Genomic DNA, 57,671 nt, shown 5'->3' with positions numbered 1-57,671 from the left:
CCTGCACCTGCAGCCAGCAGTACGGTGGGGAGAAATACAATTAATCCGTAGAATAATACAATTTTACTCCTCAGGTTCATGGATCGGGTCATACGGATGATCCATTTCTCTATTTGTTGTTTAATCATAGATTCCCCCCATGAAGTGCAAAGGGAGCCCCCTCCAAGTGAGAGGTGCTCCATTAATTTTTTATCGTTTAAGATCCGCGACTGAAAGAGCATCACGGTTGTCTATTGCAAGGCTGTTACTTCCTCCTTGTACGTATCCAGCCACTCCTGCTTGACTTCACTCCAGTGCCCACGCTTCTCTAGTGCTGCTTGGAAATCGCTCCAATTCTTCTCGAATTGCCCCTCGTCTTTGGCCATTAAAAGCTTGGCTCGATATTCCTTGCGGATATTTTCGATCTCCGGTGAATATTTCTCCCATGCGCCGCCCTGTTTCATCTGGAATAGATCATAAGGCTCTGCCACGCGGATCGTTCCCATTTTGCCGATAGCTTCTGTGAACTTAATTGTCTTAGCAGCTCCGGCTTTTCCTGCATCCTCTGTGTTCCACCATGGGTACCATTCATTGCTGTAAGAGGCAGTCATGTAAAGCTCAGGGGTGACTTTAGCTTTTTGTGCGGTGTCTCCGGAATTGCGGCTCGTCTTGTAGGTTTCGTCTGTGAATTTCCATTTGCCCAACGGTTGATCAATCCAATCCCAGTATAATCCCGCCGGTCCTTCATTAATGACCTGCTGCTGCTCAGGTTTCGGCTGCAAGGTATAATCGAAGAATTTCAGAATAGCTTCCAGATTTTTAGTTTTTTCACTAACATAGACATCATAGCCTGGATTCGGATTGGTAACCTGATTAATTCCGACTTTCTCTACACCATTCACTTTAGGAAAAGGGATCGCTTCGTAAAACCACCCTGGCTCTGTTGGGCCGTCCAATGTCTCCCAGGCTGAGGCAGGAATGTTCCAGAAGCTGCCGACATTGAAGGCAATACGACCTGATTTGTTCTTTTCTGTATACTGTTCTTTTTTGCTGGTGACGACCTCAGGATCGATCAACTTCTCCTGGTACATCTTGTTCATCCATTGATAAGCTGCTTTATAATTGGGATCGTCGTAAGCGAATACAAAATCATCGCCGCGTTTGTCAACGCCATTACCCGCTGTAGTCACCCCGAATGCTGTCAAAATCGCGTTTTCATCACTCCAGCCCAGATTATCACTAGTGTCCATCAGGAATGATAAAGGAATAAGCGATTTGCCGGAAGCGTCCTTCACTTCTGTAGCTTTCCGAAGGAAGGTCTCAACTCCTTCCAACGTTGCTAAGTCCTCTTTGGTCATACCTGTTTTCTCCAGCACATCACTTCTGACAATCCAGGCTTGAGATGCCCAACCTGGCCACGGATCTTCCGGGTTTTGGTCAAACCAGGTAGGGATGGACCAGATATGACCCTCATTATCCTTCATAAGTTCCAGATACTGCTTTGGAATAGACGCAAGTCCCGGATATTTGTCAGGCATGTCGAAATACTGCTCTAGCGGCATAAGCTGTTTCGACCGGTTCATCGCGCTTTTGACCGTTTCGTTTCGGCTGAAGATAGCTGCATCCTCAAAGCCGCCAGTGTTTATCTTCAAATTAAGTGCAGTCATCGCGTCGCCTTGAGTGGTTTCCAGCTTCACATTTACTCCAGGCTCCTGTTCACGCCAATATTTCTGGACCAAACTATCATTATTGATGGTTGCCGTCCATCCGAGCCAGAGATTAAAGGAAGTCGAGCCACTAGCGGGCTGGTTACTTGACGTTTCATTGTCACTTCCAGGCTTGTTCGCAGGATTCCCACCTGATCCGGAGCATCCGGCAATAGACATCAGTAAGGTTACTGCAGCCAAGGCGGCTAGACCCGTTTTTTTGATCATCATTGATTATTTCCCCCTGTTCTATTATTGTAAATCAACCTTTTACTGACCCTACAAGAACTCCTTTCACAAAATATTTCTGCAGGAACGGATACACACACAGGATGGGGATTGCACTCACCATAACGACTGCCATCTTAATCGACATCAGCGTAATGTTCTGCATTTGTGAGCTTCTCGCCAAAGCTTCCTGGTTGGTATTCGAGCCAAGGACAGCGGATAAATCCTGAGCAGCGAGCAATTGCTGCAGGAAGGTCTGCACCGGAATCAGATTCTGCTTCGTGACGAAGAAAGCACCGGCGAACCAATCATTCCAGTGTCCCACTGCGGTAAACAGACCCAGCGCTGCAAGCATAGGTTGAGAGAGTGGAATAATAATCTGAATCAGCGTACGAACAGGACCGGCTCCATCTAGTTCAGCGGATTCTACCAGAGCTTCAGGGATTCCCTGTATAAACTTCAGCATGACAAACATGTTCCAGACCGAGAACAGCCCGGGGAAAATATACACCCAGAACGTGTTGATAAGCCCGAGATTATTAAGCTGAATATAGAAAGGAACCAGTCCTCCACTGAATAACATGGTTAAAAGAATATAGCCTAGTATCGTGCTTCTTAATGGTAGACCGCGGTAGGACAAGCCAAATGCCACCAGAAGTGTGACGATAAGTCCTGCGAATGTGCCAATGATTGTCCTAGCGATTGTAATTAGATAAGACTGGCGGATAATCTCATTTCCTAATACAATCTCATAATTAATTAATGTGAAATTCTTGGGCCATAGATACACGCCACCTTTGGCCGCACTTGCACCGTCATTCAGTGAGATGGCCAGCATGTACAGGAATGGATATAGTACAGACAAGCACAGACCGGCCAGTACTATGACGATGACGTATTGCGCTATTTTTTCACCTCTGCTGAGCTTCATATGCCATCACCATAATCCTTCACCATTTATTTTTCTGGATAACTGATTAGTCGAAACAACCAATATCAAGCTGATCACTGAGGATAACAATCCCACTGCGGTCGCCATCCCAAAATATCCCTGCTGCAATCCGTTGCGGATGATATACGTATCCAGTACATCCGCGACCCCTTGATTAGCAGAATTCATCAGCGGATAAATCTGATCCATCCCTACTGAAATCAGGCTTGGGATACTCAGAATGAGCACAATCGATATTGTCGGTAGAATACCCGGGAAGGTAATATGCCGAATCTGGGCTAGCTTTCCTGCACCCTCTACTTTGGCGGATTCATACAATTGCGGATCAATCGTTGTGATCGCAGCCAAATAGAGAATCGTGTTCCAGCCGGTCTCTTTCCACAAGCCGCTTAATATAACCATGGGCCGGAACCACTCCGTGGAACCTAGAAAAAATACGGGATCACCACCTGCTTTCTCGATGAACTGATTGACCAGCCCACCATCCAAAGTCAGAAAAGACTGCAGGATGTAAGCGACTACAATCCATGAGAAAAAATGTGGCAAATAGCTGACCGATTGCACGAATCGTTTAAATACAGGCCGGGTTACCTCGTTAATCACCAGCGCCAGCAGAATCGGTGCCGGGAATCCGAAGATGAACTTAAGCACGGATATATATAACGTGTTTTTGACAACAGTTAAAAACTGGGGATCTTGCAGGAAAGAAAAGTTGTCTAATCCCACCCATGCGCTATTCCAGATCGAGGTGCCAATCTGAAAGTCGCGGAAAGCGACCTGAATCCCCGCCATCGGAATATAGCTGAACAGAAATAGCAACAGCACTCCCGGAAGAATCATTAAATATTGCCATCGGTACTTGTAGAACTTAGCGTACAATTTACATCCCTCCTTGATATTTCTATCATAAGGTGCAGCGGGAACCCTGCCTATATAACAGTGATTGGTTATCTATTGCTCTGATTGGTTCTTTAAAGCGCTTACGTTGTTAGACAAGCTCCGCGCACACGCAAATAAACGCAGCCTTAAACGGCTGCGTTACATTTTTATGACGAAAGCTAATTATTCAAATTCAAATTAATATTATTGTTAATGTACGGCTTTTTGCCCTACCGGTTGTGAAGCCTTGGAATAGCGGTTCTCTGGCAATGGAATACCGAGATTTCCACGCAGGGTGCTACTTTCGTATTCAGTGCGGAACAGGCCCCGCTCTTGCAGAATCGGCACTACCCGATCGACGAATTCCTCCAGTCCGTTAGGAACAGCAGCGGCGATCATAAATCCGTCTGCTCCTCCTCCCTCAAACCAGGTTTGAATCTGATCAGCCACTTGCTCAGGTGTGCCAATAAAGCTGCTGCGCGGGGTAGCGGATTGTAAGGCGACCTGTCTTAGTGTTAAGCCTCTCTCCTTCGCGTCCTTTTTGATTTTATCCGTGCCGCTCTGAAAACTATTGCGCCCCAACTCGCCAAGCTCAGGGAACGGTTCATCCAGCGGATATTGCGAGAAATCATGATGCTCGAAGAATCTGCCCAAATAGTTCAGTGCATTCTCAATCGTCACGAGACCAGCAACCTCCTGATATTTGCGCTCTGCTTCCTCTGGTGTGTCGCCAATGATTGGTGCAATGCCAGGAAAGATCAGCACCTCATTCGGCTCCCTGTCAAATGAAGCTACCCGTGTCTTAACATCACTATAGAATGCCTGGGCATCTTCTAGCGTTTCGTGGCCAGTGAAGATAGCATCCGCTTCCTTTGAAGCGTAATTTTTACCAACATCTGAGGATCCTGCCTGAAACACGACTGGCTGCCCCTGCTTCGAACGAGCAATATTGAGCGGTCCTTTCACGGAGAAGAACTCGCCTTGATGGTCCAGGGTATGCATTTTTTGCGGATCAAAGAATACACCTGTTTCTTTGTCTCGAACAAACGCATCATCCTCCCAGGAATCCCATAATCCGCGTGTCACCTGCAAATATTCGGTAGCAATACGGTAGCGCTTGCCATGGTCAGGATGCTCTGTTTTGCTGTAATTCGAGGCAGAGCCTTCCAGCGGTGAAGTCACCACATTCCAGCCGGCCCGGCCACCGCTGATTACATCCAATGAGCCGAATTGACGCGCGACGGTAAACGGTTCACTGTAGGAGGTGGACAGGGTACCAACCAGACCAATGTTGGTGCTCACGGCGGCGAGTGCGCTAAGGATGGTCAGCGGCTCAAACCGGTTAAGGAAATGCGGAATGGACTTTTCATTAATGTACAAACCGTCTGCGATGAAGATCAGATCCAGCTTGCCTTCTTCTGCCTTCTGTACCCACGCTTTGTATAATTCAAAGTTTACACTTGCATCCGGCTTAGCATCAGGATGGCGCCACATCGACGTGCTGCCTCCTACTCCATGCAGCAGTGCGCCTAGCTTCAGTTGTTTTGGTTTGGTCATGTTCATTCCTCCTAAAAGTTTTGTGAGCATACGATTCCCAGGTTTTACTTCATACAAAACTAACTATGAAAGTATTCATTGCACGAACGATGCATTGACTGCGCCCTGCTTGATTCGCTCAATCTGGCCAAGATGTCTCTTTACATGTGCGGTGAAGCTATGGACGATATCGGAAATTTTAACGTTTTCCCCCTTGAAGTTAACCCCGCTTTTCTCCCAATCCTCTGCGCTGAGCCGTTCAAACAATAGACTGTTATAATAAAGCAGGCTGCGGAACAACTCCAGACTATCGGAAGCACTACCACTATTGGCGTACTGGCCGCTGACCCAAGCGTCCTGATTGAAGACTGGCAGTTGCGCAGTTGTAGCAGCGAGAATATCACGTATACGAAACGAAACCACAATGCTGTGATCAGCTAGATGGGCTAAAACCTCAGTAATACTCCAACTCGTTGGTTCTGCCTTCCATTTCAGCTGTTCCTCTGATAACCCTGCGGTTGCATGCACCAGTTGGTTGTGCGTACTTAAAAAATTGCTAATTTGAACTTTGCTCATTAAATCCCCTCCAAAATAAGGCCTGCTTGCGAATGATCAGGTGCAAAACGTGATAACGAAAAAGGTTGGATATTGTGGTTGGTAGCTCCACTAGTCGCCAAATCAGCGAGTATTTCACCTACAACACTAGAAAATTTAAAACCATGCCCTGAGAACCCTCCGGCTACCAGCACATTGGAGTGGAGCGGATGGCGGTCAATAATGAAATCTTCATCAGGCGTATGCTCATATTTGCATACAGAACCTTTAAGTAATCGGCCAGCTGCACCCGGCATATAAGACTCCAGTACTCTTCGGAGGTCTTGCTCATCGCTGGCTTCACTGCCAAAGGGAGCAAGTAGTGTGCCTGGTTTCCATTCCAGCCCCGTATCGTGCCGGCCGATCTTCAGACCGGCTCCATCAATGCTGGGAAAGCCATAATAGCCACCTTCCTCAGCTCCTAGCGTGAAGCCAGGGAAGTTACCGGCAGCAAAAGCAGGTGAGCTCTCAAACCAGCCCACAACTTTACGGATCGCCTTGATTGGCAAATGCACAAAAGGCGCTAACGCACCAAACCAGGCTCCGGCACTAAGAATAGCTGACGCTCCGTGATAATCGCCGTTTGTTGTATGAACTGTCACACTGCCTTCGCGGGCGGTGATGTTTACTACCGAAGTGTTCATCAACAGCTCCGCACCCTGTCCAAGGGCAAGCTGGCGGTAGGCGGAGATACAGCGCTCGCTGTACAAATACCCGGCATCTGGTTCATACATTGCCGCGAATGTGTCCGGAATGTTCAATCCCGGCCAGCGCCGCCGGACCTCTCCGGCATCCAGATGCTGAACCTGCACCTTCCGTTTCTTCGCTTCCGCGAGACGACCGCTGAAGGAATATACTGCACTATCTGCTAGATTCAATACGCCCGAGCGGACAAGCAGTTCTATTCCGCTCAACTGCACGGCTTCTTTCCATAAACGATCTGCCCGCAGAGCCAAATCAATGTAAGCGGGATCACCACTGTAAGCGTGCCGGATCAGCCGGGTTTCCCCGTGATGGCTTCCCTGTGTATGTGGAGGATCAAAGGCATCAATTAGCAGCGTCTTCACTCCGCGCCTCGCAAGATAGTAACCGGCGCTCATGCCCATCGAGCCTGCGCCGACGATAATTACATCGTAACTGTTATGTTCAGCTATAATTCTGCACCTCCATCGGGACTGTACTGCACTAGGGAACGAACAGCTACATCCGCAAGGAAACGTGCTGCCACAGGGAGTGCACGTTCATCCAGATTGAAGGCCGGATGATGCCATTCCTGGCTTCCTTCAGTGCCTACAAAAACGAACAGTCCGGGTACCACGCGCTGATAGAAGGCGAAATCCTCTCCAGCCAGAGAAAGCTCTGGCTGAATCTCTCGGTAACCAAGAGCTTCGACCGATTCAACTCCAAGCGCTGCTAGGGAGGGGTCGTTGATAACCGGAGGTGGCCCTTCTATCCAGCGAACGGTAGCTTCTGCTCCAAGAGCCGCTGCTACACCGACCGCCACTTCCTGAAACCGGTTCAGCACTTTGCTGCGCACCGTTTCATCAAAGGTGCGGATCGTCCCTTCAAGCACGGCTTTTTCGGGGATAATGTTCCATGAATTGCCGCTGTGAATCTGCGTCACACTGACCACCGCACTCTGCAGTGGACTGACATTGCGACTTACAATGGACTGGAATGCCGTCACAATATGCGAAGCCGCTACAATCGGGTCTATGCCAGCTTCCGGAACGGCAGCATGAGAACTGCCACCCTGCACTTCAATCACAAACCCGTCAGCTGCTGCCATTAAAGGACCACCCTTAATACCGATGGTTCCGACTGGCAGGTCTGGCTTGTTATGCAGCCCGATCACTGCCCGGACGTCTTCTAGTGCCCCGCTAGCAATGATTCGCTGTGCACCCTGCGCCTTCTCCTCCGCTGGTTGGAATAACAGGCGCACCGTTCCCTGTAATTGCTGCTCTCGCTGTTTCAATTGAAAGGCGGCACCAATCAACGCAGCCGTATGGAAATCATGCCCGCAGGCATGCATTTTGCCGGGATATAATGAAGCAAAGGATACTCCGCTTTCCTCCTGGATTGGCAAGGCATCAATATCTGCGCGCAGTGCGATGACCGAACCAGGCTTTTTGCCGCCAATCTCTGCGATCACGCCGGTAGACAGACCGTATTCTACGATCCTGACTCCTGCCCGCTCCAGCAGGGAAATAATATATTCTGTTGTGCCATATTCTTCATTGGACAGTTCCGGGTGCCGGTGCAGATGACGGCGTATCCCGATTAATTCTTCTTCAAGCGCTTCCGCACTCAACTTTTTAGCTTTACTTGTCATATACAGTCACCCTCCTTTACACGATTCCCTGTATGATACCGAGTCCGCTTTATGCCTCTGCCGCCACTTCAGCGATTGCTTCGCTCAGTAGCTCAAAGGATCGGAGCCGTTTATCAAAAGGCTGTACATTCGTCGTTATGATGAACTCCTCGACACCGGATGCCTCTGAAAGTTCCAACAACTGTTCACGGACAGATGATTTTGTTCCCTTGGTAATCTCTGGTTCCAGCTCTTCAATCGTGTAGGCTTCATTGCTCTGGCGGGCAAATTCTTCCGCCTGTTCCAAGGTCCCTACTGTCAGCTTCTTCCCGCTCGCCAGTTGAATCCGGATCAGCTTATGCGCACCTGCCAGTTCTTTCGCTCCCTCCTCAGTCTCAGCCACCACTAACGCTAAAGCGATAATCGCTTGCGGTTGTCTGCCCTGTGAAGAAGCGAAACCGCTGCGGTAAGCACGAATGGCATCCAGCGCTACCGCCTTATCGCTGTTAATAAACAGGGAGAATACGTACGGTAACCCCAGTTCAGCGGCAATTTCCGCGCTGCTTACACTCGCGCCAAGGACATACAACTCAGGAGGAATACCAGGAAGGGGACCAGCCTTCAACCCTGCCAGCGGATGGTTTTCTTCGAGGCGGTTATGTACATACTTTTCCAGCTCGATGATTTTGTCCGTCAGGTCTGGGGTCTCAGTTTTTCCCTGCTGTAGTGCCTGTGTGCTGCGTGGGAGTCCACCGGGAGCACGTCCCACACCGAGATCCACTCGTCCAGGAGCCAGTGTAGACAGCACATTGAAGTTCTCCGCTACCTTATACGGGCTGTAATGCTGGAGCATGATGCCACCGGATCCAATGCGGATTCGCTCTGTTTTAGCCAGAAGATGTGAGATAAGTACTTCCGGGGAAGAGCCGGCTACCTGCTCGGAGTCATGATGCTCTGAAACCCAGAACCGGTGGAATCCAAGCTCTTCGGACAATTGTGCCAGCTTAGTCGTATGCTGGAATGCTTCCTCCGGCGTTTCTCCCGGATAGATCGGACTTTGATCAAGTACGCTGATTGTAATAGCCATTGTTTTTCCTCCTATATGGAATAGTTAAATTCAGGTGTGATCCGCTTCAGGAACTGCTTCGTTCTTTCTTCGCGCGGATGGTTAAACAGCTCTGCCGGTGTCCCTTCTTCAACAATGACGCCTCCGTCCATAAAAACCACATGATTCGCCACATCGCGAGCAAAGCCCATTTCATGAGTCACCACGATCATTGTGATGCCTTCCTTGGCAATTTTACGGATGACGGCCAGCACCTCACCCACTAACTCTGGGTCCAACGCCGATGTGGGTTCGTCGAACAATATAACCTCCGGCTCGAGCGCCAAGGCACGGGCAATGCCAACCCGCTGCTGTTGGCCTCCGGACAGCTGACTTGGATAGGCGTCCAGCTTGCTGCCAAGACCAACCTTTTCAAGTAGGGCGATACTCCGATTTTTCGCTTCGTCCTTCGAAAGCTTTTTGACAATCAGCAGTCCCTCCATCACGTTCTCCAGTGCGGTTTTATGGCGGAATAAATTGTACTGCTGGAACACCATTGCCGTTTTTTGCCGGAGCAGATGAATCTCCTTTTTACGGGCGTGCTTGCAGTTCACTTTGAAATCGCCGATGGCGATCTCTCCGCTGCTCGGCTTCTCCAGATAATTCACACAGCGTAAAAGTGTCGTTTTGCCTGAGCCGCTGGGACCGAGAATGACGACAACCTCGCCCTTCGTCACCGTTAAATCTATATTGTTGAGCACCTGATTCCGACCGAATGACTTCGAAATTTGCGCAAGCTTGATCATGCTACTCCACCTCGATTGTACAGATTAATTCTTTTTTCAATCAGCGACGTCACGCGTTCGATCAGGAACGTAAGTCCCCAGAAAATCAGTGCTGCCGCCAGATAAGCCTCAAAAAACTTCCAGTTCGTTGAAGCAACAATTTGCGCCTTAGCATTGATATCCACCACCGAAACGGTAAAAGCAAGGGTAGATCCATGCAGCATACCAATTACCGAATTTGACAGATTGGGCAGACTTGCCGCCAGCGCCTGAGGAAAAACTATCCGCCGCAGTGCCTGGGGCGTGGTCATCCCGATAGAATGGGCCGCTTCCAGCTGACCGCGATCCACAGCAAGCAGACCGGAACGGACGACCTCGGACATATAGGCTCCTGCTGTAATCGAGAACGAAATATAGGCAAAACCGATCATCGGAATCGATACCGACCTGAAGCTCCAGCCGAACTGCACCGCCAGACCATCGATTAACACGGGAAGCCCAAAATAGATAAGCAAAAGATGCGTCAACATCGGTGTCCCGCGGATGAACGTAACATAACCGACAGCCAGCGGATACAGCAGCGGAATTCTGTATATCCGGATCAACGCTACAGCCACACCAATCACAAATCCAATAAGTACTGAGACAACAGTAATAGATAAGGTCACAGGAATTGCACTTAAAATTTGCACCAGAGCAGTCCAGATAAAAGATGGGTCCAGCTTCATAATCCGCTACCTCCTTTACCCGGTCCAAGTTCAGCAATGATGCGGCGGTAGGACCAGCTTTTGTTGATTTTGAACGTTTTTTTCTCCGGTGTATTCCGTTTCTCATGCCGTAACAGCCGGCGTTCTGCTATAAGCAGCAGTTTCTCGATTGTAAAGCTGATGATCAGATAGATTAGCGCAAGCGCGATATACGTTTCAATAAAATGCTGAGTTAAGCTGCCTAGCGTCTGAGCTTTACCTGACATTTCCATCACCCCAAGAGTAAAGGCCAATGACGTATCTTTTAGTAGAGCAATCACCAGATTGGAGAATACCGGAACTGCGATTCCGAGCGCCTGCGGCAGCACAATTCGCGTAAAGGCTTGAAACCCCGTCATCCCTGTAGCATAAGCAGCCTCTACCTGCGCCTTATCCACCGCCATTACAGAAGCCCGGATCATTTCGGACATGTATGCCCCCGTATGCAGCCCGTAAGTAAGAATCACAAAAACAAGCACGGGAGTCCGGGTCATATCGACATGAACCAGCTTCATAATTTCGGGCAAACCATAATAAAACAAGAAGAGCTGGATAAGGATCGGAGTTCCCCGAAAAAAAGAAATATAGATTTCGGAGATGGTTTTTAACACAGGTACTTTATAAAGTCTTGGCAGAGCTACGAGAAAGCCGACAAGAATTCCTGTCAGTAGAGAACAGGCGACAATCAGAAGCGTAGTGCTTAAAGTCCCTAGTAACTTAGGCAAAAACGAAAATACAAAGCTGATATCAAACTGTGCGCCCATATATTCCCTCCCTTCCCGTGCTCACCGGCTCAATCATTTCACCGAATCCGCTGTAACATCCGCACCCAACCATTCCGTACTAAGCTTGCCTAGTGTGCCGTCTGTCTTCAGCTCTTTAATCGCACTGTCAATCGCATCTGACAGCTTTTGTGAATCGGCATCATCCTTACGGAAAACATAGAGAATGTCCGCGGAGGACAGCTCGTCGCCCGTTGCTTTTAGCTGATTCTGCGGATCAATGATCGGCAGGACAAAATCTGCAGCCAGCGTTGCGTCCACACGACCAGTACTAATCTGTGCGACGGTATCATTCGCTGCACCATTCTGATACACGATATCAATCGCATTGTCATTCTCTTTATTGTAGTTCTCGAGTATTTGTGCTTGTGCACTCGTTGCACCTACAAGCACCTTTTTCCCTTTGAGATCATCAAGCGATTGGATTGAATTATTATCCTTTGCCACTACAATGCGGTTTCTCCAGTGGGCATAGGCTTCTTTGTTAAAAGAATATTTCAGCTCCCGTTCCGGATTTTTCTCCATGACATGGGCGACCAAATCGATTTTTTTGGTTTCCAGGCTCAGCAGCAGATTGCTGAAATCCATGGTTTGAAATTCGAATTCATATTCTGGCAGCTGCTTATCGATTTCTTTGAGTAGTTCCACATCAAATCCGGTGAGTTTGCCGTTCTCATCTATGAAGCAGACTTTCGGAAAAGCAGTACCCGTGCCCACAATGATCTTAGTTACCTTTGCCGAATCCTTTGCCGGTACCGCAGCTTCTGCTGCATTTCCATTCTGATTGCTGCTAGCGCTGTTACTGTTGTTTCCGCAGCCGGCAATCGCCAGTGTCAATACCGATGCAAATATTAGTGAAATGGACTTTTTCATTGTTTTATCCCCTTTAAATGAACTGTGGTTTGTCTGTAAGTGTTTTTTTCATCAGATACATAATGCCGTCACCGTTCTGCTGATCCAGTTCTAAAAACCGTTCGTACCCCCGGCGTTCATACATTTGAACCAACCACGGATGTTTCTTCGCCGTTGCCAGCGTGACTGCAGCCGAACCTAACTGACCAGCAATAATGTTCTTTTCCACCCAATCCAAAAGTTTTCCACCATAACCTCTGTTACTGTAATCTGGATGAGCAGCAAACCATTTGATAAAAGGCAGTGGGCTAATCTTCTTAATCTCTTCTTCCTTTGAAAGGGTTATGGTCGCAACTATCGTTCCGTCAACTTCAAGCACATAACACTCATTTGTAGCTATATTGTCTTCAATAAGCGCCAAGTCGGCTGTGGCCGCCGGCCAATGCAGCCCGAGTTCACGAATCAGCTGATAGGCACGATATGTAACATCTAGCAATTGCTCCGCATCCTTCAGTTCTGCCAGCCTGTATACCTCACTCATCACATGCCCTCCAGCCTTTCGAAAATTAACTTTATAATCCCTATCGAAATAGTCGTGATTATATGCAATTAACTTTATCACTGCATGTGTCCTTGCGCTAATAGAGTTTTTTAATACATCTATACAATTAGTCGATCTCCCACTTTACCAATCCCCAGTTCTAGCAGGGTTTTGATGAATTCTGCGTTCTCTCCATTTAGCGAAATCAGGCTGGTTCGCAAAGAGATGCCTTCCGTCTCCGCAATATCCACCCGGATCAGTGACCCAACCGCCACTTCCTCCTGCACACTGAGGGCGGGAAGAAAACAGATGCCTGCTTTTTTCAATACCAGCTTTTTGGCTGTCTCCAGGTTATCTACCTGATATTCAATCTTCGGCGGCTGTTCCATACTCTCAAAAACACGATGCAGCCGCATCCAGTCCAAAGATCCGCATTCAAAAAAAACCAACGTCTCCTGGCGGATATCCTCCAGTGAAGCCCGCTGTGCTTTAGCAAAGCGATGTCCCTCATGTACATACAATGAGATGGGGTCCTCGCAGAAAGGAAAGGTTTGAATTGCCGGATTTACGACCTTACGGATAAAAGCCAAATCAACCTCTTTTGATTTCAACTTTTCAGTCAATACTTCCGTAGAAGCTGTCATCAGCTTGATTGTGATATGAGGATATCTGCGCTTTAAATGAAGCATCAGATGGGGCATTAAATAATTGGAAACCGAGACCGTACTGCCGATTCTCAGTTCATTTGGAATATGCCCCTTAGCCTGAACCTGATATTTTCCGTTCTGATAAATCTGGAGAATCTGCTGGGCATAGGGTAGAAACTGTTTACCTTTATCCGTCAGGTTAATCTGCTTCCCCAACCGATCAAACACTTTGCAATCCAGTTCTCTTTCTAGCGATTGAATCCGGGCCGTTACTGTCGGCTGTGAGATATATAGGACTTCGGCCGCTTTATTGAAGCTTCCATAATGATTGATGTAGACAAAGGCCTCAATATTTTCAATGTTCATCCCTAATCCCCCTACGCTTTATTAATTTTACTATTCCGATGAAATAACAATGAATTATAGCGGTGCTTTCCTATAGATTTTGTTTATATCTTAGTCATCGCCCTATTTTTTGTCAACAATTAATTCCGTGTAAATCAATCGGATTTCGAATCAAACGTTATGTTTATTTCATATAGAACTTTTCTATTCCTATATCAGAATTATGAAACCCCTCTTATTCCACTGGGAATTATCATCTATAATAATTTCATTCGAATGAACATTACATTTGTCTGAAAGGGGATAGCGAAAACATGTCACAAAAGATCATTATCCGTGAAGCTGAGAATAAAGATCGTAATGCTATCGCCGAAGTGCTGTTAGATGCATACCACCAATATTCGGAGATCATGCCTGAGCCGTTGTGGCTGGAGTATCGGAAATCGCTTCTTGATTCCGTTCATGGTGATACCCCGCTCGTACGGATCATCGCTGAAACCGACAAGAAAATCGTTGGTAGTGCACTCTTGTTCAGCTCCTCGGAAACGGCTTACGGGAAACCGGAGCTCGGGATTCACTCCCCTATCCTACGTCTGCTAGCCGTATCTCCATCCGCTCGTGGTCTTGGCATTGCAACCCTTCTGATTCACGATGCTGCACGGAGATCACTACAGTTGGGTGCCACCACCTTGAACCTGCACACCTCGGAAATGATGTCTTCAGCCATCAAACTCTACCAGCGCTTAGGTTTTAATCGTGCGTATGAGACCGATCTTATGAACGGTGACACTCTAGTACAAGGCTTCCGGCTAGACCTGCTGTCCTCCGTCCGTTCTACAGCGGGACAAATATAGAATTCGAGAATTCTTAAATATTTGTCTTTTAAATATAAAAAGAAGCCTCGGAAAGCTTCCCCAATGATCTTGTGTGATCGTTACGGCGAACTCCCGAGGCTTATTTATTTTTCTTTTTTATAAGTAATTTCTTTAAAACTCACAGTGATTTCGCCCGTATTATCAGCAACGCCCATTCGAAGATCTGTAGTAACGGTAGCACTGGAAGGGATGGACGAAAAGCTTGCCCCCTTCTGCTTCTTTTTTACATCATAGAGATAATAAGAAATATCCTTAACATTAAGCCCTACATTATCCTTGTGTATAAGTTCTACAGTAAAGGATTGTATCACGGCTACATTAGCGTCCATCCACCCCACAACTTCAATAGCTGTATCTTCATGGTTGCCTTCAGTCTTAATGGAACCGATGGAAAGACCATCCTGATTATAAAAATTAATTTTTTGTACAGCTATTTTCAGATAATCGATATCGATGTCAAGAATTCGGTTTTCGTTGATTTCTGCTGTATCCATCCAGGCAATCGTGCCCGCCGGGTTCCACTTTATTTTCTCAGAAGGTACATATTGCTCTTGTGGTAACGGTACAGTACGAAGAGAAACTCCTTTATTATCGTAAAAGGTTAATTCGCCGCTCTCATCATCATGTACAAATCTTTTAAAAGTTGGTGAGAGGAACAGGGATGGCGCCCCGGTCGTCGAATGTGGGATTACGCGATATTTCAGTAGATGGACATCGTCCTTTCCTGTTTTCAGATCAAAGATCCATATATTGCCGAGATAACTCTGCATAAACAATTTTTGCTCATCAGCTTTCCATTGAAATTTATAAATGTAATCATAATCATCAGAAAGCGGCCAAAAGTTTTCCCGAAGTCGTTCAATCTTTCCTGTAAGAACATTATATGAGGATAAATGATATTGCCCAGCTTTTTTCGTCACATCCGATTCCAGAAATAATAGATGATCCTCATCCAGCGGGATTAGCATATTATAGTTGCTCATAAAAGCATTATTCCATCGATTATTGGAATCGTTGAGCTCGTCGCTCCATTTCACCTTTACCTCTTCCGTAGCAGGATCATGGGCTAACAAAGCGTTGACAGCATTATGGTCGCCATAGAAAAGATGAATGGTATGATAAGAGATCCCTTGCAGTTCAACTACTTCTCCACCGTTTAATAGATAGTTATTTTCGGATAGGCCCATCGGTTTGGCCACCAGATTTCCAATAGAGTTCCGTTCTGTATTAAACTCCAAACCATTAAATTTTGCTTCCGAGAACAGAATCTTTTTTAACTCGGCAGTTGATTCCTTAGTAAGTGTGTAGCCTATATCCGTTTCGTTCACATTCATTAACATGCCTTGCTCGCTTGTCTCGTTAATCCATAAATGAAAGGCATATTTATTATTATCTGAAATTAGAACGATATCGTAGTTAGGCGTTGCGGTATTTAAATTCCCTGGTATTTGTTCAGCGGTACGGATGGCTCGGACGAAAATATCTATGGTTTCATGATCTGTGTATTCATCCTTTATGTTAGCATTCACAGAACCATGTGCTAGAGAGTTTGCTAATGTGATTCGCTTGATGGTCTCATCTATCTTATTTAGATTATCTGATTCTACTTGTTGATCATTTGATTGAAATAAGGTAAGCAAAGCAGCCTTATCCGTTTCAGATAACTTGTAATGCCCATTTACTCCTGATTTGGTGAAAAGACCATTATTATTGCCCATAATCCAGAATGAGAATTTTTCGTTTTCTTTACTCTTCAATTCAACAGTAACCTCATAATCAGGTGCTGCAATATCAAGCTTCGCGTTGTCATACTCAGCAGTATGTATAGCTTTATTGAAACGTTCTATTAGCTTTTGGTCCGTTATGGTTATTAATCCGCCGCTATCATTATGGATTGTAATGGAGTCCACAGAACTCAGATCGATTAGCGTTTGATTCGCTTTATCTTTATTCCCTGTATTGACACATCCAACAAAGATTATTGAAATAAATGCTAAAAGGGCTAGTAGATTTAACTTTTTCATACAGGCTCCCCCTTCTTATTCTCTCTTCTTTGACGCCGGTTAGAGGATAAAGTTGCAAAAAATGAGATTTTACACCTATTTAAAAAGACCTAAATAAGCCAAATCTAGCCTGTAGCCATTGGATCAGATTCTTGATCTGAGCAAAGTTACAGTGTCTGTAGCGATAAAAAAAGCCACCGCACAGGCCTGTTCTCCTGTAAGGCAGCTTCTTCTTTATCTCAATATATCTCTTACAGCACCTGTCAGCACACCAATAACTTCTTGCTCGGTGGCCAGCGGAGAATCTCCTTCTACTGTGTGGGCTAGCATGCCGGCCGTGGCCGCAAAGGCTACAGTACGCTGAGGATCAAAACCTTCCAGCTCTCCGTGAATTATACCACTGGCATATGCATCTCCAGCCCCGACTCTATCAAGCACAGGAAAGCTTAAGGTCTCGGAATATGCGAAGCGACCGGTTTTGAAGATATAACCGCGCAACGAATGGCGGTTATCTTCATGGATGGACCGATGCGTTCCTGCTATCGTACATAGACTGTAGCGTGAAGCTACTGCGGGAATTAGCTCCTGAAGTTGTTCTTCCCTTGAAGTTCCCTCGGGCTTCATACCAAGGATTAGCATTGCGTCTTTTTCATTCATCAGCACGATGTCGGCCAAATGCAGCATGTCTTCGTAATGGGAACGCGCCAGCTCATAGCCTCTCTCTCCCCAGAGCGATGGGCGGTAATTGCAGTCAAAAACGACTAGGCCACCGTGTTGCTTAACCGTTTCCGCATAAGTTTTCATCGCTTTTCGCACATCATCGTTCATTGCCAGTGTTATCCCGCAGAAATGAACAGCATCCGCGAGGTCTGCCAGCTCTGCGAATGGATAAGTACCCGGGGGAGCAGTATTGAAGCTGCTCTCCGGGCGACCGGAATAAGTCACTCGGGAGGGGCGAGCCCCGAATCCGTTTTCAAGAAAGTACATCCCTATACTTGAGCCCCCGCGCTGGATATGCTCGGGCTGGATGCCCAGTCGCCGAAGATAGGCTGTTGCTGCGTCACCAATAGGATTCGCAGGCAGTCTGGACACCAAAGTCCCCCGATGTCCGTATCGGGACAATGCGGACAGTACATTGACTCCGGTGCCGGAGAACGAATACTTCAGCAGGTTACCCTGAGATAACAGTTCAAAGCCTGGTACCTGTAGCCGCATCATTATTTCACCAAAAGCGGCGATATGTTTAGGCATATTGATCCGCCAGCTTTTTCATCGTCCGATATAGCTGTTGTATATCCGCCACTCTCGTTGCTCCGCTCTGCGGATCGATAATCGATGTATAGACATGGGGTATCACCTGCGGCACTCCTGCTTCCAATATAATGGACAAGATCTCTTCAAAGTTGTCCAGATCGATACCGCCGGTCGGCTCCAGCGCAAAACCCTCTTCCGCACAGGCTTTGGCCACAGCGATTAGCTCCGCTTTACGGCTCAGCCCCTGCATCGGAAAATACTTTAAAGCATTTCCGCCCATATCCCGAACCAATGCAATCGCCGCATTTACGGGAATTACAGCTGGGACAGATTGTGCCGCACTGGCCGGACCGGTGGAGATATTTACAAAACCAGGTTGTCCCGTTGGTGCGATCATGCTGTTAATCCAACTATCTTTCGCTCCAAGGTTGGCACGGGTCGCACCAACTGCTGGGAACACCTGATTAATATGGCTGCCAGCATAGGATTTGACAATCTCTGCAACAACAGCAGCTTGCCGATTATCACCCGCACCTAGTCCTATCGATACCGCACCGTCAATTTCCCGTCCATATGCCTCCATCGCCTGCACGGCTTCCTCTACCGTTGCATAGTCTTTGGACAATACACCGACCAGTACATAACCTTCGGCAGCAGTAAACACCTCTTTGGCATTTTCTATATCCTTAGCCAATACGTTTAAGGCCACCCGACCTTTATAGAACCGCTTGTTAATTTCAGACATTGCTTGCCCCTCCTGTCAATTCCCTTATCCTTGCAGTAATCATTTCTATGTCATCACCCATTAGCGGACGCGGATCAATATCAAAATAACCTTGCCTTACCCCATAGTCTCTAGTATAAATAGCCACTTCACCTTGTTGAAGCTGCTGGGACAGCTCAAGTGCTGTTATTGCGCACTGATTCGGGTCCACATGGATGCGTCCACGGTAAATTGCCCGGCCTGCTTCATCCTGCACGATAGTTACCCGAATTCCGGGAAGCCCGTCGAGCGGCATCAGCAATTGAAGCGTAGCTTTTTCCTTTTCGCTTGTATCCTGCTTGTGAGCATATTCATCCAACGCCTGCATCAGGCCGAAGGATGTTTCCTTACCCACCTTCATGCTGCGTCCAATGCCGTGAAACTGCACTTTCAGCCATTCAATATAAAGACGTTTTCCCGCCACAAGTCCGGATGTTGGACCTTCTATGGCTTTGGAGCCACTGTAAATGACCAGATCGGATATTTGCACATATTTCTGCAGATTCTCTTCCGCTGCAGCATCTACTATAAGCGGTACGTTATGAGTTTGGGCCACAGCCCAAGCTTCTTCTACAGAGATCATATTCTTCTGAACGGCATGATGAGATTTGACGTACAAGATAGCCGCAGTCTGATCCGAGATGGCAGCGGCCAAATGCTCCGCCCGTCCTTCATTGGCATAACCTGCTTCCACCACTTTACCCCCGCCGAGATAAACCATGGTTTCCACTGGTGCACCGTATTGTACGTTATGACCTTTTAGCATTACAATTTCATTTCTAAAAATGCTATCCTGATGGAGCCGCAGACTTGTACGGATATTACCGCGGGTTACCAGCGCCGCTACCGATAAAGCGATTCCACTGGAAGCCGAGTTCACGATCACCGCTGCTTCAGAACCTGTATGACGTGCAACATAATCTCCCGCTTTATCCACCAAATCGGCGATTTCCACATAACTCTGTCCGCCTTGGCGCATAGCTTCCATCACCGTATCGGTCGGTGCCGATACCCCGAGGATGCTCATCCGGCCGCTTGCATTAATAACTCTTTTCAGGCCGTATTTCGCATTCCATGTATTTGTCACCTATGATCACCCCTATTGCTTGAATGGTTTGCTGCGCTACCCGGCGTTCCCCCTCAGAATCTACCAGCTCAATCTTCTCATCCGTCACACGAAAAAGGGTCAGATTCGCCTTGTTATTGATCCGAATCTCCCCAAGTTCCGGGCGTCCCAGCCACTGGGCTGCTCTGCTCGTCACCCGCGCAATTGTTTCTTCAAGGGAATATCCCAGTGCAAGGAATTTGTTCAACAGATTCGCCATGGAGTAGACGGGACCATTCATACGGTTGCCTCTGTATATGTCTGTGCTGATCGTATCCGGATCAATACCGTTTTGTTTGGCCGCCTCGGCCACAGCGAACGAGAAGCTAGCCGTACCGTGTCCCACATCCAAGTGAACTCCTCGCTCAATAGCATCTCTCAATACCTGGAGCGGACGATTCTCCTTATCGAATAAATTGTTGCTTTTACCATTTAGATAATGGGTTATCACGTCGTTGCGTTGAAGTAGCGGTAGAACCTCACGGATATCCGGCGGAGCGGAGCCAATATGTACCATCAGCGGCAGCCCGGTCTTCTCCGAGAGCTCCAGCGCATGATGAAGGGGTTGAATGCCATTGTCACCCACTACGCTTTTGCTGATTCTGGCCTTCAAGCCTACGATGAATTCTGGATAAGCAACTACCGCCTGAAGCACCTTTTCATGATCAATCCACTCTAGTTGGGACAACTCGTCAATTCGCATTAGGCCAATCTTTGAAATGTTAAGAAAAGCTAGCAGTTGCGTTGCTGACTTTTTCCCCGCCTCCGCCAGCTCACCCATTCGCTCCGCTCCGCAGCTACCTGCGTCCACGAGCGTAGTCACGCCGCATCTGATTCCAATCTTATCAATCTCGTCTCCATACGGATTCAGTTCTGCAAACGCATGTACATGCAAGTCGATCCAGCCGCTAGAGGCATATGCCCCATTGGCTTCCACGACCTTGAAACCATGGTCTTCGGCGGTGCCACCGGGAACTATCTGGACTATGTTGCCATCAGCTATGACAATGTCCATTTCCGTTCCATTCAGGACTTTCGCCCGGCGGAGGAGCAAACGTTCTGCTGTCATCGTCACACCTTCTTTCCAAATTCAGAACATTACCGTCCTAGGTCTTTCCCGCACACGCTATAACACAAACAGTCCCAATGGATGTAAGATCTTTTTTCACAGGGACTGTTTGGATGAACTATTTAATCTTTATTACTACCGTGTTCAGACCCGAAAACCCTTCAAAAAATTCACAGCCTGGCGGATATCTTCCTCCGGATTAGTGCCAACCTCCCGTTCTATGGTCAGGAATCCTGTATAACCGATGTCGTTCAGCGCTTGCAGATAGTTGTTCCAATCAACAGAACCCGCTCCGAGCGGAACTTCACGGAATGCCGAGCCGGTCTCGGCCATTTCAGCGATCTTCTCATGGTCTAATGCTGGTGCTTCATAACCATATTGACCGTAAACATCGCGCGGATCGATATCGGCAAGCTTGAGACCATCTTTAGCATGGGTGTGTACAATGTAATCTTTTAGAGTATGAACACCTTGCACCGGATCATCAGCAGTCACCATGACCATATTAGCCGGATCAAAATTAACGGAAACCCCTCTGGAACCCAGACCGTCGAGGAACGTCTTCAGACGTGCAGCGGGTTCTGGCCCAGTCTCAATCGCAAAATAAGAATTCATCTCATGTGCATATCTGCTAAGTTCCTCACAGGCAATGTGCATGGTTTCATAAATTTTACTGGCTGGGTTAGAGGGAACAATACCGATATGTGTAGTTACGATATCTGTACCTAGCTCCTTAGCCAGCTCCATAATGCGCTTGGACTTTTCAATTTTGGCTCGGTTCTGGGCAGGATCCTGAAAGCCATGTCCGCCTAAATCTCCAACGAGGGCAGAGATTTCTAAACCCAGCGAAGCAATGTAATCCTTCCATTCACGGCGTGCTGACTGAGAGAGAGTAGCGGGATCAAATTCGCCTTGCACCGCATAAATCTGAACTCCATCTGCCCCAGCTTCTTTTGCCTTACGCAATCCCTCTTTCACTCCAACCTGAAAGCTGTCTACGATAACACCGATTTTATTAGTGATAATTGGCTTAACCATGGCAATAATCCTCCAGTATAATGAATTAGATTTGGTTCCAAACCCGCTTAATGTATTCCAGCCCCAGTCTTGTTCCCTTACGGCACTCTTCCATTCCCTCAAATTCTACAGAGATATATCCGTCGTAACCGCTTTCCTTAACGATTCGAATTACACTCGGCATATCGATGTCTCCTTGACCAACGATGGCACCTCTCAACCAGTTCCCACCGGAGGATTGGAACCAACCTTCGCCAGGCTGCCGGTCTTGCGGACGAATATAGAAATCTTTGAAATGCACCATCGAAGCAAGCTTGATGTTGTTAGGTACAGCTATTAGCGGGTTCTCATCTGCGCACAGGAAATTCCCAATGTCGAGTGTTGTACGGAAGTTGTCTCTGCCTACCGCATGAACCAGCGCCTGTACACGATCGCTGTGCTGAATAAAGTATCCATGATTCTCCACACTGGTCGTAATGCCCAAACCTGCGGCATAATCGGCAACTTCTCGGCAGGCTTCAGCCAAACGTGGAAGCTCTTCCAAAAAATGCGTGATGGATAGATCGTTTGACGAGGCTACATCATGCCGCATCCGCTGAATGCCTAATGCCGCGCACACGTCTACTTCCCGCTTTACCCGCTCGACTTCCCGCTGCATTTCCGCTGACTCCAGCCCGGCAAAGTTCGCCCCGATAGCATAATTGGACAACTCTAGTCCACGACCCGCTGCTGTTCGTACAATCTGATCTATTAGCTCAGGATTTTCAACCAGATTGATGCCCAAGGGTACAATCTCCGCATGTTCTGCGCCCAGATCGGCGATCGTCTCAATGACACCTTCAAGCGTGAGCTCACCCGTCGAAAAAGCTGAATGCAGACTGTATGTGCTGATTCCTAACTTCATAGTTTCACCTCTTCACCTTTGGCTGCGGATTCATAGATCGCTCCGAGTATCTTCATGATTGTAACGCCGTCTTGCACAGGACTAATCGGTGTAGAGCCGGTGCTGATGTTGCTCGCAAAATGATTAATTTCATTCTGGAATGCACTGTTGAACTCAAACCCCTTATTATCGGTCTGCGGATAGGTATTGACGATCGTATCCGCCTGTTCTTTAACAATGACTATCTCAGGATCAACTTCAAAACCACCCTTGTCACCGTACAGGCGTACCGAACGCTCGTCTTCTTTGGCATGCAGTGTAAAGCTGACATCGACCATCAGCGAAGCTCCATTCTCAAAGCGTATCAGTGCATTCGCTAAATCTTCCACTGTATTGTTCGCTGCGTCGTAATCCGCGGCTTTATAGAAAGAGAGATTCTTAATATTAGAACGATTGCCGAGCTTCCGGTAGGTATTGGCACTTACCGATACTGGATTCGGACGGCCCATCAAATACCAGCAAAGATCGATCACATGGACGCCAATATCGATCAGCGGTCCGCCGCCGGAGCGTTCAATATCACTGAACCAGCCGCCGGGATTGCCTAGTCTACGGAACGTCGTTGCCTTTGCATAGTAGATTTCGCCGAATTCTCCTTGTTCCACCAATGTCTGAAGGAGCTGGGCATTGGAGTCATAACGTCGTACAAAGCCTACTTGCAAAATCTTGCCGCTCTTTTCCACTGCTTGCTGTACCTGAAGCGCTTCTTCAACCGTACGGCAAAGCGGCTTTTCCACAAGCACATGCTTGCCTGCCTCAAGCGCCGCGATGCTGATCTCGGCATGGGAGTTGTTCCATGTGCAGATGCTGACTGCATCTATTTCGGAATTGGCCAGTAATTCACGGTAATCCGTGTATACCTTCTCGACGTTATATTCTGTAGCTACTTCGCGTGCACGTTCTTCATTCAGATCACATACCGCATATATGGTTGTCTGCGGATTATTCCGATAAGCACTTAAGTGCATGCCGGAGATAGAGCCCGTACCTATTACACCAATTTTGATCTTATCCATTAACACTCGCTCCTTTATTTTGCATAGGTTATGATTCGTATTATAATGATTTCAACCCTAAACACCATGCAGAGCCTTGCGGTTTCATTTGTACAATTGTGCTATAGGAGGTGCAGTCTATAAATGTTGGACTATGATAAACATCTACAGGAACCCATGGACATGCCGGATCCCGAGTTCCCTATTAAAGTACATACCCAGCGTTTCAACCAAGAAGGAGTTATGTTGTTCCCACATCATTGGCATGAGCATCTTGAGTTTATATTTATTGAAAGTGGTGAGGCTGTTTTTGAGTGCGGACGAACACCAATTAACGTCCGGGCTGGCGATTTAGTTGCTGTGAACAGCAACGAGCTGCATTATGGGGTAAGCGCTTCTTCTGATTTATTGTATTATGCGATTATTGCAGATACTTCTTTGCTGCATAGTGCGGTAAGCGACGCTGCCGAAACTAAGTTCATCGCCCCGATTCAGCGGAACCAGCTGCTGTTACGTAACCATATCCGAGGGGATCAGCACATTACAGACTGTGCGTTGGCGATTATCCGGGAACTGGAACGTCGCGAATTTGGTTACGAGCTGGCTGTCAAATCCGAGCTGTACCGCCTGCTAACACTGTTGTTGCGCAGACATATCGTCACCGTACTCTCACAAGCGGAGCAAGAAAGACGTATTCAGACCGTTGAACGCTTCGCACCTGTTTTGCGTTATATCGATACCCATTACCAAGATCCGATTCAAGTTGACGAACTTGCGGCGCTAACGGGGTTAAGCCGCTTCCATTTCAGCCGTCTCTTTAAGGAACTCACTGGGCATACGATATCGGAATATGTAAATGCTGTCCGTTTAGACCGTGCAGATTATTTACTCCGCCATACCCAGCTAACGATTTCTGAAATCGCTACCACTACTGGCTTCAGCGATATCTACTATTTCAGCCGCACCTTCAAAAAGCATAAAAAGGTAACCCCTAGCAGTGTGAGAGGATTCTAGTTAGAGTGAACAAAGGACTGCCTCTTGGCAGTCCTTTGTTAGTGTATGTATCGTTCCTCTAGTTAAACTGTCATTGCCATACAAGCTGACCCTTTCTTATTTTTGCTGCATAGATGATTTGGCCTGTATGATAATGGACTTCTCTCACCATCGCTATCATGAGATTAAGAGCAGTAGTCTCGTTATTTACTTGGCTATATGTAAGTGGTGGTAAATTAAGAAAGGGTTGTGACATCAATAACTCCGGGTTAGATTGGAGCCGTTCAAGATATTGGATAATAATATCAAAAGAATCCCTGGTCATGGTTATGGCTTGTTCTTTTGTCATTTCTAGACCTCTTTCAAACTCCCTCTCTCTATCTCTTGTATCCGGAATATCTAAAAGGATGGTTTCAATTCGTGAGTGTACTGCCCCGCTAATATGAGCAACCAAATTTGCAATACTGTTACTTTCCACGGTTGGGGACCAGGTAATATCCTCTTGGGTGCATTGCTCGATTGCTTGGAGCGTCCATTTCTTTTCTGATCTAAATTTGATTAACATACTTTCAATTAACTCAATGGCGATATCCATTGCTAACCTCCTATTAATAAAACATATGTATAATTTTACCAAACACATCTCCTCTGTCAAATCAAATCTAGTCCCAATGCTATTTTTATGCCACAATGTTTTGTTACATTCTTATCCTGGCTCCTGAGAAAAAATAACTCTTTCATTTCACACCAAGAAGATCAGGTAAGGGTATTTCCCTCTACTGACCTTCTTATATTTTATTAATGGTGTATAAGAAACTATCTTCCATCTTATGGGTATAATTAACATAAAGCTCTATAGGAGGGAAAATCATTGAGAAAAATAAGGAAGCTGATTCTTTTAGGATTTTGCATCATGATTTTACCGGGAACCGTGATTTATGCTGCAGCTGGCTCATCTGAAGTATCATTATATTTGAATAATGTGCTTCAAAAACAGCCCGCAATATTGTCCGAAGGTTCGATTTCCTTGACGACTGAACAGTTGTCTAAAGATTTATTTGCACTATTCGCCTTGGATGAATCAGGTAAAACCGTTCGAATCTACAAGCCTAATATAAACATGGTTATGCTCGATAATAACGGAGAGATTTTTGGAAAAGTAAAAAGCCCGTCACGTTTTGCATTTTCTACTCTATTACAGGTGGACCATTTAAAAACTGAAATTTCAGATATTAAGGTTGTGATCACCGATCCTGCGGACAAAACAGAAACTATTGATGCTCAACAAATTAAGAACAGCGAAGAAAACTTTTGGTTCAAAACCAACGAGTATACATATTCCTTTAATACAAAGGGCACCTACACTATTCAAGTTTTTTTTAAAGATGTGGCTTCGAAAAAGTGGTTTCCTGTCTCCGAAATCGATATTTTTGGCATTTGACTTCCAGTTATAAGGGACTCAGCTCATTCTATTCTTATCGCGATATTACCAAATTGTTCTCCCTGCTGCATTCGGTGAAATGCCTGAACTGTGTCTTGTAAAGGATACACTCGATCAATGATAGGTCGAATCGAATGGTGTTCCATAAACTGAAGCATATCCGCAAACTCTTCACTACTTCCCATTGAGCTACCTATGATACTAATTTGCGGGAAAAATATGGCTCGCGTCGGGATTTCCATTCGATCTCCTGAGCTTGCACCAAACGTAACAATACGTCCATTGGGTTTAATAATATCAAAGTAATGTGGGAACGTCGCAGGCCCAATGCTGTCGAGGATGAGATGAACGGTGTCTCCATTCATGCTTTCCTTCCAACTGCTATGACTGTCAAACGCATGATCAGCTCCATGAGCGAGTGCAGCTTGTCTTTTCGTTTCACTGCGTGAAGTGACACTGATACGTGCACCCACCGCTGAAGCCATCATCATGGCATATGTCGCAACCCCACCACCAATGCCAGGTATAAGAACATGTTCACCTTTCTTTAAGCGGCCTCTAGTAAACAGCGCCCGATAGGCTGTTAAGGCTGATAAGGGCAGCACGCCGGCTTCTTCCCATGACAGGTAAGCTGGCTTGCTGACGGCATTTTGCGCTGGAATGATGATTGACTCAGCGAATGTACCCTCTGAAGGTCCCCCTACAATGGCTGGAACGTTAGGAACATTGTCGGCATATTCCCATCCGATGCACGGATTAATGATGACATCTTCACCAACATTATGATCAAGTACACCTTCACCTATTGCTTCAATTCTCCCCGCGCCATCAGAGCCGATAATCAAAGGAGTATCCTGTTTTGTTCTGTCATCCATGATAAACAAGTCCCTGTGGTTCAGCCCTGCAGCCTTTAACCTAACCTTCACTTCTCCAATCCCCGGTCTTTTATCCATAATCTCTTTATAGTTCAAGCCCTTCAGGCCACCTTCTCCAGCATGTACAATGGCTTTCATCATCCAAGCCCCTTCCTCAAGTTGTTATTAATGAATCTATAATAAATTTTACATAGTGGGTGTAATCCAGTAAAATGATCAAAACTGAAGGTGACTATCATAAATCATCATACCAAGAAGGTGCAAAGGAAATGGAAAGTGGAGATTTGAGAATATTTCAAGCGGTTGCTCGCGAGGGTAGCATAACGAAGGCTGCTCAAGTCTTAAATTATGTCCAGTCAAATGTGACAAACCGGATTCAGTATCTAGAAGCTCAGCTGGAAATCCCCCTATTTCGCCGATCCAATCGAGGGATGACGTTAACGCCGGCAGGTGAGAACTTACTGGCATATGCAGACAAAATATTATTACTAATGGACGAGGCTGTAATAACCACACAATACTCTGAGCACCCTGCTGGTCCGCTCCGATTAGGTTCCATCGAAACAACAGCGGCTACTCATCTAACGCCTCTGCTAACCGAATATCACTTACGATATCCCGATGTTAATCTATCGCTTATAACGGGAGAAACGCATAAACTCTTACAAATGGTGCTTGATTACCAACTAGATGGAGCCTTTGTTTATGGACCCATTGACCAGCCTGATATAGAACATGTAGTTGCTTTCGAAGAGGAGCTGGTGCTTATCTCACAACCAGGTAAGAGCGATATGCGCGAATTGCTTACAAAGCCAATGTTGTTTTTCGACGTCGGATGTACACATCGTGCCAAAGCTGAGAGTTTCCTAAATGAAAGCGGGATGAGCTCTTATAAGATTATGGAATACGGAACGTTAGATGTAATTCTAAGTGGGGTTTCCGCTGGACTCGGCGTGTCTATGCTACCCCAATCTTCGATCTCTAAGGCCGAAGAGGCGGGAGTAATTACTTCCCACCGTCTGCCTGAAGGATATCGAGATTTGCAGGTATGGTTTGTGTATCGCCGGAACGCGGTTTTTTCTAGTGCGTTGTCAAAATTAATCCAAATGATCGAAGAAATGTAGCAACATACATATTGGGGTTTGATTATATTCGAGCGCAAAGCTTGTTTATTAATCAAACCCTTTTCAGCTTTTTTCGATTAGACTTGGTATGTCTTGTTCCCATCTACTCACCACGAATCACTCGAAAACCTTGATCAGGACCCATACCATTCGCTTCGAACTTTCCCCGAAATGAAATCTCGTTGTTGTTAATGCCGCCGATCCACCCGCCACCCTTTACAACCCGGAAAGAACCGCTCTTACTATCTATATCTCCGTACCAGTTCCAACACCATTCCCTAACATTCCCTGACATATCGTAAAGACCTAGCTCATTAGGTTTTTTGCCACCAATAGATTTTGTTTTGTTGTGGTTGTTTTCTATGATCGGCCAGTTCCAATCTCCTGATAAGTATTTGTCTCCAGCGTTTTGCCAATACCATGCTACTTCATCTGCTTTATTGCTTCCACTGTAGGTGTAACTTTTGCTAAACTGTCCTCCACTTGCAGCATATTCCCACTCTGCTTCAGTAGGCAATCGGTAACCATTAGCTCCAACATTGAGCGTTACTGTCCATTTTAAAGTATCGTTATCACTCTTATTATTCGGATCTTTTTTATTTTTATCTATATTGTAATAGGGTTTGAACCCCTCTTTTATACTTCTTTTATTACAGTAATCTATTACGTCATACCAGTTAACCATTTCTACTGGCAAGTTGTCGCCTTTGAATGCTGAAGGGTTACTTCCCATTATTTCAACCCACTCTTTTTGAGTAACTTCATATTGGCCGATATAGAAATTTGATATAGTTGTACTTTTGTAGTTGGAATTTGTGTTAATAAAATTTCCACCTTTAACCAATACATAAGTATCCTTCTGTTCAGGCTTTTCTTGCGAACAAGCGCTGATAGCAACTACTAATAAAAGAGAAATTAATAGTTTTCTCATGGATATATCTCCTTTACAACCACTGGTATGTAGTTAAGTATCATTTGCTGAATGATCTAGAATGATCTAAGGCTGCCGGCTGTGGACCGACAACCTTAGCAATGATAGTGATTACTTATAGAAAACCTGTTATTACCAGACTGTTACGTTTGAGCTACCGCTACTTTGATATCCTTCTGTCGCTAATACCTGGTAAGACCAACTGCTGCCCAGATTCATTCCGTAGCTTTTCCAAGCATTAACATGGTTGGCAAAAGTGATCGCGACATTGCTTCCCGTTGCTCGCTTGGATTGTCTTACACTCCAAAACTGTGTGAAGGTTGCCGTACCATCAATAGAAGGGGCGTTCGTTCTCGTAGTCGTATATATATCATATGTGCCTCCATCACTGGTCACGGTACCTTTATAAGTTCCAGTAGGTCTATAAGTGCCCCAGCTATCAACGACGTAATATTCTATGAGGGAGTTTCTTGTCCACCCATAAAGAGTTAAATACCCATTGCCGGATGGTGCCCAGACGCCTGCATTGTAGTTTATTGTTCTAGATGGAGATCCAGTATTCCAACCTTTACCAACAACGAAGTTACCAGTATTTGACCATGTAACGCTGTAATTTCCACCAGATCCATTGGTAGCATTTACTGTCCCGCCACCATCGGTCCAATTTTGCCAATAGTCTGTCGCTGCACTTGTGGTTGCTGCAAACAAGCTGAAACTCATTGAAGCTGCCATAATTACAGTTACGATTTTCTTGTTAAATTTAAACATAATCTACCTCCTGAAATTTTTTGTCACTACATACCTACATACTGCTTGTCTGTATTTCTAGTAGTCGAAGCAATTCTTTGTTGGGGCAGATTCGAAACACCACTTCCTTCCATATATATTAATGTAAGCGATTACATATGGAATCTTATCATAGATCGTTTACTATTTAATCTCTTCAAATTAAAGATCTTACCCAAAAAAGTATTGTTCTTTTGGGATACCTTATTCACTGGATTTTTGTATCTGCCACAATTACAATCCAGTATTTTTTAGTAACACGTTCATATACCATGGCTTAATCAGTGTTACAACTACTGCTGGCTGCATAGCTTTTGTATGGTCCATCCGGGCTCCCAAAAGGATTTCAACATCCCAGCCTAAATCCGACAACTGCTCCATATTCTTTTTTAACAACCCGACGATGTCAACGGTAACGCTCCCGAAATTTTCACCGTAAACGATCGTATCATCTCCTCCTGCAAAAGCTAGTTTTGGGAGATTAAGCAAATGTTGAATTCTACGATCATCAAAGGCTGTGAGGCTCTGGTATAAGGTGACAAATTGTGCTGTAACACGGGTATCTAGGGTAACCTTTATATTGTCCCAATCCATTTCATTTGGATTATCCGGTCCAGCAGGACTTTCCACAGATTCTTTTTGGTTACTCAAAGCTTGTGTATGTGTTTTATGGGTCACAACCCTCATTTCTTGATAGGGGCCATCATAGGGTGGAAAACCTCCCATTACCAAACTCTCCAAGCGATCTGTTCTTATAGCCATTTGCAATCCAATCAACGCAAGCCAGGAATAGCCATAGTAACTAAAGCCTGTAACATTCATTTCATCAGCAATGTGTAGAAGATCCTTCACAATATAATCTGCTGTTAGATTTTCCACTGGATATTGAAATAGATGACCTTCATAATCGAAATAAAGCACTTGAAAAGTGTCCGCTAGTCCTTCAACAAAATGTTTACCTAATTCGGGATCTACTCCCCATAGCTTTAAGTTTTCTGCTTCCTGATTGTACACAGATTTTTTAGCGATGGGTAACATGATGGTCGGACGATTTGGAAGCCCTGCCATACCTACTTCTATTTCAGATTGGTTTGCTAATTGTATTATCTTTTTCAATGAACTCACTCCTTTATGTTCTATAGAAGTATCATATAACATTCATGCAATCTTTCGGTTTATCCCTCTTCCTCCCTTGATATATCTACCTAAATTCGATTTAATATTGTTATAGCACTTGAAGGTTCAACTTTAATGTTTTGGGGCGGTGAGGATTATGGAAGAGATATATACACCTACACAGATAGCTAAGCAATTAAATGTGAGTACCACTACTTTAAGGAGATACGAAGATCAAGGCTTAATTCCAGATGTACCAAGGACCGCCAGCAACCGCAGATGTTACACTTCCATCCATGTGCAAGCTTTTATTACCATTCGGGCATTATTGAAGGGATATGAAATTCCGGTTGTGTACGATGTGATGAGGAAGATTAAAGGCCAGCAGATGGAGTCTGCTCTTTGGGCAATCAATCAAGAGCAACATAAGACCCAAGTGGAAAAAGAAAGGTTAGAGGAAGTTTTACGCATGTTTCGGGATGTTGATTTATCAAAATACAAAGAGTTAACTGTAACAAATTCAATGACGATTGGTGAAGTTGCACAAATGGCAGGCGTTAATCCATCAGCTATTCGGCATTGGGAACAAGAAGGGCTAATCTCTTCGAATAGGAACAAAGATAATGGCTACAGAGTCTTCACTTTAACGGAATTAAGAAAAATTATTCTTATCAGCAGTTTAAGGAAAACTGTTTATTATATCGAGAATATGAAACAGCTTTTGAATGAAATAGAAACACATAACTACAAAAAAGTGGAGGTATCCTTTCAGCTTGCCTTACAAAAATTGAATTCTCAATTAATGAAGCAGTTTTTCGCGATAGCTGAACTTACAAACTATGTGAAATTGTATAAAAGTAATGCCTAGTAACATAATGATCATAGAAAAAGGACTATCATGCGGTAGCCCTTTCGTGCCTATTTGAACTTGATGTCAACAATCTTGCCGCTTTCCACAAAACCAATATTTCGATAAACCTTATTCGAGTCAGGATTCTTTAAATCAGCATAAAGCATGGGCACTAAATCCTCCGATAAAAGCATAGAACATAACTCTGCTACTAGTGCACTTGCATAACCTTTTTTCCGGCAAGACGGAGGTGTGTATACCGCATTTAATCTGGAATATCTTGCCGACCTATGCGCAATGTACGCCATAGATACAGGTTTATCGTCTACAAACCATAAATACAAGTCCCCTGTCTCAATCATCCTCTTGGCATCTAGAATTTTAGTTTGTGGGTTCACCGTAATCCCATAAGCCTCTTCTGAGAATCCCGCCAAAAATTCTGCTACAATGGCCGCATTTTTTCTCGTTGCTTGTTGCATTATGCCCTTTACGTTCAATGGTTTCTTTGGATTTGTACAGAAATAAGATTCTATAGTCATCGTGGACTCATATTGAAGATGATTTGCCTGAGAATACAGCTCTGCAAAACGTTCTGTTGTTTTTGGTTCTCCAGATACTCCTGGTAATGTAGTCCCTTTAAGGAATTCTATAAGTTCTGCGTAGAGAACGGCCTTCTTATCCTCGGCAATATCCTTGGAACTCCAAAGCCATGCGTTATGTCCCGTTGACTGGGCATAGATCATTGTTTCAGCAGAATCTTTTAAGCAAGTAGAACTCTTCGACTCGCAAATAAGGTGAATCAGGTTGTATTGAACCTCATCAGCAATAAACATATCCTGGTTAAGTATTCGATCGGAGACATTGATTTTTTGAAACATTGTTATTCCTCCTTATTTATTTATTTATAAGAACGCAAAAAACTCCGTCCCATTAGGGACGGAGTAGATTCCGCGTTACCACCCTGATTAGTGTATTCGTGAATACACCCTCTCTGCCATCGTCCAACAACGATGCTTCTTTGTAACGGCAGAATCCCGAGCCCGCCTACTATGATTTCGGGAGCCAGCTCTGAGGCGATTGTTCGATTCGGGTGTCCACTGCCTCGCACCAACCGGCAGTTCTCTGATCGACATTTCCAGATTTACTTGTCCTCTTCGTCGCATTTGATTGCAATGTAATTAGATACAATATAAAGTAATAGGGATTTTATGTCAATAATATATTATTGTTCATTGCGAAAAAACACTAAACACCAAATTGTCTTAAATGATGGTCTAGATGTTTATAAATCCCTTTACCCCATTGCTCTGGAGTGAATTTCCCGAAAAAAGGATGTGGATGGGATGAACATTTCTCCGGACCGTTACTTTGAAAATTCATAATCTTTTGTTTCAGTATTTCTTTTTCTTCTCCAAAATCTCTGTCATCTAAAATAAGTATGGTCGGAATTGTTGACATATTGTGTGGTACCGGCTTGTCATTGTAAAAAATAGATTTTACAAACCTTCCTATTAATATTCCTAGCCAATGTCTTGGGGGAAAGGAACTTCCGATTGCGATGTCTTGAAACGCTGAACAGTGAGCCAACATTTGAGCAACATTCATCTTTCCCCATTGTGGTTTAGAATTTGGACTTAAATTCTCGATACGGCTCAGTATCTCAGCGGTATGTAATTTGTTATATATACTTTCCATAAACACACTCCCCATTGCGTTTTTCGGGTTTCGATTTTTTCATTATTAGGTCTGTTGATCCATACATTACGATAGGCTATTGTATTCATGATTGCATCATTATAATTTTACAGCATACTGCCGATCTAATATTCACCATTTTATATCATTATATCCTTTATTTACCTTGATGTCCGTTAACGTAATAAAGCTATCCATCATGCAGGTAGCTCATCGTCTTAAAATGTCTTTAAATATCGTGTCCCGTAATTTCAGCAACCTACGGATTTCTGCAATACAGAAATACTTTCCTTTAGGAACGCCCTATTCTTTTCAATCCCTCTATTTTTACACCAGACAACAGCACTAAAAGCATCATAAAAATCATAAAAGGGTAGTACTGTTTCCAAATCCATTAGAGGACGAATTGTTGAATATCCCTCTTTATACGAAATTCTACTTTGAGGATTCACTTCCCAAACATATCGGTTAATTTTTGTGAAATCAATTTCCGAGGATCCACCCCGTGCACTCTCAAAGTGATTAATACATTTTTCGAAAAGTCCTCTCTCAAGGACTTCCTTGCAAGGTTCTATAAATTTTTCAAAGCTATTTCTTATATAAAGTCTCCAATTGTTCTGATTAAAAAATTGAAAACCGTCTAATCCTTCCACACCATATCCCGGCATTTTAACTTCATGCAGCCTTGCGTGAAGTACCCCAATTTGAAATGCTAATTCATCGTCAACAGCACCTGTACATGGTATACCTTTAATCTCCGATAAAAGTAATGCACCAGAAATTAAGTCATCCCCACTCCAGAAGTCTAACACCTTTGGAACTGGTAATACCTCCCTCAACAGTTCAAGCATACGATATTCGCGATATAGCTTATCCCTGTTATAAGGGATCTTCGCATACACCGTTTCTACATTAGTAAGATTCAGCTTGTATACTTGTGAACTAAAGGACTCAGGAACATTATCTATACTTAATACATTAAGGTTAAATCTTTCTATGATCGTTTCTACTAAGTTCAACTCGCACCTCACATGTTATGAATGAAATAGTAATAAGTTCAGCTATCTTTTTCTTCATTTTATTGAACTATCCTGCCCGTTCGTGCACTAAGATTACACTTAGCCCTTATTCTTCTTTCTTGCTCTCATGTAAATGAATGAAATCACTACTAGTCCTATTGCAATTATGATATACAAATCAATATCCTGCTCAAACATTAACCACATCTTGTATTCTATGTGTACTTGCTGTTTGGGTCGAAGTCCTTCACCGAATAGTTCTGTTGCTTGGTTAAGGTTATTCATTTCAATTGTTGAACTGCATGGACTACTGCTTGTTACGCCATCCACTTCGCTAATGTATATTAAGTATTTATTACCTTCCTTAAAATCAAAACCCCAAGTGTAGTCTGTTCCCACAATAATTTGAGAGTCAACTTCAGTATTCCAACTTCGTTCAACATCCACTAATATATATCTGATTTTCTCTTTTGGCCCCGCAAATCCTTCTTGTTTCAAATCAACCTTAATTTGTTTTACTTCACCATAAATAGCTCCACCGTAGACCTCTATGGCTTCTTTAGGACTTCCTATCTCGACACAGGATAAAGCTTTAGCATCTTGTCCATTTGCAATAAAGAACGCGAATGTGAATAAACATATTAACGTGATTAAACGAAGATTCAATTTACCACCTGCTCTTATGATTTTATTACATAACATCTTTATTGACTTAAGTTATAGGTGAAATGTTGCACTAATTTTCCAGTTCCTTCAATGCAATAGGGAGTACACCTCGACGGTATGCTCCCTATTTAGGTTGACTATAGTATTCTGTTAGCCGTGGATGCAGCGCAAGCGCCGCACCTCAGGTGATAGAAGTTAAAGTTCTTTCAGGAGCTGAAAGCTTTGAAGAAATATTCCCCAGGGATTTGATTCAACTTTAATCCCTAATTCATTTACAATTAGATGTTGAACTGAGCTTTTTTATTAAAAAAAACGCACCTGTTAGCTCAATAGCAAAGATGTGCAACTCCTTATTTCTCCCAAAGCTCGATCAGTCGACCTTCTGGGTCTTCAATCCAAATAAACTTTCCAAATTCACTAATCTCTATTTTCTTTGCAAGAGGTACACCAATTTGCTCAAAATGCTTAATCGTTTCGTTTAGATCATGCACTTGGAAATTTAACATCACTTGTTGTTCTGTTGGAAAATAACTGTCATCCTCGGTAAAGAAAGAAAAGATAGTCTCATTTCCCACTTGAGGTTTTATCACAGTCCCATTCCAATTCTCTATGTCAAGCTTCAACACCTCACTGTACCACTTTTTTGTAGCTTCAAAATTTTTAGTTCTCCAGAATATTCCTCCGAAGCCTTTAATCATCGGATCTACACTCCTGTCTGCATTGAATTTTCTAATAATATACCCTTTAGGATTAAGGAGAATCCACCGTTAACCTCCCGTCATTACATCGAATGGTAGTGCCAACGGGGGATTCAATATCACATTCACCAATAAACAAAAGCCAAGCTTATAACAAATGGCATTAGAAGCAGGAGTGAAGTCTATCGGACCCTATAGTCGCTATTAACCATAATCCGGCTCATTTGAGAACCTATCGGACTCTATAGTCGCTATTGGCTCGAAAAGCTCTCATATCGCGCATGTTTGGAACGAATAACGCCTCTGGGGTCCGAAACACTTCTTAAAAGCCAAAATTCAGCCAAATAGCTGCATCTGAGTCCGATCGCTCATCGTGAAGAGAGAGTGTGGGAATGCAAAACTTACAACAAGCAGCAAGCAACAAAGTCGCACATCCGGTATCACAGACGCCAAACAAACAGCATAGTCGCACATTCGGTATCACAGACGCCAAACAAGCAGCATAGTCGCACATCAAGTAATACAAACGCCCTACAGCAAATTCGAGTACTCAAATGCTCAAGGAGATACATCATGCTTCTACCATGTGGAGATCATTCCTCTTAGCCCCACGTGGTGTCCATTGCTCATTACTGCTCCTTCTTATGTAAATAATCTTCATTTTAGATTCTAGATTAGAATTATTTGCTATAATGTTCTCATGAAAAATAAAACTATTCTAAACAAATTAGCTATCATTCTACTTTTTATAAGCATTCTCTTTGGCCTACGCTGCATTTGGTTGAGTATATTTAAGGTTTCCAACACTGTACCTGTGATTAATAATGGTGTACTGGATTTACGCGGCCAGAATCTGGAGCAGGCTAACTTATTCAGGCTGGATGGTGAATGGAGCTTCTATCCCTCGCAATTCGTTTCATCGAAGACTTCTACTATACCAAAGCTATCCCACTCGCTTCAAGTTCCTGGAAATTGGAATCATGTTATGGGAAGCGATCAGAATTCTTCTTATGGTTATGGTACTTACCATCTGCGAATTTTGGTAGAACCCCTTCAGCAGCCTGTAGCATTGTGGATCAAACAAATCTATACTGCATCCAGCGTAGAAATTAACGGTAGCCTATTGCTCAATAATGGGACAATATCTCTTGATGCCGATACTTATGTGCCCAAAACCACCTCATATAAAGTATCCTATTTCACAAAAAACACAACAGTAATTGATGTGCTTATTCGTGTAGCAAACTTTGATCTACCTTATAAGGGGGGGATTGCAGGACCTGTTTATTTTGGTTCTCAGGAAAAAGTTGACCGTACATACTTTTATACCGTATGTTTTCAATTGTTAACAGCAATTATCCTGTTATTGCATGGGCTCTATGCCTGCATTCTTTATTTATTTAATCCTAAAGAACGTGCTTTGTTTCTTGTAGGGTTAATGACATTATCCGTAGCTGTTATCATTTTAGCCCGTAATGACAACTTACTTCTTGCAATAGTGCCGATTAATTATACCTGGTCATTAAAGATCCGATTGCTTGCTTTTTTGTGGCAAAATCTTTTTATTCTGCTTGTTTTTAGAAAATTCACCTCAGTTGCCAAAATCAATAAGGGGTTACGTGCATACGTAGTGAGTCTTGGTCTTTATTCTGTTTTTATACTTACCGTCCCAGCTTATTGGGTCAGCACATCCATTCATTTGGGAATCATTCAAGTGTTCCAGTATATTCCCTTCATTTGGTTGCTCTATAGCTTAGGGCGCTTATTATTCAAAAAGCAAGATGATAAAGATGTTGTTTTTCTGCTGTTATCAGGTGCGGCGATCGTTTCTAATTTGTTATGGAATTTGTGGGATAGTAACGGACACTATTCAATTGTCTATTATCCTTTGGATATTATCGCAGCCATCGTGGGCTTCTCAGCATATTGGTTTAAAAAGTATTTTCAAAATGCTAAAGAGAACATGGAACTGAATGAGCAGCTGAAAAAAGCAGACAAACTTAAGGACCAGTTTCTCGCTAACACCTCACATGAGCTGCGCACACCGCTTCACGGAATCATGAATATCGCGCAAAATATTGTGACAAAGGAAAAGGACAGACTTTACGAAAGTAGCCGTCAAGATATGGAGCTGCTGATTACAATCAGCCGCCGTATGTCTCATATGCTTGGTGATCTACTGGATGTGGTCCGTCTTCAGGAGCATCGTGTTATTTTACAACAGGAATCTATTTCGGTTCAATCGGTAGTTCCCGGTGTGATTGGTATGCTGCAATATATGATTGAAGGTAAGCCTGTACAGCTATCTATGGATATCCCGGAAGCTATGCCGCCAGTTCTTGCGGACGAGAAAAGACTGGTGCAGGTTTTATTAAATCTGGTGCACAACGCGCTCAAATACACTGATGCAGGACTTGTAGCTGTTAAGGCTGAGGAACAGGACGGACAGGTTCTTATCTATGTGACAGATACCGGAGTGGGCATGACTGAAGAGACTATGGCACGGATCTTTCTCCCCTATGAGCAAGGCCCTCACGGAATAAATGACGGGCGTGGAATTGGGCTGGGATTAAGCATATGCCGGCAGCTGGTAGAACTGCATGGGAGCAGCCTAAGCATTCAATCAGAGCTTGGTAAAGGTTCAACTTTTAGTTTCACACTCTCTCTTGCCGATTCTTACAGCGAACAGATAATAAGGCAAACGGAACCTACAGTTTCTTATCTGGCAGATGAGATTCATAGACAGATGACTGAGTGGGGAATTTCCGAACATCAGCCAAGTAATCACTCTGAAAAAATCCCACCGCTTTTTACAGAGATTAAGGTAAATATTCTGGTGGTAGATGATGATCCTGTCAATCTGAATGTACTAAAGGGTATTCTTGAAACCGAACCTTATATCATAACTACCGTGAACTCAGCCCATGAAGCATTGGAATTATTGGATAAAAAGAACTGGGACTTACTTATTGGCGATGTTATGATGCCACAGATGTCGGGATACGAATTAACACAGAAGGTTCGTACTCGCTACTCCTTATATGAACTTCCGATTCTATTGCTTACTGCCCGTAGCCAGCCTGAGGATATTTATACTGGATTTTTGTCCGGTGCCAATGATTATGTCACAAAACCTGTGGACGCAGTGGAGCTTAAATATCGTATTCGGGCTTTAACTGCAATGAAGCTATCCTTCAATGAACGGGTACGTATAGAAGCAGCATATCTACAAGCACAGATACAACCACATTTTTTATTCAATACGTTGAACTCTATTGCCGCACTCAGTGATCTGGATACTAAAAAAATGCAGGAGCTCATTGGGGCGTTTACTTCTTTCTTAAGAATCAGTTTTGACTTTTTAAATGTCGGAGAGCTCGTGAACCTCTCCCATGAACTGGAATTGGTAGAATCTTATCTGTATATTGAACAGACTCGATTTGCAGAAAGGATATCTGTTGTCTGGAAGATAGATCCGAATATTGATATCCTAATCCCTCCTCTATCCATCCAACCGTTGGTAGAAAATGCTGTTAAGCACGGTATACTTAAGCGCCAACAGGGTGGCACTGTTCAAATACGTATTATCCGTCTGCACAAGGCTGTAAAGATTGAAGTGGAGGATGATGGGCAAGGCATGGATTCCGGAACACTCTCTTTACTGCTGAAGCCATTGATGGAAGGCAAAAGTGGCATCGGGCTGGCCAACACCCATCGGAGGTTAAGTCAATTATATGGTCAAGGTCTCTCGATCCAGAGTAAGCCTGGAGAAGGCACCTTGGTATCCTTTGTTGTACCAGAGGACAGTGATAACTTTTCAAGCAAAAAAGCCGCTCCATAAGGAGTGGCTTTTTTGTATCGTTATCTATATCCTTTTAGAGTACGCTTAAAAAATAGTCGGCACCATTCCCCCATCCATGCGAATTGGAGAACCTTTAAATGCAGAGGCATAAGGACTGCATACAAATGCTGCTAGTCTGCCTATTTCAAAAGGTTTAATAAATCGTTGTAATTCAGATTGAGGAAGATTTGTAGTCATGAATTTTCTTTCTTTTTCTGAAAAAGTCATATCTTCATTGGAGTACATCCCATCAATAATTTGATGCACATTTTCAGAAAGTGTTGGTCCTGGCATGATTGTATTGACTGTAACTTCAGTTCCTATCGTTAACTTAGATAAGCTTTTTGACAATGATAATAACATTGATTTGGTCATTGCATATTGAGGCATTTGGCCTGAAGGCATAATGGCTTCTTCACTAGCAATAAAGAGAATTCGGCCATAATCTTTTTGTAACATTTTAGGTAAATAGAATTTTGTTAATCCATTCGCAGCAAGGACATTAGTACGGATGTATTTTTCAAATATTTCGTCGTCAACGTCCTCATATTTCATAATTTCATAGATACCCATATTATTAACTAAAACATCTATATTAGGGTATTTTTCGAATAAGGCTTCTCTTTGCGCAATATCCACAATATCCGCTGTAGCATTTTGTGGAGAGGTAGCCGGGAAATTCGACTTTATTTCATTTACAGTCTGTTCTACCTGATCATAATTCCGTCCATTAATTAGTACATTAACTCCTTCTTTAGCGAGTTCAATGGCGATTGCTTTACCAATACCTTTTGCTGATCCTGTAATTAAAGCTGTTTTATTATTTAATCCCATATCCATATTATATTTCTCCTTTTATCCCGGCGTGCTGAGTAGTTGTCATTTTAAGAACAGTCCTGTGTGCCGGCTAGGATTATATTATCGTACCGGGGTTGTTCAGTAACTAGCGGATTGCGCCAAAGTTCTTGTTTAACACGCCAATGATAAAACTCTGAAAATACTGTCTTTATGAAGAGGGTATCGTGTTTAAACCTAAATGTTCATTACGCCAATTTGAAGGAGTATCACCTTCCCAAAGACGAAAGGCACGGTAGAACGAGTTCTGGTCTTCATATCCAATCAAGAAAGCCACTTCTTTAATATCAAGCGAAGGATCTGCCAGATACTCTCGTGCTTGCTCGTGTCTAGCTTGTGTCAGCAATTGCTTGAAGCTTGTGTTTTCTTCAGTAAGCCTGCGTTGCAAGGTACGGTCACTCATACTTAACGCCTTCGCAACAGCTTGAATATCAGGGCGGCCTCCGCTGAAGCTGCGTTTCATGATCCATTTGACCCTCTCGGTTATAGAACATGTGCCCTTCTGTTCAGCAAGCGTCCGGTCTAAAACGGGAGTCAGAATCTCCAGCAACTCTTCGTTGTACGAGATAAAAGGATGATCCAAATCATTTCGACGCAACGTCAAACGATTATATTGAGCACCTATCTGAATTCGGCAGCCAAAATAAGCTTCAAGAATCTTTACATTTCCTATAGGCTGTGAAAACTCGACAAGCTGTGCTGTCAAAGGTAGGCCTGTGCCTCGCCGTCCGAGTTCTAGAAGAAATGCCAAAGTGAGGCCGAGCAGCAGCGGTGGACCAGAATGCCCGGGATGCTGCCATTCCAATTCGATTGTACATAGCTCGCCTTCCTCGGTAATACGCAAGCTTTCAGGAGGGCACATTTGTTTGTATCGTACCATTCGGTTAAGAGCATCGCGATAGTCCTTAGCATGGTATGTTGCTAAAACCGTCGGCGGATATTGTGTGGTTTCAAAGACGGTTGCAAGCTTAATGATTCCTTCGGCAGTATCTCCAATGAGATCGGAATATGCCTGCCAGACTGCGAAATAATGGGCGGTTGTGACTTCTGACTCTGTGATCTGGCTAAGTGAAAGATTTGCTTTGCTGGCTACATCTTGTGCAGTTATCCCTAATTGACTTAATCCAGCCCAAAATCCTGGTGGGATTTTAATTTGATCAGAGGTATGAGACTTCATACATACGGACCTCCTTTATTAAGAACTCCAGCACGCTTGGGCAAGCAGCTCGAACGAATGCAATCGTTTCTCATAATCTGGAATCATGGTAACGATAATGAATTCATTAACTCCATATAAAAGAGATAACCGTTCCAACTTACCTTTAACACTTTCCGGAGTACCTACCAGCAGCTTGCGTTCCAAGGGCTCAGACTTCGCTTCGGCAGAACCTTCTTGTTGGAATAATGCCGTACCAGATGAGGCCAATCGCTCTGCCTCTTCCTCAGTCTCGGCGCAAATGACGCCAACAGCAACCATGGCCTGCGGTTCAGGAGAAAGTGAAGAAGGAGTAAATGTTTCACGGTAAGCTTGCAAAATCTCCTCCCCTGCTACATCGCTCATGAACTGGCCGAACACATAACCTGCTCCAAACTCGGCAGCATATGCCGCGCTTTTCTTGTTTGTACCCAGCAGCCAGAGCTCTGGAGATACGGGTGGGACCGGACGTGCGGTTATTGAACGTCCTTCATAAGAATAGTTGCCCTGCAATAATTCGGTGACTCCTTTAAGCAGTTCTGGCATTTTCCAAACATTTTCGAGAAAATTGCCACTCAGTGCTAAACTTACCTCAGCAGTTCCGCCGGGAGCTCTGCCTAATCCAAGGTCGATGCGTCCCGGGTACAAGCTGGCCAGCAAATGAAATGCTTCCACCACCTTTAGCGGCTTATAATGTGGCAGCAATAAAGCGCCTGAGCCAAGGCGAATGTGTGTTGTTTTAGCTCCAATATGCGATAAAAGCACCTCCGTAGAGGTACATGCTAATCCCGACATATCATGATGTTCAGCAACCCAATAACGAGAATACCCCAGTCTTTCTGCTGTCTGAGCCAGCTTCACTGCTTGTCTCAATGCGGTACTAGCATCCACCGTATTAAAAACAGGTACGAGATCTAAAACACTAAGCTTAATGGATGTTGTTGTCATGGTTAAGTCCTACTCGAGGGTTTCGGTAAAATTCGATCATATCGATAAAAATAAGCTTGTAATCAACTGAAACCGCGGCCAGATCATACATTCGGCCATGGCCGTCTTCTTTGGAGGCAAAAACAACATCGTGCCGCAGCTTATCCATAATCATTTTGCCGATGAACTGATGCTCGTATTCCGCGTACTTCTTTTTGAAAGCTTCATTAAACTCCCACAGCTCTTGGTAAGACCGCTCTAGCATTGCGTTTACCAAAGTCAGCTCATTGCTCTCTTTTTGTACAGCTACGTAATAATTTCCGCGATCATCCTTGATCAAATCCTTATATAACTCAACATTCAAAGTTAACGTCTCCTCTCTGATTACCTAGGACTCTATTTTATAGGCTTGCAGTCAGCACCGTTGGCTCTGTCGTGATTTCTACATTTCCTGCAACGGCTCTAGAGATCATGCAGGAGCCTTCTGCTTTATGGGCAATACGGATGGTTTTATCAATATCGTCCTGTGACGCATCTTTGGTAAGGGTGATTAGGGGTGAATGTTTGATGGCTTCATATGTAAAAATGTTATTCGTTACATCGACCGTCGCCTCTGAGGTTAACGTCAGCTCTGAAGTTGTAAGCCCTGCCCGCTCCAGCATTGCTGCAAGTGTAATGAGATAACAGGTTGCTGCTGCTCCCAAAAGCATCTCATCCGGATTCGTTCCTACTCCGGGTCCTCCCATTTCCTTCGGAATGGAAATTTGAGTCTTAAGCTGTCCAGCTTCAATAGTTCCGTCACTGTTACGGCCACCGTTCCATACGGCGTTCAATATAAATGGGTGCTTCATTTTTATATATCCTCCCTATCTTGATATTGCATGATATATTTTTCATCGAATACTTTACATGCTAACATAGAAGAATGTGGTGAACAAACAGGCTCAGGCCTACTATTCATGAAACTTATCTATAAATTAAAATCCAGGAGGTTCTACCATCATGATAAACGACACGGATATCAAACATCTTAAGCGTTGTATTGAACTTGCCCAAATTGCACTCGAAGCTGGTGACGAACCCTTTGGCTCCGTCCTTGTATCAGCAAGTGGAGAAGTGCTGGCGGAAGACCGCAACCATGTAGGTAGCGGTGACCATACTCAGCATCCCGAATTCGCTTTAGCCCGCTGGGCAGCTCAGAATATGACACTGGAAGAACGTAAGCAGGCAACAGTGTATACCTCCGGAGAACATTGCCCTATGTGTGCAGCGGCACACGGTTGGGTTCATTTAGGACGAATTGTATATGCCAGTTCCTCGAAGCAATTATCGGCGTGGTTAAAGGATATGGGAATTGCAGCATCACCCGTCCGTAATTTAAGTATTCAAGAGGTTATTCACGATGCGTTCGTAGATGGCCCTGTGCCGGATCTTGCAGAACAAGTACGGGAGCTTCATCTACAATTTCACGAGAAAAGACTTCTTCAGTAATACGAAGAATCAAAAATAATTTATTTTTCCGTAAAAAAAGAACCTTCGGATAAAGGTTCTTCGGCTGTCGAGAAAGTCTCGACAGCTTTATTTATGTCCAGAAAAGGGTGATTTCACATCCCTTTACCTTTTATTATTCTTAATTACTTCGCTAAAGCGGTCAGGGAAATTTGTATGTACACCATCTACACCCCAAATTACGGCTTTATCCATATTCACTTGATAATTAACAGTATATGGAAATACCTTTAGCCCTGAATTTTTTGCCTGCGCGACATATGCCGCATTTATTTTTTGAAAGTTAGGACTTATGCCTACCGCATAAGTTTTTAATCTATTCACATAGGATTCTGATATTTTATAAACAGGGAAATCATACCATACAATTTGATAAAGAGGGACTGCTGGATTTATGGAATGGAATCTACGTAAACTCGCTTCACTAAATGAATGTATAGCAACATGAGCCGACAGATCATAATTTAAGATTTCTTCATTTAACAATGCCTCGATGTTCGAATTCGACGTGGGATCTTTAATCTCAATCATATAGTCCACTTCTTTTCCGAACCTTTCAAATACCTCTTTTAGTGTCGGAATACGTAAATCTACATATTTATCTCTAGCGAACATGGGATATTGTTCATTAAACCATGAACCCGCATCTAATTTCGAGATCTGCTCTAAAGTAAAATCCTTTACATACCCTTTAGCATTCGTGGTGCGATTTACAGTCCCATCGTGAATAACAACAGGAACATGATCTTTTGTTAACTGAATGTCTAACTCGATATAATCGGTCTTCATATCAATGGCTAGCTCGAATGCAGGTATTGTATTCTCAGGAGCATATCCTGAAGCACCACGGTGAGCGATTGTATATACTTTATCCGCAGGCATGATAATTTCCTTTACTTTAATGCGAATCCAGGGGGAATAAGCATACAAAGAGGTGAACAATAAGATTAACAAAAGCACATGTATACCTATAAAGTAGATTCTAGAATTTTGAATTTTTTGCATTAAGCTGACCTCATCTTTTTAAAAATATAATGTAGAATACTTGGTGACTTTCGCTCTAACATTCATTCTTGTGTAAAATTATGATTTATATTCCCTTATGTTAATCCCACCTCAAAGTATTTGTAAGGTCAAAGTTTGGAGATTTCTATTGTACCAGATTATCTAGAGAAAATATTGCGAGGCAGCATAAATGGGAAAGGGTCTGCAAGGTCAAGAAGCAACATCTAAACTTTGTGGGGTATAAACTATAGTTGCTATATATACAGAGTCCTAAAGTTCTTATACCATTAACTTTGTAAGCGATTAACTTTATAGGAGGAAATGACTTGACAAAGCCAGTGCAACCCAATGAACCTCTCGTAACTCATATTTATACTGCGGATCCTTCTGCTCATGTATTTGAAGGCAAGATTTATATTTATCCCTCTCATGACCTGGATCACGATATGATCTCTAATGACAACGGTGACCAATATAATATGGAGGATTACCATGTTCTGTCTATTGATGGAGATGGCTCCCCTTGTATCGACCACGGTGAAGTACTTCATGTGAAGGATGTTCCATGGGCTAAACAGCAAATGTGGGCTCCGGATGCAGCATACAAAAACAATACCTACTATTTGTTTTTCCCAGCCCGAGACCATGACGATATTTTCCGAATCGGGGTTGCCACCTCAGCTTCACCTTCCGGACCCTTTACACCTGAACCGAACTACATTCCCGGCAGTTATAGCATTGATCCCGCTGTTTTCGTTGATGATGATGGCAAATCATATATATACTTTGGGGGTCTTTGGGGCGGTCAACTTGAAAAATGGCAAACCGGCTCATTTGTTGCGAATGCCGAGGGACCGGCTGAAACTGCACCAGCTCTTGGACCTATCGTAGCGGAGCTGAGCGAGGACATGCTGAGCTTTGAAGGTGAGCCTAGAGAAATATCCATCATCGATACGAACGGAAATGCGATTCTTGCTGGAGATGAAGAGAGAAGATATTTTGAAGGTCCATGGGTTCATAAATATAACGGTTATTATTATCTTTCTTATTCCACGGGAACTACCCATAATATTGTATACGCTATCAGTAAAGATCCGCTTGGGCCTTATGTATATCAAGGAAAAATACTTACACCCGTCCTGGGCTGGACAACACACCATTCTATTGTTCAGTTTAAAGAGAAGTGGTATTTATTTTATCATGATAGTTCTTTGTCTGGTGGTGCTGACAACAAGCGTTCTGTAAAATATACGGAGCTGAAATACAACGATGATGGCACCATTCAAACCATCCATCCTTAGTTTTTATTGAAATGGAGTGCATGCTGTAGTGCACCAGAAGGGGAAATATCATGCCAATAACACAACAAGGTGCTTTTTATACCGGGAAATATCGCAATTTATTTAAGGAGCTTGGCTTTTCTGAAGATCAAATCAACGCTAAACTCGAAGAAACTTGGAGTGATTTGTTTTACGGAGATCCGAACGTACGAATCTACTATCCGCTGGACGAGGATAAAAGCTATATTCTGGATACAGGTAATCTGGATGTTAGGTCTGAAGGAATGTCCTACGGGATGATGATGGCGGTTCAAATGAATAAAAAAGATGAGTTTGATCGTTTATGGAACTTCTCTAAGACGTTTATGCAACACAAAGAAGGCCGTTATACCGATTACTTTGCTTGGCACTGCAAGCCTGACGGCACAAGAATTTCTCAGGGACCCGCACCGGACGGGGAAGAGTTTTTCGCCATGTCCCTGTTTTTTGCCTCGAAACGTTGGGGGAACGGTCCGGACCCTTATAATTATTCTGAGCAGGCTCGAACAATATTGCGTGCTTGTGTACATAAAACTGAAACAGGTGCTGGTGACTCAATGTGGGACGCGGAAACGAAACTGATTAAATTCGTACCGGAATCCACCTTCAGTGATCCATCTTACCATCTCCCCCATTTCTATGATTTGTTCGCTTTGTGGGCTGATGAAGGTGACCACATGTTTTGGCGAGAAGCGGCGGAAGCCAGCCGCACATATCTACACACTACATGCCATCCTGTAACTGGTCTCGCTCCCGAATATGCCAATTTTAACGGCACTCCGGCAGAACCCCAGCCTCATGGTGATTTCAGCCATTTTTTCAGTGATGCTTACCGGGTTGCGGCTAATATCGGTCTGGACTGGGCATGGTTCCAAAAGGACAGCTGGCAGGTCGATCAATGTAACCGGATTCAAGCTTTTTTTAGGAATATCGAAGTTTCCAATTACCGGCGGTATACTATTGAGGGACAGGCATTCGACGAACCGGCGCTGCATCCGGTAGGCCTTTTGGCAACCAACGCCATGGCTTCGCTTGCTTCGGATGGCCCGGAGGCAGAGCATTTTGTCCGTTTGTTTTGGGATACACCTTTGCGAACTGGACAAAGTCGTTATTATGATAACTGTCTGTACTTCTTTAGTTTATTGGCCCTAAGTGGAAACTATCGCATTTATTGAAGTATATCGAACAAAACAATAGGACTCCATTCCTCAAAAAGATCGAGGAATGGAGTCCTATTAATCGTAATAAAGCTTTGCTATTATTTAATAACTACATATTCCAAGTTAACAAGTTTTGCGTAAGCAATAATTTGGTCAGTTGTAAGAGTTAATGAAACAACGGTGTGGTGACCGCCACCATTTTCGATCCAAGCTTTAACCCCGTCTTGGAAGTTTGGTTTAACATTCCAAAGCACACGAGCTACTGGAAGGTTTGGAGCTGGAACAGTTGGTTCAAAAGCAGTCACTTCGTTGATCAAAAGTTTGTAATGCGTACCGAAGTCAGCCATGGAAACCACTACACCGTCTCCTGCTTTACCGTCAAATACTAAACGGGCTGGATCGTCTTTACCACCAATGCCTAGTGGAGACACGATGATTTTTGGTTTGTTGCTTGCCAAAGTAGGATCTACTTCAAGCATATGGGATTGAAGAATAGATTCTTGTCCAACCGTCAATTCATAAGTGTAGTCTTCCATAAAGCCAGTGGATTGGTTATGGCTCATCACTTTAAGCAAGCGGTCGAGAGCTGCAGTCTTCCAGTCTCCCTCTCCAGCAAAACCGTATCCTTGTGCCATCAAACGTTGAACAGCAAGTCCTGGAAGTTGTTTCATTCCATGTAAATCTTCGAAGTTTGAGGTGAAGGCATTGTAGCCACCTTGATCAAGGAAACGTTTGATAGCAATTTCATAGCTTGCTTGAACTCTTACGCTAGCTTCCCATGCTTCTTTGCTGTTAGTGCCATAATCGAATTCATACAGCTCTGCATATTCAGCAAACAAACCATCGATTTCTTCTTCTTTAACTTCATTAATGACTTGAACCAGGTCACCAATACCAAAGTAGTCAACCGTCCAGCCAAATTGAATTTGGGCTTCAACTTTATCTCCTTCAGTTACACCAACGTTACGCATGTTGTCACCAAAACGAGCAACTTTGATATTGAAGCTTTCGTTATAAGCAACGGCTACGTCCATCCATTCTGCAATTTGCTTTTGAACTTCAGGGCGTTCCCAATAGCCTACAACCACTTTGTTTTGTTTGTTCAAACGGGCGTTAATAAAACCATATTCACGGTCACCATGAGCTGCTTGGTTTAGATTCATGAAGTCCATATCAATTGTTGCCCATGGAATACTTTCATTATATTGCGTAGCTAGATGAAGCAAAGGTTTTTGCAGCATTTTTGTTCCGCGAATCCACATTTTTGCAGGTGAGAAAGTATGCATCCAAGTGATGACACCGGCAACTTCGTCACGGTAGTTAACTTCTTTCATAATGTTGGTGATTTTATCTGCGGTGACAGCTAAATCCTGCAATACTAGTGGGTAAGGCAAAACTCCGCTTTTATTCAAAGCATCTGTCATCGTTTGTGCGTGCGCTTTAACTTCAGCCAATGCTTCTTCCCCATAAAGATGTTGCGAACCTACGACAAACCAAAATTCTTTTGCTACTGCTGTTGACATATTCATCCTCTTTTCATCATTTTGTAGTTTGATTATTTTTGACCGTAATAAGCGTCTTTCCCATGTTTGCGCAAGTAATGTTTATCTAGAATACGTTGTGGCAATTCTTCCGCAAAATGGTTCAACTCTCTAGCAAATAAATTCATTTTTGATACTTCATCCAGCACTACGCTGTTCATTACAGCGGATTTTGCATTTTTCCCCCAAGTAAAGGGTCCGTGGCCTTTAAGCAAAACACCGGGAACAGCCATAATATCTATCCCGCGTTGTTCAAAGGTTTCGATGATTACATTACCTGTTTCCGCTTCGTAACCCCGATCGATTTCCTCTTGCGTCAAGAAACGCGCACAAGGAATGGAGCCATAGAATGTATCAGCGTGCGTAGTTCCCATTACAGGAACGTCAAGTCCTGCTTGTGCCCAAATAGTTGCCCAAGTGGAATGTGTATGCACGATTCCACCAATTTCGGAGTAATGTTTATAAAGTACTGCGTGAGTAGGTGTATCGGAGGAAGGTCTCATCTCCCCTTCAACCACATTGCCATCCAGATCAACGACTACCATATCGCTGGCTTTCATTGTTTCATAATCTACACCACTAGGTTTGATTACGAATAATCCACTTTCGCGATCAATTGCACTCACATTTCCCCATGTATACTTGATAAGTCCATGTTTCGGCAATTCCAGATTGGCTTGAAAAACCTCTTCTTTAAGTTGTTCTAACATCTTGGTCCCTCCATTTTCAGACTAAATTATCCACAGCGGATTGCTCAATCGCCAGACCTTTTTTATAACGTTCGATAAAGGTTTCAAAGCCTTTAATGTCGGTTGCATCGGGATGAATTTCTTCTCCCTTTACATCTTTGAACACTTTTTGATCGAGGAAGTCTTCCAAGCTTTCTTCCTGATTTTTGTTCATCATGTAGGAGGCAAGAATAGCCATTCCCCATGCGCCGCCTTCTCCAGCAGTTGACATTACGGAAACAGGAACATTCAGTGAAGCTGCCATCATTCTTTGGCCAACAACCGGAGTCTTAAATATACCGCCGTGTCCTAAAATACTATCTATGGCTACATTCTCTTCTTTCGTCAAAATGTCCATTCCAATTTTCAAAGCACCAAAGGCGCTGAACAAATGTGTACGCATAAAGTTAGCCAGATTAAATTTGCTCTCAGGGGAACGTACAAATAATGGACGGCCTTCTTCTAAGCCCGTAATGTTCTCACCCGAGAAATAACCGTAACTGAGCAATCCACCCGCATCTGCGTCTGCTTCCAAAGCCTTATTCAGCAGTACGCTGTACAATTTATCAGCTTCTACCTTTTGCCCCATTGCTTCATAGAACTCACGGAATAATCCGAGCCAGGCGTTAAGGTCACTTGAACAGTTATTAGCATGAACCATACCTACCGGACTTCCGTCTGGCGTAGTCACCATATCAATTTCCGGATAAACCTTGGAAAGCTCTTTTTCCAATACGATCATGGCAAAAACAGAGGTTCCTACGGAGACATTCCCGGTACGTTTTCTTACACTATTGGTAGCAACCATACCGGTTCCCGCATCCCCTTCTGGAGGGCTAAGCGGAATCCCAGCTTGTAATTGCAATGATGGATCCAGAATTTTGGCTCCTGCTTCGGTTAATAGACCCGCTTGCTCACCGGCAACATACACCTTAGGAAGAAGATCGCTGGTCTTCAGCGAATAACCTTTGCCAGCAATAAGCTCATCAAACTGTTGTATCATAGATTCATTATAATTCCCTATGGATTCATCAATCGGGAACATCCCTGAAGCATCCCCAACACCAAGTGCTTTGTTGCCGGTCAATAACCAATGAATGTATCCTGCCAACGTCGTAACAAACCGAATCTCCGGCACATGTTCTTCTTTGTTTAAGATCGCCTGATAAAGATGAGCAATACTCCAACGTTCCGGGATATTGAATTTAAATACATCGGTCAATTCTTTGGCTGCCTTACCAGTTGTTGCATTACGCCAAGTCCGGAACGGAACGAGCAATTGATCCTGTTCGTCAAAAGCCATATATCCATGCATCATTGCAGAAAACCCGATTGAACCAACAGTTTGGAGGGTGATTCCGTAATTTTGTTGAACTTCTTGCTTCATCTCACGATAAGCATCTTGTAGACCTTTGATAATATCTTCTAGGCTGTACGTCCAAAAGCCGTCTTTCAATTGATTTTCCCATTCATAACTTCCAGAAGCGATCGTTTGAAAACTATGATCAATAAGTACTGCTTTAATACGCGTGGATCCAAATTCAATCCCTAGCGAAGTTTTTCCCGTATTGATTGCTTCTTCGATGCTTAATCGATTCGATATCACGTTGGTCACCTCTCTGACAGCGCTTTTTTAATATAAAAGAATTCGCTTTCTTAATTGACAGCTTTAGTATAAATTTTTGTACGTACATTTGTCAATAAAATAGTTATATATACATACAAATATGGAGATAATAATAATTTAACTCCGGACTTAGTTTGTTTATGATGATCTAAAGGTACGAAATATTTACATTTTTTCATAAAAAAAGAGCCTCTTTATATTTAATTCGTAGTCATGCTATAATTTGTACATACAACTTAACAAAATGTACGAATTATAATGCGAACAAGAATGGAAAGAGGAATTACATGAAACCAAAGTATCAAGTGATTATAGAGGATATAAAAAGCAAGATCCTTTCAGGAGATTACAATGTAGGCGAACAAATTCCTACGGAGTCTGCCTTGCAGTCCTTGTACGAGGTTAGCAGACAGACAGTTAGAAAAGCCATTTTAGAGCTATCCAACGAAGGATTCCTCCGCAGCGAAAAAGGTTCTGGCACGTATGTCAGCAACCAATATCGCACAAAGACCGGCGGGAGTTCCCATAAGAAGACGATCGGTGTAATTACGACGTATATCTCTGATTACATCTTCCCTTCTATTATCCGGGGGATTGAAAGCCGAATGAATGAGGATAACTATTCACTATTATTGGCTAGTACCAATAACGATGTTGCGCAAGAAAAAAAAGCTCTCGAAATGATGTTGTCCTACGGCGTAGATGGTTTAATTATTGAACCTACGAAAAGTAATCTGTATAATCCCAATATTGCGTATTATCTGTCGTTTAAGGAGCAAGATATTCCACTCATTATGATTAATGCTTTTTATGAGGAAATAGAGCTACCGTTCCTTTGTCTTGACGATGTGCAGTCCAGTTATCTGGCAACAAAAGAATTGATCGCCAAAGGCCACTCTCAAATTGGACTTATCGCAAAAATGGATGATTTACAAGGCAAATATCGAATGAAGGGTTATATCAAAGCCCTCGAAGAAGCTAAATTGCGGTTTTATCCAGAGCAAATATTTTCGTTCAACACCGAGACCAAACAAACCTTAGCAACGAATTTGAAGGATTTCCTAAATAAAAATAGAGCTACCCTCTCTGCGATTGTCTGCTACAACGACGAGGTTGGTCTGGAAGTGGTCAATGCTTGCAGACAGCTGGACATTTCTATACCAGAGGAATTATCAATTATTGGCCAGGACAACTCCTATATTGCCCAAAATGCGAACATCAAACTGACCACTTTAACGCATCCCCAAGAAACTATGGGGCGTGATGCAGCGGATTGGGTCATTAAAAAATTACAAGGAAAAAAGGATCTTCCCAACAATACTTATTATCAACCTGTGTTAATTGAAGGAGAAACAGTAGTCGAGAGATAGAATAAATTCTGAGGGATTTGCATTTTATCTTCATATGTAAATGTAATAACCCACCAGTCGTGACTGGTGGGTTATTTGCAACTGTTATCTTAGTATTCTTTAAAGGTTCGATTCTTGTTTTGAAGTCAACAGTACAGAAGAAGCAAACTGTTTCACAAGCTTGCCGGGATTGATCCCGTATTTCTCCCGAAACACCTCCGAGAAGTGACTTGAGTTGGAATAACCCACAGCACAGGATGTCTCATTCACGTTCAAATTACCTTGCTGCAATAAGTGTAGAGCCTTCTCCAGCCTTATATCCCGTAAATAGCCGAATACAGTTGTTCCGAACATTTCTTTAAAGCCAGATTTTAATTTGTTATCATTCATTCCAATCAATCGGGAGAGCTCCAACAGGCTTGGCGGATCTATCATCCGTTGCATCATGATGTCCCGCGCTTCACTAATTTTTGTCATGTCGCTTTTCGATAGCTTTGTTGTCCCAGAAGTACCTTCTGTTAGAATCGATTGAAAGCCTAACGACAAAAGCTCTAATGTACTACATTCGATCTCCAGATTTTTGGTGCTGCGGTTTTGAAGAGCTGCCAGCATTCGCTCAAGAACGATAGCAGTAGACGGCTGCATCGTTTCCTGGAATACACGAAAAGATGCTTGGCCAAGAATGCGGTCAAAATCAGCGGATCTCCCACCCCCGCCTTCTTCCATAAAGTGATGAAAAGTCGAAACAGGAATACCTATGCCTAACATAAGATAAGATTCATTCCCCTGAAACTCAAATTGAGAGCCAACTTCATTCATGAGTTGTAGCGTACAGCTTCCTGGAACAAACTCATACTGGACACCATCAACAGAGACTTCTCTTTTCCCTTGCAAACAATAATTAAGCTCAACCATTGCTGTTTTGGTTACGAGAGGCATGCTGTAATCCTGGCGAAAGGTAAAATCGGATACCACCACATTGATATCAAAGCGTGGGACGAATCGACGAACGAACCCTTCTCCCCTTTGCGAATGTAGTGCCATGTGCTCTGTACGATCTCTATTCTGCCGCGGCAGCTCAAGTCCATCGAAAAAAAGATTGAAATTGTGATGATAATCTATTCCAGTCATTGCTACCGCTCTCCGATCAAGTTTTTATAATAGTGAGAACCATTCTCATTATTATAAAGGATCCTCTCTTTTTTGACCATCTAACGGTTAGCTTAATCCCGAAACCCCTCGGCAGCCCGAGGGGTGATACCCCCAAGGCTTGAATAAGGTGTTATCTGGATACGCCATCTAGGAAACACTAACATTTCTTTTACTTAATTTCTTAAATACCGAGTATTCCTTATTGGACTTAATAAAACTTAATATCTTTTCGGCACATTCTATTGAATTCATCTCTTCCGTATTTACTTCGAGGTCATATTCATCAAAGCAATATACTTTGCTAAACTGTGAAGCTGCTAGTCCAATCTTTCTATCTCCTCTTGTTTGCTCTCTTCTTATGAGTTCTTCTTTCGAGCATATTACACCTATAAATATCGTAGAGTGATCGAAAAATTGCTCAAGAAACACATTAAACCTCTTATCATTGTCGATTACGGTATCTACTATTACATTAAAACCCATTTCTATTAACAATTTAATTGTCGAGTGGTAGACTGAGAATATAGAATCATCCACTATTTGGGAAACGACTTGATGATCTATTTCTCTTGTAGGTTCATCTGGAAATTTATTATTAATAAAATCATTGTAATTATTAAAAAAATCATCAATTGATAAATGATAAAAAGGAATCTCTTTCTGTTTTATCAGTTCAGTCGATATGGAGGTCTTTCCGGAACTTGAAGTTCCATTTAGAAAAACTAATATCCCTTGCTTCAATTTAATCATCCCTTCAAATAATAATCATTGCAACTCAGAGAATATTCGAGAAAAGATTAAATTATCCTTTACTGTTTGATATGTTCCTTGATTTGTTCGGCTATTTGCTCCAACAATGCTTCTTTTCCTAAAGCAAAGAAAGCCTCATTATAATTTTGTCTGCTTGTCATACGATATATATTATTCGATTTTACAGCTTTCAGATTGCTCCAGACCTTGCTTTGGTCAAGAACATTCTGGTCATTATCGGATAATAAAATGATATGGTCTGGATTAAAGGTGGACAGTGCTTCTAGACTTGTCACTTTCCCTCCCCATGGATCTGGCTCCGGTGTACCTGGCGCGATGGGTAATCCTAGATCATTAAAAATCATATCCGCAATACCTGTGCGGGAATAGATGCGTATTTCTTTCTCTGTAGCTTCGATTACCGCAAACGTCTCTTCCTTGGTTATCTCAGTGATTTGATCATGTAGTAGTAGAGCACGTTGATTATAGACCTTCAACCACGCTTCCATTTCCGCTTTCTTATCAAGCACCTCCGCAACAAATGCAAATCGCTCTCTAAAAGCGTTAAAGCCATAAGGCACCCTCACTGTTGGAGCAATCATATTTAGTTGATCATAGATTTTTTCTTGGGTAGGTCCTGCCAGTATCAAATCAGGGCTTGCTGCAATGATCGCTTCTAAGTTGACTTCCGTCTGAAACCATCCAGCGGGAGTTACATCAGGCAGTTCTTTTTTGAGAATAGGAGTGATTTCTAATGAATTAGCCATATCTGTATTCCCAGTAATAACAGGTTTATATCCAAGCACCAGAAGTTCTTCCGTTGAGCCGGATACATCGGCAATTCTAACCGGATTCACCGGTATTACCACCTCTCCTTTAGCATCCTTGAGGGTACGTGTTTCGGTCGAATTCGTAGCGACGGGTTCTGAATTTACCGCAGGTGGTGAATTTTCTACTTTAACCTCCTGACCTGAATTTCCACACCCGTACAGCATCACCATCATGATTAAGGCGATTCCAACAAAAGAGATCCGTTTTAAACTGAACATTTTTTCCAACCCTCTCCAATCTATTGATAATCATTCTCACTTCTAGCAAGTCCGATCATACACTCTGCTGATAGGACAGAACTACCGGCAGAGGGATTGAATAACGGTTTGGCGGATATTTATTTAATTTTTATCGTTTTTTAATTACTTCTGAAGGGTTAATTCCATACTGCTTCCGAAAAGCTTCGGCAAAATGGCTAAAGTTGTTGTAACCTACCATCGTCGCTGTTTGGCTGACACTAATCTCCCCGGTACTTATGATTTCCCATGCTTTTTCTAAACGTTTGTTCCGTAAATATGCAAATACAGTTGTTCCGTACTCTTCCTTAAATCCAACTTTTAATTTGTATTCGTTAATGCCTGCCAGCTTGGACAATTCGATAAGCGAAGGTGGGTTTGCCATGTGGTCAAGGATGATATCCCTGGCTTTCCGAATGTTTTCTCGGTCACTACGTGATAAATGCAAACTGCGTTTAGTATGTTTCTGCTCAAAAAGAAAAGCGTCAAAATATACAGATAGGAGTTCTAATGCCTTCCCCTCTACGTACAACCGGCGCATGGAGGTATGATATGGACAGTCTCTCAATTGAACCAATAATCGGGTGGTTTCTGGAAGAATAGGCATACGGAACATTCGAAAAGCACGTGAATCTAACAGCCCGGATAAGCTGCGAGCATGTGAAGAGCCTTGATCCGCCATCCATGAATCGAATAGTGTAACCGGTACACCTATGGACAATAAACGGATAGGTTCAGCACTGCGATAGTGAAATTCCGCTTGGAAATCCTGCATGAACTGCAATGAACAACTGTCAGGCAATAACTCATGGCTGGTATCTGTTACATGAACTTCCCCGCTCCCCTGCAGACAAAAACTTAATTCAATCATCGCTGCTTCGGATTGAACCTGAACTAGGCGATCATCAGCAAAACGGTAATCACTATCAACAATTTCGATCCCGGAGGGTGTGATCACTCTATCGACGTATCCTTGGGTACTGGATTGTGCAAAATGTTTCCTCTCTGTAGTGTCCCTCATAGACGGAGCCTCAAACAAAGCATCGAAATACCCGTTATAGATGTTATGAATAGATGAACTTGTCATTCTGTTATACACTCAGCAGATAAGCTGCACTCCGTAATCCCAATATTATGTTTTATCATGAGCAGATCACCTTTTCTCTTCTATTAAATGATAACGATTATCATTTAGATCATTATATGCGAGATATTGGATAACCTGCAATGTACAGTTTGTAAGGATCACTTCTCTCCGCCTCCTCAGTAAAGCGGTAGCACTTCTTGTGTCAGCCCTGAAAAGAGGTCGCTGGTTTGATCAAAAAAGGCATCAGGCAAATAATAATAAGTATCACCCATAGACACCACCTTTAATTCCGGAATGATATACATGGCGATATAAGTCCCGTCTTTGAGGTTGAACTGTAATTGATATGATTTTCCTTGGGATTGCGCCGCTGCAAGAGCTTCATATTCCTTATTGTTTAGCTCTGTTTTTTT

At 43.6% G+C, this 57,671-nt stretch carries 57 protein-coding genes and 1 other annotated feature (2 of these 58 running past the window's edge); of the genes, 10 read left to right on the top strand and 47 right to left on the bottom strand.

The window, feature by feature from the left end; genetic code table 11:
- From MKZ09_RS17645 to MKZ09_RS17575, 15 genes are all read right to left on the bottom strand, one after another.
- A protein-coding gene (locus MKZ09_RS17645) for a cache domain-containing sensor histidine kinase (protein WP_076203696.1) crosses the window boundary here: on the bottom strand, positions 1-128 show its start. Its footprint begins 1,663 nt before the window's first position; the window shows 128 of its 1,791 coding nt (coding positions 1-128); its start codon is at positions 126-128; its stop codon lies beyond the left edge, outside the window.
- A 102-nt stretch (positions 129-230) separates the two neighbouring features.
- A complete protein-coding gene (locus MKZ09_RS17640; RefSeq protein ID WP_076203700.1) occupies positions 231-1,916 on the bottom strand; it encodes a hypothetical protein in 1,686 nt (561 codons plus the stop codon).
- A 31-nt stretch (positions 1,917-1,947) separates the two neighbouring features.
- Complete coding sequence (locus MKZ09_RS17635) at positions 1,948-2,844, bottom strand: carbohydrate ABC transporter permease (RefSeq protein WP_076203703.1); 897 nt, start codon at positions 2,842-2,844, stop codon at positions 1,948-1,950.
- Between the two features lie 6 nt (positions 2,845-2,850).
- Positions 2,851-3,744 (bottom strand): ABC transporter permease, encoded by an 894-nt coding sequence (locus MKZ09_RS17630; RefSeq protein ID WP_081386593.1) that lies wholly within the window; start codon positions 3,742-3,744, stop codon positions 2,851-2,853.
- Positions 3,745-3,954: 210 nt separating this feature from the next.
- Positions 3,955-5,301 carry an LLM class flavin-dependent oxidoreductase gene (locus MKZ09_RS17625; protein ID WP_076203707.1) on the bottom strand — a complete coding sequence of 449 codons (1,347 nt, stop codon included), beginning with the start codon at positions 5,299-5,301 and terminating at the stop codon, positions 3,955-3,957.
- A gap of 75 nt (positions 5,302-5,376) precedes the next feature.
- Positions 5,377-5,856: a DinB family protein gene (locus tag MKZ09_RS17620; protein WP_076203712.1), complete on the bottom strand. Its 480-nt coding sequence runs from the start codon at positions 5,854-5,856 to the stop codon at positions 5,377-5,379.
- Complete coding sequence (gene solA / locus MKZ09_RS17615) at positions 5,856-7,028, bottom strand: N-methyl-L-tryptophan oxidase (RefSeq protein WP_076203716.1); 1,173 nt, start codon at positions 7,026-7,028, stop codon at positions 5,856-5,858. The genes MKZ09_RS17620 and solA overlap by 1 nt, the downstream gene beginning before the upstream one ends.
- Positions 7,025-8,206 (bottom strand): amidohydrolase, encoded by a 1,182-nt coding sequence (locus tag MKZ09_RS17610; protein ID WP_076203721.1) that lies wholly within the window; start codon positions 8,204-8,206, stop codon positions 7,025-7,027. The genes solA and MKZ09_RS17610 overlap by 4 nt, the downstream gene beginning before the upstream one ends.
- A 49-nt stretch (positions 8,207-8,255) precedes the next feature.
- The gene (locus tag MKZ09_RS17605) at positions 8,256-9,272 is read right to left on the bottom strand and encodes an LLM class flavin-dependent oxidoreductase (protein ID WP_076203725.1); all 1,017 of its coding nucleotides are present in this window, start codon (positions 9,270-9,272) and stop codon (positions 8,256-8,258) included.
- Between the two features lie 11 nt (positions 9,273-9,283).
- Positions 9,284-10,036: an amino acid ABC transporter ATP-binding protein gene (locus MKZ09_RS17600; RefSeq protein ID WP_076203729.1), complete on the bottom strand. Its 753-nt coding sequence runs from the start codon at positions 10,034-10,036 to the stop codon at positions 9,284-9,286.
- The gene (locus MKZ09_RS17595; protein ID WP_036677282.1) at positions 10,033-10,743 is read right to left on the bottom strand and encodes an amino acid ABC transporter permease; all 711 of its coding nucleotides are present in this window, start codon (positions 10,741-10,743) and stop codon (positions 10,033-10,035) included. Before MKZ09_RS17595 ends, MKZ09_RS17600 begins: the two co-directional genes overlap by 4 nt.
- A complete protein-coding gene (locus tag MKZ09_RS17590; protein ID WP_076203733.1) occupies positions 10,740-11,525 on the bottom strand; it encodes an amino acid ABC transporter permease in 786 nt (261 codons plus the stop codon). The genes MKZ09_RS17595 and MKZ09_RS17590 overlap by 4 nt, the downstream gene beginning before the upstream one ends.
- Positions 11,526-11,558: 33 nt before the next feature.
- On the bottom strand, positions 11,559-12,416 hold the full coding sequence (locus tag MKZ09_RS17585; RefSeq protein WP_076203736.1) for a transporter substrate-binding domain-containing protein: 858 nt from the start codon (positions 12,414-12,416) through the stop codon (positions 11,559-11,561).
- A gap of 13 nt (positions 12,417-12,429) precedes the next feature.
- Positions 12,430-12,936 (bottom strand): GNAT family N-acetyltransferase, encoded by a 507-nt coding sequence (locus MKZ09_RS17580; RefSeq protein ID WP_076203740.1) that lies wholly within the window; start codon positions 12,934-12,936, stop codon positions 12,430-12,432.
- A gap of 119 nt (positions 12,937-13,055) precedes the next feature.
- Positions 13,056-13,949 carry a LysR family transcriptional regulator gene (locus MKZ09_RS17575; protein WP_076203744.1) on the bottom strand — a complete coding sequence of 298 codons (894 nt, stop codon included), beginning with the start codon at positions 13,947-13,949 and terminating at the stop codon, positions 13,056-13,058.
- Between the two features lie 293 nt (positions 13,950-14,242).
- Between MKZ09_RS17575 and MKZ09_RS17570 the strand changes: the two genes are divergently transcribed.
- Positions 14,243-14,782, top strand: a complete 540-nt coding sequence (locus MKZ09_RS17570) for a GNAT family N-acetyltransferase (protein WP_076203748.1) — start codon at positions 14,243-14,245, stop codon at positions 14,780-14,782.
- Positions 14,783-14,886: 104 nt separating this feature from the next.
- Here the strand turns inward: MKZ09_RS17570 and MKZ09_RS17565 are convergent, their stop codons facing one another.
- The 8 genes from MKZ09_RS17565 to MKZ09_RS17530 all read right to left on the bottom strand — a co-directional run bounded on the left by MKZ09_RS17565 (position 14,887) and on the right by MKZ09_RS17530 (position 23,973).
- On the bottom strand, positions 14,887-16,827 hold the full coding sequence (locus tag MKZ09_RS17565; RefSeq protein ID WP_076203752.1) for a hypothetical protein: 1,941 nt from the start codon (positions 16,825-16,827) through the stop codon (positions 14,887-14,889).
- 213 nt (positions 16,828-17,040) lie between these two features.
- Positions 17,041-18,057 (bottom strand): sugar kinase, encoded by a 1,017-nt coding sequence (locus MKZ09_RS17560; protein WP_076203755.1) that lies wholly within the window; start codon positions 18,055-18,057, stop codon positions 17,041-17,043.
- Positions 18,050-18,805, bottom strand: a complete 756-nt coding sequence (gene dagF, locus MKZ09_RS17555; RefSeq protein ID WP_036677295.1) for a 2-dehydro-3-deoxy-phosphogluconate aldolase — start codon at positions 18,803-18,805, stop codon at positions 18,050-18,052. Before dagF ends, MKZ09_RS17560 begins: the two co-directional genes overlap by 8 nt.
- Positions 18,798-19,850 carry a DgaE family pyridoxal phosphate-dependent ammonia lyase gene (locus MKZ09_RS17550; RefSeq protein WP_370511169.1) on the bottom strand — a complete coding sequence of 351 codons (1,053 nt, stop codon included), beginning with the start codon at positions 19,848-19,850 and terminating at the stop codon, positions 18,798-18,800. The genes dagF and MKZ09_RS17550 overlap by 8 nt, the downstream gene beginning before the upstream one ends.
- A gap of 13 nt (positions 19,851-19,863) precedes the next feature.
- On the bottom strand, positions 19,864-20,997 hold the full coding sequence (locus MKZ09_RS17545) for an amidohydrolase/deacetylase family metallohydrolase (RefSeq protein WP_076203762.1): 1,134 nt from the start codon (positions 20,995-20,997) through the stop codon (positions 19,864-19,866).
- Positions 20,998-21,141: 144 nt separating this feature from the next.
- Positions 21,142-22,035, bottom strand: coding sequence for a sugar phosphate isomerase/epimerase family protein (locus MKZ09_RS17540; protein ID WP_076203765.1), 894 nt, complete (start codon positions 22,033-22,035; stop codon positions 21,142-21,144).
- 25 nt (positions 22,036-22,060) lie between these two features.
- Complete coding sequence (locus MKZ09_RS17535) at positions 22,061-22,918, bottom strand: sugar phosphate isomerase/epimerase family protein (RefSeq protein WP_076203769.1); 858 nt, start codon at positions 22,916-22,918, stop codon at positions 22,061-22,063.
- A complete protein-coding gene (locus tag MKZ09_RS17530; protein WP_076203773.1) occupies positions 22,915-23,973 on the bottom strand; it encodes a Gfo/Idh/MocA family protein in 1,059 nt (352 codons plus the stop codon). The genes MKZ09_RS17535 and MKZ09_RS17530 overlap by 4 nt, the downstream gene beginning before the upstream one ends.
- A 123-nt stretch (positions 23,974-24,096) precedes the next feature.
- Here MKZ09_RS17530 and MKZ09_RS17525 point away from each other — a divergent pair, with 123 nt between their 5' ends.
- Positions 24,097-24,966, top strand: coding sequence for a helix-turn-helix domain-containing protein (locus MKZ09_RS17525; protein WP_076203776.1), 870 nt, complete (start codon positions 24,097-24,099; stop codon positions 24,964-24,966).
- A 70-nt stretch (positions 24,967-25,036) separates the two neighbouring features.
- Here the strand turns inward: MKZ09_RS17525 and MKZ09_RS17520 are convergent, their stop codons facing one another.
- Positions 25,037-25,540, bottom strand: a complete 504-nt coding sequence (locus tag MKZ09_RS17520) for a DUF1572 family protein (protein WP_076203780.1) — start codon at positions 25,538-25,540, stop codon at positions 25,037-25,039.
- Between the two features lie 276 nt (positions 25,541-25,816).
- Between MKZ09_RS17520 and MKZ09_RS17515 the strand changes: the two genes are divergently transcribed.
- Positions 25,817-26,386: a hypothetical protein gene (locus MKZ09_RS17515; protein WP_076203783.1), complete on the top strand. Its 570-nt coding sequence runs from the start codon at positions 25,817-25,819 to the stop codon at positions 26,384-26,386.
- A gap of 23 nt (positions 26,387-26,409) precedes the next feature.
- Here MKZ09_RS17515 and MKZ09_RS17510 read toward each other — a convergent pair whose 3' ends face one another.
- Positions 26,410-27,399, bottom strand: a complete 990-nt coding sequence (locus tag MKZ09_RS17510) for a quinone oxidoreductase family protein (RefSeq protein ID WP_076204136.1) — start codon at positions 27,397-27,399, stop codon at positions 26,410-26,412.
- A gap of 131 nt (positions 27,400-27,530) precedes the next feature.
- Between MKZ09_RS17510 and MKZ09_RS17505 the strand changes: the two genes are divergently transcribed.
- On the top strand, positions 27,531-28,385 hold the full coding sequence (locus MKZ09_RS17505) for a LysR family transcriptional regulator (protein WP_076204138.1): 855 nt from the start codon (positions 27,531-27,533) through the stop codon (positions 28,383-28,385).
- 103 nt (positions 28,386-28,488) lie between these two features.
- On the opposite strand, the gene MKZ09_RS17500 is transcribed toward MKZ09_RS17505, so the two are convergent.
- The 3 genes from MKZ09_RS17500 to MKZ09_RS17490 all read right to left on the bottom strand — a co-directional run bounded on the left by MKZ09_RS17500 (position 28,489) and on the right by MKZ09_RS17490 (position 31,218).
- A complete protein-coding gene (locus tag MKZ09_RS17500; protein ID WP_076203786.1) occupies positions 28,489-29,316 on the bottom strand; it encodes a formylglycine-generating enzyme family protein in 828 nt (275 codons plus the stop codon).
- A 132-nt stretch (positions 29,317-29,448) separates the two neighbouring features.
- Complete coding sequence (locus MKZ09_RS17495) at positions 29,449-30,084, bottom strand: glycoside hydrolase family 11 protein (RefSeq protein WP_076133244.1); 636 nt, start codon at positions 30,082-30,084, stop codon at positions 29,449-29,451.
- A 252-nt stretch (positions 30,085-30,336) separates the two neighbouring features.
- Complete coding sequence (locus MKZ09_RS17490; RefSeq protein WP_076203790.1) at positions 30,337-31,218, bottom strand: alpha/beta fold hydrolase; 882 nt, start codon at positions 31,216-31,218, stop codon at positions 30,337-30,339.
- Between the two features lie 157 nt (positions 31,219-31,375).
- Between MKZ09_RS17490 and MKZ09_RS17485 the strand changes: the two genes are divergently transcribed.
- Positions 31,376-32,086, top strand: coding sequence for a MerR family DNA-binding transcriptional regulator (locus MKZ09_RS17485; protein WP_076133248.1), 711 nt, complete (start codon positions 31,376-31,378; stop codon positions 32,084-32,086).
- A 50-nt stretch (positions 32,087-32,136) separates the two neighbouring features.
- Here MKZ09_RS17485 and MKZ09_RS17480 read toward each other — a convergent pair whose 3' ends face one another.
- The 5 genes from MKZ09_RS17480 to MKZ09_RS17460 form a co-directional block, all read right to left on the bottom strand.
- Positions 32,137-32,946: a GNAT family N-acetyltransferase gene (locus MKZ09_RS17480; protein ID WP_076133249.1), complete on the bottom strand. Its 810-nt coding sequence runs from the start codon at positions 32,944-32,946 to the stop codon at positions 32,137-32,139.
- Between the two features lie 51 nt (positions 32,947-32,997).
- Positions 32,998-33,235: a binding site (T-box leader), on the bottom strand.
- Positions 33,236-33,313: 78 nt separating this feature from the next.
- A complete protein-coding gene (locus MKZ09_RS17475) occupies positions 33,314-33,763 on the bottom strand; it encodes a DUF1569 domain-containing protein (protein ID WP_076203794.1) in 450 nt (149 codons plus the stop codon).
- 251 nt (positions 33,764-34,014) lie between these two features.
- Entirely contained in the window at positions 34,015-34,782 is a 768-nt protein-coding gene (locus tag MKZ09_RS17470) for a phosphotransferase (RefSeq protein WP_076203797.1), read from the bottom strand.
- Between the two features lie 99 nt (positions 34,783-34,881).
- Complete coding sequence (locus tag MKZ09_RS17465; protein WP_076133254.1) at positions 34,882-35,448, bottom strand: hypothetical protein; 567 nt, start codon at positions 35,446-35,448, stop codon at positions 34,882-34,884.
- Between the two features lie 350 nt (positions 35,449-35,798).
- On the bottom strand, positions 35,799-36,146 hold the full coding sequence (locus tag MKZ09_RS17460) for a VOC family protein (protein ID WP_076203801.1): 348 nt from the start codon (positions 36,144-36,146) through the stop codon (positions 35,799-35,801).
- Between the two features lie 781 nt (positions 36,147-36,927).
- On the opposite strand from MKZ09_RS17460, the gene MKZ09_RS17455 reads away from it, so the two are divergent.
- Positions 36,928-39,987 carry an ATP-binding response regulator gene (locus MKZ09_RS17455; RefSeq protein ID WP_305953766.1) on the top strand — a complete coding sequence of 1,020 codons (3,060 nt, stop codon included), beginning with the start codon at positions 36,928-36,930 and terminating at the stop codon, positions 39,985-39,987.
- 45 nt (positions 39,988-40,032) lie between these two features.
- On the opposite strand, the gene MKZ09_RS17450 is transcribed toward MKZ09_RS17455, so the two are convergent.
- The 5 genes from MKZ09_RS17450 to MKZ09_RS17430 form a co-directional block, all read right to left on the bottom strand.
- Positions 40,033-40,827: an SDR family NAD(P)-dependent oxidoreductase gene (locus MKZ09_RS17450; RefSeq protein ID WP_076203807.1), complete on the bottom strand. Its 795-nt coding sequence runs from the start codon at positions 40,825-40,827 to the stop codon at positions 40,033-40,035.
- Positions 40,828-40,993: 166 nt separating this feature from the next.
- Positions 40,994-42,019 (bottom strand): AraC family transcriptional regulator, encoded by a 1,026-nt coding sequence (locus tag MKZ09_RS17445; protein ID WP_076203810.1) that lies wholly within the window; start codon positions 42,017-42,019, stop codon positions 40,994-40,996.
- Between the two features lie 18 nt (positions 42,020-42,037).
- Entirely contained in the window at positions 42,038-42,985 is a 948-nt protein-coding gene (locus tag MKZ09_RS17440) for an LLM class flavin-dependent oxidoreductase (RefSeq protein WP_076203813.1), read from the bottom strand.
- Positions 42,966-43,328 (bottom strand): hypothetical protein, encoded by a 363-nt coding sequence (locus MKZ09_RS17435; RefSeq protein ID WP_076133265.1) that lies wholly within the window; start codon positions 43,326-43,328, stop codon positions 42,966-42,968. The genes MKZ09_RS17440 and MKZ09_RS17435 overlap by 20 nt, the downstream gene beginning before the upstream one ends.
- 37 nt (positions 43,329-43,365) lie before the next feature.
- Positions 43,366-43,815 (bottom strand): OsmC family protein, encoded by a 450-nt coding sequence (locus MKZ09_RS17430; protein ID WP_038571065.1) that lies wholly within the window; start codon positions 43,813-43,815, stop codon positions 43,366-43,368.
- Between the two features lie 151 nt (positions 43,816-43,966).
- On the opposite strand from MKZ09_RS17430, the gene MKZ09_RS17425 reads away from it, so the two are divergent.
- The gene (locus MKZ09_RS17425; protein WP_076203816.1) at positions 43,967-44,455 is read left to right on the top strand and encodes a nucleoside deaminase; all 489 of its coding nucleotides are present in this window, start codon (positions 43,967-43,969) and stop codon (positions 44,453-44,455) included.
- A 123-nt stretch (positions 44,456-44,578) separates the two neighbouring features.
- Here MKZ09_RS17425 and MKZ09_RS17420 read toward each other — a convergent pair whose 3' ends face one another.
- The gene (locus MKZ09_RS17420; protein ID WP_052097044.1) at positions 44,579-45,478 is read right to left on the bottom strand and encodes a glycerophosphodiester phosphodiesterase; all 900 of its coding nucleotides are present in this window, start codon (positions 45,476-45,478) and stop codon (positions 44,579-44,581) included.
- Between the two features lie 326 nt (positions 45,479-45,804).
- Between MKZ09_RS17420 and MKZ09_RS17415 the strand changes: the two genes are divergently transcribed.
- Positions 45,805-46,779: a glycoside hydrolase family 43 protein gene (locus MKZ09_RS17415; protein ID WP_076133270.1), complete on the top strand. Its 975-nt coding sequence runs from the start codon at positions 45,805-45,807 to the stop codon at positions 46,777-46,779.
- Positions 46,780-46,829: 50 nt separating this feature from the next.
- Positions 46,830-47,972 (top strand): glycosyl hydrolase family 8, encoded by a 1,143-nt coding sequence (locus MKZ09_RS17410; protein ID WP_076203819.1) that lies wholly within the window; start codon positions 46,830-46,832, stop codon positions 47,970-47,972.
- Positions 47,973-48,055: 83 nt separating this feature from the next.
- On the opposite strand, the gene araA is transcribed toward MKZ09_RS17410, so the two are convergent.
- From araA to MKZ09_RS17395, 3 genes are read right to left on the bottom strand one after another with little or no spacing between them, the layout of a single operon-like run.
- A complete protein-coding gene (gene araA / locus MKZ09_RS17405; RefSeq protein WP_076203822.1) occupies positions 48,056-49,480 on the bottom strand; it encodes an L-arabinose isomerase in 1,425 nt (474 codons plus the stop codon).
- A 32-nt stretch (positions 49,481-49,512) separates the two neighbouring features.
- Positions 49,513-50,208, bottom strand: a complete 696-nt coding sequence (locus tag MKZ09_RS17400) for an L-ribulose-5-phosphate 4-epimerase (RefSeq protein ID WP_036677359.1) — start codon at positions 50,206-50,208, stop codon at positions 49,513-49,515.
- A gap of 16 nt (positions 50,209-50,224) precedes the next feature.
- Positions 50,225-51,832, bottom strand: a complete 1,608-nt coding sequence (locus MKZ09_RS17395; RefSeq protein ID WP_076133274.1) for a xylulokinase — start codon at positions 51,830-51,832, stop codon at positions 50,225-50,227.
- Positions 51,833-52,140: 308 nt separating this feature from the next.
- Here MKZ09_RS17395 and MKZ09_RS17390 point away from each other — a divergent pair, with 308 nt between their 5' ends.
- Positions 52,141-53,223 carry a GntR family transcriptional regulator gene (locus MKZ09_RS17390; RefSeq protein ID WP_076203825.1) on the top strand — a complete coding sequence of 361 codons (1,083 nt, stop codon included), beginning with the start codon at positions 52,141-52,143 and terminating at the stop codon, positions 53,221-53,223.
- A 99-nt stretch (positions 53,224-53,322) separates the two neighbouring features.
- Here the strand turns inward: MKZ09_RS17390 and MKZ09_RS17385 are convergent, their stop codons facing one another.
- The 5 genes from MKZ09_RS17385 to MKZ09_RS17365 all read right to left on the bottom strand — a co-directional run.
- Positions 53,323-54,333, bottom strand: coding sequence for a helix-turn-helix transcriptional regulator (locus MKZ09_RS17385; RefSeq protein ID WP_076203829.1), 1,011 nt, complete (start codon positions 54,331-54,333; stop codon positions 53,323-53,325).
- A gap of 168 nt (positions 54,334-54,501) precedes the next feature.
- Positions 54,502-55,095: a chloramphenicol phosphotransferase CPT family protein gene (locus tag MKZ09_RS17380; protein WP_076203834.1), complete on the bottom strand. Its 594-nt coding sequence runs from the start codon at positions 55,093-55,095 to the stop codon at positions 54,502-54,504.
- A gap of 68 nt (positions 55,096-55,163) precedes the next feature.
- Positions 55,164-56,153, bottom strand: a complete 990-nt coding sequence (locus MKZ09_RS17375) for an ABC transporter substrate-binding protein (protein WP_076203838.1) — start codon at positions 56,151-56,153, stop codon at positions 55,164-55,166.
- A 130-nt stretch (positions 56,154-56,283) separates the two neighbouring features.
- Positions 56,284-57,258, bottom strand: coding sequence for a helix-turn-helix transcriptional regulator (locus MKZ09_RS17370; RefSeq protein WP_076133283.1), 975 nt, complete (start codon positions 57,256-57,258; stop codon positions 56,284-56,286).
- 176 nt (positions 57,259-57,434) lie between these two features.
- Positions 57,435-57,671: the 3' end of a hypothetical protein gene (locus MKZ09_RS17365; protein WP_256715047.1), read on the bottom strand. It continues 669 nt past the right edge of the window; 237 of the gene's 906 nt are visible here — the last part of the coding sequence; the start codon falls outside the window, past its right edge; the stop codon is at positions 57,435-57,437.

Source organism: Paenibacillus sp. FSL R5-0908 (assembly GCF_038006245.1).
Classification (GTDB): domain Bacteria; phylum Bacillota; class Bacilli; order Paenibacillales; family Paenibacillaceae; genus Paenibacillus_AQ; species Paenibacillus_AQ odorifer.
This window is presented reverse-complemented; position numbering and strand designations above follow the sequence as displayed.

What these genes read in the sequence shown, in the direction of transcription:
- MKZ09_RS17640 (WP_076203700.1), bottom strand. Translation starts at nt 1,916, where the DNA reads ATGATGATCAAAAAAACGGGTCTAGCCGCCTTGGCTGCAGTAACCTTA.
- MKZ09_RS17635 (WP_076203703.1), bottom strand. Translation starts at nt 2,844, where the DNA reads ATGAAGCTCAGCAGAGGTGAAAAAATAGCGCAATACGTCATCGTCATA.
- MKZ09_RS17625 (WP_076203707.1), bottom strand. Translation starts at nt 5,301, where the DNA reads ATGACCAAACCAAAACAACTGAAGCTAGGCGCACTGCTGCATGGAGTA.
- MKZ09_RS17620 (WP_076203712.1), bottom strand. Translation starts at nt 5,856, where the DNA reads ATGAGCAAAGTTCAAATTAGCAATTTTTTAAGTACGCACAACCAACTG.
- MKZ09_RS17610 (WP_076203721.1), bottom strand. Translation starts at nt 8,206, where the DNA reads ATGACAAGTAAAGCTAAAAAGTTGAGTGCGGAAGCGCTTGAAGAAGAA.
- MKZ09_RS17605 (WP_076203725.1), bottom strand. Translation starts at nt 9,272, where the DNA reads ATGGCTATTACAATCAGCGTACTTGATCAAAGTCCGATCTATCCGGGA.
- MKZ09_RS17600 (WP_076203729.1), bottom strand. Translation starts at nt 10,036, where the DNA reads ATGATCAAGCTTGCGCAAATTTCGAAGTCATTCGGTCGGAATCAGGTG.
- MKZ09_RS17595 (WP_036677282.1), bottom strand. Translation starts at nt 10,743, where the DNA reads ATGAAGCTGGACCCATCTTTTATCTGGACTGCTCTGGTGCAAATTTTA.
- MKZ09_RS17590 (WP_076203733.1), bottom strand. Translation starts at nt 11,525, where the DNA reads ATGGGCGCACAGTTTGATATCAGCTTTGTATTTTCGTTTTTGCCTAAG.
- MKZ09_RS17585 (WP_076203736.1), bottom strand. Translation starts at nt 12,416, where the DNA reads ATGAAAAAGTCCATTTCACTAATATTTGCATCGGTATTGACACTGGCG.
- MKZ09_RS17580 (WP_076203740.1), bottom strand. Translation starts at nt 12,936, where the DNA reads ATGAGTGAGGTATACAGGCTGGCAGAACTGAAGGATGCGGAGCAATTG.
- MKZ09_RS17575 (WP_076203744.1), bottom strand. Translation starts at nt 13,949, where the DNA reads ATGAACATTGAAAATATTGAGGCCTTTGTCTACATCAATCATTATGGA.
- MKZ09_RS17570 (WP_076203748.1), top strand. Translation starts at nt 14,243, where the DNA reads ATGTCACAAAAGATCATTATCCGTGAAGCTGAGAATAAAGATCGTAAT.
- MKZ09_RS17565 (WP_076203752.1), bottom strand. Translation starts at nt 16,827, where the DNA reads ATGAAAAAGTTAAATCTACTAGCCCTTTTAGCATTTATTTCAATAATC.
- MKZ09_RS17560 (WP_076203755.1), bottom strand. Translation starts at nt 18,057, where the DNA reads ATGCCTAAACATATCGCCGCTTTTGGTGAAATAATGATGCGGCTACAG.
- dagF (WP_036677295.1), bottom strand. Translation starts at nt 18,805, where the DNA reads ATGTCTGAAATTAACAAGCGGTTCTATAAAGGTCGGGTGGCCTTAAAC.
- MKZ09_RS17550 (WP_370511169.1), bottom strand. Translation starts at nt 19,850, where the DNA reads ATGAGCATCCTCGGGGTATCGGCACCGACCGATACGGTGATGGAAGCT.
- MKZ09_RS17545 (WP_076203762.1), bottom strand. Translation starts at nt 20,997, where the DNA reads ATGACAGCAGAACGTTTGCTCCTCCGCCGGGCGAAAGTCCTGAATGGA.
- MKZ09_RS17540 (WP_076203765.1), bottom strand. Translation starts at nt 22,035, where the DNA reads ATGGTTAAGCCAATTATCACTAATAAAATCGGTGTTATCGTAGACAGC.
- MKZ09_RS17535 (WP_076203769.1), bottom strand. Translation starts at nt 22,918, where the DNA reads ATGAAGTTAGGAATCAGCACATACAGTCTGCATTCAGCTTTTTCGACG.
- MKZ09_RS17530 (WP_076203773.1), bottom strand. Translation starts at nt 23,973, where the DNA reads ATGGATAAGATCAAAATTGGTGTAATAGGTACGGGCTCTATCTCCGGC.
- MKZ09_RS17525 (WP_076203776.1), top strand. Translation starts at nt 24,097, where the DNA reads ATGTTGGACTATGATAAACATCTACAGGAACCCATGGACATGCCGGAT.
- MKZ09_RS17520 (WP_076203780.1), bottom strand. Translation starts at nt 25,540, where the DNA reads ATGGATATCGCCATTGAGTTAATTGAAAGTATGTTAATCAAATTTAGA.
- MKZ09_RS17510 (WP_076204136.1), bottom strand. Translation starts at nt 27,399, where the DNA reads ATGAAAGCCATTGTACATGCTGGAGAAGGTGGCCTGAAGGGCTTGAAC.
- MKZ09_RS17505 (WP_076204138.1), top strand. Translation starts at nt 27,531, where the DNA reads ATGGAAAGTGGAGATTTGAGAATATTTCAAGCGGTTGCTCGCGAGGGT.
- MKZ09_RS17500 (WP_076203786.1), bottom strand. Translation starts at nt 29,316, where the DNA reads ATGAGAAAACTATTAATTTCTCTTTTATTAGTAGTTGCTATCAGCGCT.
- MKZ09_RS17495 (WP_076133244.1), bottom strand. Translation starts at nt 30,084, where the DNA reads ATGTTTAAATTTAACAAGAAAATCGTAACTGTAATTATGGCAGCTTCA.
- MKZ09_RS17485 (WP_076133248.1), top strand. Translation starts at nt 31,376, where the DNA reads ATGGAAGAGATATATACACCTACACAGATAGCTAAGCAATTAAATGTG.
- MKZ09_RS17480 (WP_076133249.1), bottom strand. Translation starts at nt 32,946, where the DNA reads ATGTTTCAAAAAATCAATGTCTCCGATCGAATACTTAACCAGGATATG.
- MKZ09_RS17475 (WP_076203794.1), bottom strand. Translation starts at nt 33,763, where the DNA reads ATGGAAAGTATATATAACAAATTACATACCGCTGAGATACTGAGCCGT.
- MKZ09_RS17460 (WP_076203801.1), bottom strand. Translation starts at nt 36,146, where the DNA reads ATGATTAAAGGCTTCGGAGGAATATTCTGGAGAACTAAAAATTTTGAA.
- MKZ09_RS17450 (WP_076203807.1), bottom strand. Translation starts at nt 40,827, where the DNA reads ATGGATATGGGATTAAATAATAAAACAGCTTTAATTACAGGATCAGCA.
- MKZ09_RS17445 (WP_076203810.1), bottom strand. Translation starts at nt 42,019, where the DNA reads ATGAAGTCTCATACCTCTGATCAAATTAAAATCCCACCAGGATTTTGG.
- MKZ09_RS17440 (WP_076203813.1), bottom strand. Translation starts at nt 42,985, where the DNA reads ATGACAACAACATCCATTAAGCTTAGTGTTTTAGATCTCGTACCTGTT.
- MKZ09_RS17430 (WP_038571065.1), bottom strand. Translation starts at nt 43,815, where the DNA reads ATGAAGCACCCATTTATATTGAACGCCGTATGGAACGGTGGCCGTAAC.
- MKZ09_RS17425 (WP_076203816.1), top strand. Translation starts at nt 43,967, where the DNA reads ATGATAAACGACACGGATATCAAACATCTTAAGCGTTGTATTGAACTT.
- MKZ09_RS17420 (WP_052097044.1), bottom strand. Translation starts at nt 45,478, where the DNA reads ATGCAAAAAATTCAAAATTCTAGAATCTACTTTATAGGTATACATGTG.
- MKZ09_RS17410 (WP_076203819.1), top strand. Translation starts at nt 46,830, where the DNA reads ATGCCAATAACACAACAAGGTGCTTTTTATACCGGGAAATATCGCAAT.
- araA (WP_076203822.1), bottom strand. Translation starts at nt 49,480, where the DNA reads ATGTCAACAGCAGTAGCAAAAGAATTTTGGTTTGTCGTAGGTTCGCAA.
- MKZ09_RS17400 (WP_036677359.1), bottom strand. Translation starts at nt 50,208, where the DNA reads ATGTTAGAACAACTTAAAGAAGAGGTTTTTCAAGCCAATCTGGAATTG.
- MKZ09_RS17390 (WP_076203825.1), top strand. Translation starts at nt 52,141, where the DNA reads ATGAAACCAAAGTATCAAGTGATTATAGAGGATATAAAAAGCAAGATC.
- MKZ09_RS17385 (WP_076203829.1), bottom strand. Translation starts at nt 54,333, where the DNA reads ATGACTGGAATAGATTATCATCACAATTTCAATCTTTTTTTCGATGGA.
- MKZ09_RS17375 (WP_076203838.1), bottom strand. Translation starts at nt 56,153, where the DNA reads ATGTTCAGTTTAAAACGGATCTCTTTTGTTGGAATCGCCTTAATCATG.
- MKZ09_RS17370 (WP_076133283.1), bottom strand. Translation starts at nt 57,258, where the DNA reads ATGACAAGTTCATCTATTCATAACATCTATAACGGGTATTTCGATGCT.